Source organism: Mycobacterium interjectum (assembly GCF_900078675.2).
GTDB classification, from domain to species: Bacteria; Actinomycetota; Actinomycetes; order Mycobacteriales; family Mycobacteriaceae; genus Mycobacterium; species Mycobacterium interjectum.
In genome coordinates, this window is record NZ_LT546237.1 from 1,017,616 (window position 1) to 1,075,286 (window position 57,671).

General features: G+C 65.1%; 46 protein-coding genes and 9 pseudogenes. 25 read left to right on the top strand and 30 right to left on the bottom strand.

Annotated features, from left to right (window positions below; translation table 11 throughout):
• The coding region (gene mobF, locus BN4348_RS39085; protein WP_066911658.1) for a MobF family relaxase at positions 1-4,451 on the bottom strand (4,451 nt) is incomplete at its 3' end.
• A gap of 286 nt (positions 4,452-4,737) precedes the next feature.
• On the opposite strand from mobF, the gene BN4348_RS39090 reads away from it, so the two are divergent.
• Complete coding sequence (locus tag BN4348_RS39090; RefSeq protein ID WP_066911661.1) at positions 4,738-5,220, top strand: hypothetical protein; 483 nt, start codon at positions 4,738-4,740, stop codon at positions 5,218-5,220.
• A 976-nt stretch (positions 5,221-6,196) separates the two neighbouring features.
• Here the strand turns inward: BN4348_RS39090 and BN4348_RS61315 are convergent.
• The 4 genes and pseudogenes from BN4348_RS61315 to BN4348_RS60775 form a co-directional block, all read right to left on the bottom strand.
• Positions 6,197-6,826 (bottom strand): DUF932 domain-containing protein, encoded by a 630-nt coding sequence (locus tag BN4348_RS61315; RefSeq protein WP_235852688.1) that lies wholly within the window; start codon positions 6,824-6,826, stop codon positions 6,197-6,199.
• A gap of 37 nt (positions 6,827-6,863) precedes the next feature.
• Positions 6,864-7,247 (bottom strand): annotated as a pseudogene (locus BN4348_RS62430) (DUF932 domain-containing protein); the annotation flags it as partial.
• Positions 7,248-7,708: 461 nt separating this feature from the next.
• Positions 7,709-8,659 (bottom strand): DUF4192 domain-containing protein, encoded by a 951-nt coding sequence (locus BN4348_RS39105; protein WP_066911664.1) that lies wholly within the window; start codon positions 8,657-8,659, stop codon positions 7,709-7,711.
• 467 nt (positions 8,660-9,126) lie between these two features.
• Positions 9,127-9,348: a hypothetical protein gene (locus BN4348_RS60775; protein ID WP_211145703.1), complete on the bottom strand. Its 222-nt coding sequence runs from the start codon at positions 9,346-9,348 to the stop codon at positions 9,127-9,129.
• Positions 9,349-9,896: 548 nt separating this feature from the next.
• Here BN4348_RS60775 and BN4348_RS39110 point away from each other — a divergent pair.
• Positions 9,897-10,685, top strand: coding sequence for a hypothetical protein (locus tag BN4348_RS39110; protein WP_066912022.1), 789 nt, complete (start codon positions 9,897-9,899; stop codon positions 10,683-10,685).
• Here BN4348_RS39110 and BN4348_RS39115 read toward each other — a convergent pair.
• The gene (locus BN4348_RS39115; RefSeq protein WP_066911667.1) at positions 10,682-11,149 is read right to left on the bottom strand and encodes a DUF488 domain-containing protein; all 468 of its coding nucleotides are present in this window, start codon (positions 11,147-11,149) and stop codon (positions 10,682-10,684) included. The two genes, BN4348_RS39110 and BN4348_RS39115, sit on opposite strands and share 4 nt — an antisense overlap.
• A 183-nt stretch (positions 11,150-11,332) precedes the next feature.
• Between BN4348_RS39115 and BN4348_RS39120 the strand changes: the two genes are divergently transcribed.
• Positions 11,333-12,145 (top strand): TIGR02391 family protein, encoded by an 813-nt coding sequence (locus tag BN4348_RS39120; RefSeq protein WP_066911670.1) that lies wholly within the window; start codon positions 11,333-11,335, stop codon positions 12,143-12,145.
• A gap of 282 nt (positions 12,146-12,427) precedes the next feature.
• On the opposite strand, the gene BN4348_RS39125 is transcribed toward BN4348_RS39120, so the two are convergent.
• Positions 12,428-12,889, bottom strand: coding sequence for a hypothetical protein (locus tag BN4348_RS39125; protein ID WP_066911673.1), 462 nt, complete (start codon positions 12,887-12,889; stop codon positions 12,428-12,430).
• 418 nt (positions 12,890-13,307) lie between these two features.
• Positions 13,308-13,664: a hypothetical protein gene (locus tag BN4348_RS39130; RefSeq protein WP_066911676.1), complete on the bottom strand. Its 357-nt coding sequence runs from the start codon at positions 13,662-13,664 to the stop codon at positions 13,308-13,310.
• Between the two features lie 451 nt (positions 13,665-14,115).
• Between BN4348_RS39130 and BN4348_RS59965 the strand changes: the two genes are divergently transcribed.
• Positions 14,116-14,271 (top strand): hypothetical protein, encoded by a 156-nt coding sequence (locus BN4348_RS59965; protein WP_160040388.1) that lies wholly within the window; start codon positions 14,116-14,118, stop codon positions 14,269-14,271.
• Here the strand turns inward: BN4348_RS59965 and BN4348_RS39135 are convergent.
• From BN4348_RS39135 to BN4348_RS39155, 4 genes are all read right to left on the bottom strand, one after another.
• Positions 14,247-14,969 (bottom strand): chymotrypsin family serine protease, encoded by a 723-nt coding sequence (locus tag BN4348_RS39135; RefSeq protein ID WP_066911679.1) that lies wholly within the window; start codon positions 14,967-14,969, stop codon positions 14,247-14,249. The genes BN4348_RS59965 and BN4348_RS39135 overlap by 25 nt on opposite strands.
• Positions 14,970-16,232: 1,263 nt before the next feature.
• Positions 16,233-16,526 carry a hypothetical protein gene (locus tag BN4348_RS39145; protein ID WP_066911685.1) on the bottom strand — a complete coding sequence of 98 codons (294 nt, stop codon included), beginning with the start codon at positions 16,524-16,526 and terminating at the stop codon, positions 16,233-16,235.
• Positions 16,527-16,557: 31 nt separating this feature from the next.
• Positions 16,558-16,794 (bottom strand): glutaredoxin-like protein NrdH, encoded by a 237-nt coding sequence (nrdH, locus tag BN4348_RS39150; RefSeq protein ID WP_066911688.1) that lies wholly within the window; start codon positions 16,792-16,794, stop codon positions 16,558-16,560.
• 762 nt (positions 16,795-17,556) lie between these two features.
• A complete protein-coding gene (locus BN4348_RS39155; RefSeq protein WP_235852690.1) occupies positions 17,557-19,446 on the bottom strand; it encodes a ParB/RepB/Spo0J family partition protein in 1,890 nt (629 codons plus the stop codon).
• Between the two features lie 279 nt (positions 19,447-19,725).
• Between BN4348_RS39155 and BN4348_RS61325 the strand changes: the two are divergent.
• Positions 19,726-19,865, top strand: a pseudogene (locus tag BN4348_RS61325) (adenylate/guanylate cyclase domain-containing protein); the annotation flags it as partial.
• 17 nt (positions 19,866-19,882) lie between these two features.
• Here the strand turns inward: BN4348_RS61325 and BN4348_RS39165 are convergent.
• A pseudogene (locus BN4348_RS39165) lies at positions 19,883-20,435 on the bottom strand (hypothetical protein).
• Positions 20,436-20,744: 309 nt separating this feature from the next.
• Between BN4348_RS39165 and BN4348_RS62435 the strand changes: the two are divergent.
• Positions 20,745-20,990 (top strand): hypothetical protein, encoded by a 246-nt coding sequence (locus BN4348_RS62435; RefSeq protein ID WP_306460716.1) that lies wholly within the window; start codon positions 20,745-20,747, stop codon positions 20,988-20,990.
• A gap of 9 nt (positions 20,991-20,999) precedes the next feature.
• Here BN4348_RS62435 and BN4348_RS39175 read toward each other — a convergent pair whose 3' ends face one another.
• From BN4348_RS39175 to BN4348_RS62755, 4 genes and pseudogenes are all read right to left on the bottom strand, one after another.
• Positions 21,000-22,337, bottom strand: coding sequence for a lipase family protein (locus tag BN4348_RS39175; RefSeq protein WP_160040394.1), 1,338 nt, complete (start codon positions 22,335-22,337; stop codon positions 21,000-21,002).
• A gap of 563 nt (positions 22,338-22,900) precedes the next feature.
• A pseudogene (locus BN4348_RS39180) lies at positions 22,901-23,272 on the bottom strand (ABC transporter substrate-binding protein); the annotation flags it as partial.
• 109 nt (positions 23,273-23,381) lie between these two features.
• A complete protein-coding gene (locus BN4348_RS39185; protein WP_084454084.1) occupies positions 23,382-24,338 on the bottom strand; it encodes a CbbQ/NirQ/NorQ/GpvN family protein in 957 nt (318 codons plus the stop codon).
• On the bottom strand, positions 24,335-25,456 hold the full coding sequence (locus BN4348_RS62755; protein WP_407937900.1) for a nitric oxide reductase activation protein NorD: 1,122 nt from the start codon (positions 25,454-25,456) through the stop codon (positions 24,335-24,337). The genes BN4348_RS39185 and BN4348_RS62755 overlap by 4 nt, the downstream gene beginning before the upstream one ends.
• Before the next feature lie 33 nt (positions 25,457-25,489).
• On the opposite strand from BN4348_RS62755, the gene BN4348_RS62760 reads away from it, so the two are divergent.
• Complete coding sequence (locus tag BN4348_RS62760; RefSeq protein WP_407937901.1) at positions 25,490-25,630, top strand: hypothetical protein; 141 nt, start codon at positions 25,490-25,492, stop codon at positions 25,628-25,630.
• A 441-nt stretch (positions 25,631-26,071) separates the two neighbouring features.
• Here BN4348_RS62760 and BN4348_RS39195 read toward each other — a convergent pair whose 3' ends face one another.
• Positions 26,072-27,364, bottom strand: coding sequence for a TetR/AcrR family transcriptional regulator (locus BN4348_RS39195; protein ID WP_235852691.1), 1,293 nt, complete (start codon positions 27,362-27,364; stop codon positions 26,072-26,074).
• Between the two features lie 651 nt (positions 27,365-28,015).
• On the opposite strand from BN4348_RS39195, the pseudogene BN4348_RS39200 reads away from it, so the two are divergent.
• A pseudogene (locus BN4348_RS39200) lies at positions 28,016-28,430 on the top strand (SDR family NAD(P)-dependent oxidoreductase); the annotation flags it as partial.
• A 37-nt stretch (positions 28,431-28,467) separates the two neighbouring features.
• On the opposite strand, the gene BN4348_RS39205 reads toward BN4348_RS39200, so the two are convergent.
• Positions 28,468-29,349 carry an alpha/beta fold hydrolase gene (locus BN4348_RS39205; protein ID WP_084454085.1) on the bottom strand — a complete coding sequence of 294 codons (882 nt, stop codon included), beginning with the start codon at positions 29,347-29,349 and terminating at the stop codon, positions 28,468-28,470.
• Between the two features lie 143 nt (positions 29,350-29,492).
• On the opposite strand from BN4348_RS39205, the pseudogene BN4348_RS39210 reads away from it, so the two are divergent.
• The 5 genes and pseudogenes from BN4348_RS39210 to BN4348_RS59490 all read left to right on the top strand — a co-directional run.
• A pseudogene (locus BN4348_RS39210) lies at positions 29,493-29,983 on the top strand (SDR family oxidoreductase); the annotation flags it as partial.
• Positions 29,984-30,298: 315 nt separating this feature from the next.
• A complete protein-coding gene (locus BN4348_RS39215; protein WP_096866268.1) occupies positions 30,299-31,480 on the top strand; it encodes a spirocyclase AveC family protein in 1,182 nt (393 codons plus the stop codon).
• Positions 31,477-32,610 carry a spirocyclase AveC family protein gene (locus BN4348_RS39220; RefSeq protein WP_066911702.1) on the top strand — a complete coding sequence of 378 codons (1,134 nt, stop codon included), beginning with the start codon at positions 31,477-31,479 and terminating at the stop codon, positions 32,608-32,610. Before BN4348_RS39215 ends, BN4348_RS39220 begins: the two co-directional genes overlap by 4 nt.
• Before the next feature lie 162 nt (positions 32,611-32,772).
• A pseudogene (locus BN4348_RS39225) lies at positions 32,773-33,320 on the top strand (MMPL family transporter).
• A 279-nt stretch (positions 33,321-33,599) separates the two neighbouring features.
• Positions 33,600-33,845 (top strand): MMPL family transporter, encoded by a 246-nt coding sequence (locus BN4348_RS59490; protein ID WP_142308684.1) that lies wholly within the window; start codon positions 33,600-33,602, stop codon positions 33,843-33,845.
• On the opposite strand, the gene BN4348_RS39235 is transcribed toward BN4348_RS59490, so the two are convergent.
• The 7 genes and pseudogenes from BN4348_RS39235 to BN4348_RS39265 all read right to left on the bottom strand — a co-directional run bounded on the left by BN4348_RS39235 (position 33,835) and on the right by BN4348_RS39265 (position 40,945).
• A complete protein-coding gene (locus BN4348_RS39235) occupies positions 33,835-35,052 on the bottom strand; it encodes a cytochrome P450 (RefSeq protein ID WP_066911706.1) in 1,218 nt (405 codons plus the stop codon). The genes BN4348_RS59490 and BN4348_RS39235 overlap by 11 nt on opposite strands.
• A gap of 6 nt (positions 35,053-35,058) precedes the next feature.
• Complete coding sequence (locus BN4348_RS39240) at positions 35,059-36,327, bottom strand: cytochrome P450 (protein WP_066911708.1); 1,269 nt, start codon at positions 36,325-36,327, stop codon at positions 35,059-35,061.
• A gap of 28 nt (positions 36,328-36,355) precedes the next feature.
• Entirely contained in the window at positions 36,356-37,267 is a 912-nt protein-coding gene (locus BN4348_RS39245; RefSeq protein WP_066911709.1) for an SDR family NAD(P)-dependent oxidoreductase, read from the bottom strand.
• A gap of 158 nt (positions 37,268-37,425) precedes the next feature.
• The gene (locus BN4348_RS39250) at positions 37,426-38,634 is read right to left on the bottom strand and encodes a cytochrome P450 (protein WP_066911712.1); all 1,209 of its coding nucleotides are present in this window, start codon (positions 38,632-38,634) and stop codon (positions 37,426-37,428) included.
• Positions 38,635-38,647: 13 nt separating this feature from the next.
• Positions 38,648-38,863 (bottom strand): annotated as a pseudogene (locus BN4348_RS39255) (aldehyde dehydrogenase family protein); the annotation flags it as partial.
• A 54-nt stretch (positions 38,864-38,917) separates the two neighbouring features.
• Positions 38,918-39,826, bottom strand: coding sequence for an SDR family oxidoreductase (locus BN4348_RS39260; protein ID WP_066911718.1), 909 nt, complete (start codon positions 39,824-39,826; stop codon positions 38,918-38,920).
• 264 nt (positions 39,827-40,090) lie between these two features.
• Positions 40,091-40,945, bottom strand: a complete 855-nt coding sequence (locus BN4348_RS39265) for an oxygenase MpaB family protein (RefSeq protein ID WP_160040397.1) — start codon at positions 40,943-40,945, stop codon at positions 40,091-40,093.
• On the opposite strand from BN4348_RS39265, the gene BN4348_RS39270 reads away from it, so the two are divergent.
• The gene (locus BN4348_RS39270; RefSeq protein WP_160040400.1) at positions 40,944-41,843 is read left to right on the top strand and encodes a TetR/AcrR family transcriptional regulator; all 900 of its coding nucleotides are present in this window, start codon (positions 40,944-40,946) and stop codon (positions 41,841-41,843) included. The genes BN4348_RS39265 and BN4348_RS39270 overlap by 2 nt on opposite strands.
• A gap of 4 nt (positions 41,844-41,847) precedes the next feature.
• On the opposite strand, the gene BN4348_RS39275 is transcribed toward BN4348_RS39270, so the two are convergent.
• Positions 41,848-42,258, bottom strand: a complete 411-nt coding sequence (locus BN4348_RS39275; protein ID WP_066911727.1) for a limonene-1,2-epoxide hydrolase family protein — start codon at positions 42,256-42,258, stop codon at positions 41,848-41,850.
• A 92-nt stretch (positions 42,259-42,350) separates the two neighbouring features.
• On the opposite strand from BN4348_RS39275, the gene BN4348_RS39280 reads away from it, so the two are divergent.
• The 3 genes from BN4348_RS39280 (at position 42,351) to BN4348_RS39290 (ending at position 44,855) form a co-directional block, all read left to right on the top strand.
• Complete coding sequence (locus BN4348_RS39280) at positions 42,351-42,992, top strand: TetR/AcrR family transcriptional regulator (protein WP_066911730.1); 642 nt, start codon at positions 42,351-42,353, stop codon at positions 42,990-42,992.
• A gap of 82 nt (positions 42,993-43,074) precedes the next feature.
• A complete protein-coding gene (locus BN4348_RS39285) occupies positions 43,075-43,911 on the top strand; it encodes an alpha/beta fold hydrolase (RefSeq protein WP_066911734.1) in 837 nt (278 codons plus the stop codon).
• The gene (locus BN4348_RS39290; RefSeq protein WP_066911737.1) at positions 43,908-44,855 is read left to right on the top strand and encodes an SAM-dependent methyltransferase; all 948 of its coding nucleotides are present in this window, start codon (positions 43,908-43,910) and stop codon (positions 44,853-44,855) included. The genes BN4348_RS39285 and BN4348_RS39290 overlap by 4 nt, the downstream gene beginning before the upstream one ends.
• 74 nt (positions 44,856-44,929) lie before the next feature.
• On the opposite strand, the gene BN4348_RS39295 is transcribed toward BN4348_RS39290, so the two are convergent.
• Positions 44,930-45,595 (bottom strand): TetR/AcrR family transcriptional regulator, encoded by a 666-nt coding sequence (locus tag BN4348_RS39295; RefSeq protein WP_066911740.1) that lies wholly within the window; start codon positions 45,593-45,595, stop codon positions 44,930-44,932.
• 241 nt (positions 45,596-45,836) lie between these two features.
• Here BN4348_RS39295 and BN4348_RS39300 point away from each other — a divergent pair, with 241 nt between their 5' ends.
• From BN4348_RS39300 to BN4348_RS39315, 4 genes and pseudogenes are all read left to right on the top strand, one after another.
• Positions 45,837-46,622, top strand: a complete 786-nt coding sequence (locus BN4348_RS39300; RefSeq protein ID WP_066911743.1) for a spirocyclase AveC family protein — start codon at positions 45,837-45,839, stop codon at positions 46,620-46,622.
• 97 nt (positions 46,623-46,719) lie between these two features.
• A complete protein-coding gene (locus BN4348_RS39305) occupies positions 46,720-47,838 on the top strand; it encodes a cytochrome P450 (protein WP_235852862.1) in 1,119 nt (372 codons plus the stop codon).
• Positions 47,839-48,343: 505 nt separating this feature from the next.
• The gene (locus BN4348_RS39310; protein ID WP_084454088.1) at positions 48,344-49,477 is read left to right on the top strand and encodes an alpha/beta hydrolase; all 1,134 of its coding nucleotides are present in this window, start codon (positions 48,344-48,346) and stop codon (positions 49,475-49,477) included.
• Between the two features lie 211 nt (positions 49,478-49,688).
• Positions 49,689-50,607: pseudogene (locus BN4348_RS39315) on the top strand (SDR family oxidoreductase).
• Positions 50,608-50,912: 305 nt separating this feature from the next.
• Here the strand turns inward: BN4348_RS39315 and BN4348_RS39320 are convergent.
• A complete protein-coding gene (locus tag BN4348_RS39320; protein WP_066911752.1) occupies positions 50,913-51,851 on the bottom strand; it encodes an SDR family NAD(P)-dependent oxidoreductase in 939 nt (312 codons plus the stop codon).
• A gap of 297 nt (positions 51,852-52,148) precedes the next feature.
• On the opposite strand from BN4348_RS39320, the gene BN4348_RS39325 reads away from it, so the two are divergent.
• From BN4348_RS39325 to BN4348_RS39340, 4 genes are all read left to right on the top strand, one after another.
• Positions 52,149-52,556, top strand: coding sequence for a TetR/AcrR family transcriptional regulator (locus tag BN4348_RS39325; RefSeq protein ID WP_084454089.1), 408 nt, complete (start codon positions 52,149-52,151; stop codon positions 52,554-52,556).
• Positions 52,553-52,675, top strand: coding sequence for a type II toxin-antitoxin system RelE family toxin (locus BN4348_RS39330; protein ID WP_139027086.1), 123 nt, complete (start codon positions 52,553-52,555; stop codon positions 52,673-52,675). The genes BN4348_RS39325 and BN4348_RS39330 overlap by 4 nt, the downstream gene beginning before the upstream one ends.
• 450 nt (positions 52,676-53,125) lie before the next feature.
• Positions 53,126-54,112: a hypothetical protein gene (locus BN4348_RS39335; RefSeq protein WP_066911755.1), complete on the top strand. Its 987-nt coding sequence runs from the start codon at positions 53,126-53,128 to the stop codon at positions 54,110-54,112.
• Positions 54,113-54,773: 661 nt separating this feature from the next.
• Positions 54,774-55,448, top strand: a complete 675-nt coding sequence (locus BN4348_RS39340; RefSeq protein WP_066911758.1) for a trimeric intracellular cation channel family protein — start codon at positions 54,774-54,776, stop codon at positions 55,446-55,448.
• Between the two features lie 3 nt (positions 55,449-55,451).
• Here BN4348_RS39340 and BN4348_RS39345 read toward each other — a convergent pair whose 3' ends face one another.
• The gene (locus BN4348_RS39345; RefSeq protein ID WP_066911762.1) at positions 55,452-56,717 is read right to left on the bottom strand and encodes an amidohydrolase; all 1,266 of its coding nucleotides are present in this window, start codon (positions 56,715-56,717) and stop codon (positions 55,452-55,454) included.
• Positions 56,718-57,671: the final 954 nt, after the last annotated feature.

A 57,671-nucleotide genomic window follows, 5' to 3' on the forward strand; every position in this document is an offset into this window, starting at 1 on the left:
CGGGCGGGCACGGCGGGACGCACGGTGGGCAGGTCGTCGATGTCGAGGCCGCCGAGGTCGTCTTCGACGAAGCCGTAGGAGTAGTCGTAGGGGTCGGGCGGGGGCTCGTGTAGGTCGGCGTCGATGTGGTGGTCGTCGAGGTCGAATTGCTGTTGGCCGGTGGATGTTTCGGCCTGTTCGGCGGGATGGGGGATGTCGGGGTCGATGGTGGCGGCGTGGTGGGTGAGCAGTTCGACGCGGTAGGTGAGCAGGCGGGCGTATTCGTCGGGCCGGATGGTCTGGGTGGTTGCGATGTCGTGCAGGTGTTCAGCGGCCGCGGCGAGCAGATCGTGGGGGGGCCAGTCGGCGGCGGTGACCGCGGCGACGAGGCCGGGCCAGGCGGGGTCGGTGATGACGGCTTCGGCGATGCGGGTGCCCAGGAGGTGGTGCAGGTCGGCGGTCCAGGGGGGCCGCAGGTTGGTGTCGCTGCCCTCCAGGGAGGGGGGCGCCAGGGTGCCGGCCAGCCGCCACCACAGGGCAGCAGCGGGCATTTCAGCGGGGAGCGGCCCGTGTTCGGTCGCGGCCTCGTGGAGCAGGGCGGCGACGTCGGCGCCGGCGCGGGCGGCGCCGTCGAGATGGGTGGCCAGCCGCGGCCAGTATGGGTCGTCGGTGAGGTGGGGGTCGATGGTGCGCGCGAGTTGGCGCCAGCGGGCGGTGTCGGCGCCGGCGCGGGTCAGAGCGGCATCGAGGCGGGAGTGGATGGCTTGCTGGACCATGGCCGAGCGGTTGGCGTGCTGTTCGGGCCCGGTAATCCGGGTGTCGGCGGCCTCGACGCGGTGGGCAGCGCGGAAGACCGCGATTTCGGCCAGCAGGTTGCGGTTGCCGTCGAGCAGGGGCCGCGCCCAGGCGGGGGCGGTGGCGGCATCCCAGGCGCGGGCGGTGCCGCGGATGTGATCGGCGAGGTCGCTGACGAGTTCGGCGCGCTGCCGCAGGTAGGTCGCCCAGGTCGGGTCGGTAGTGATGACGTCGGGGATGGCGGGCAGCCAGTGCAGCGGTCCACGGTCTGCGGCACTTGAGCCAGTGGGGGTTGGGAGGCGCCAGTCCAGGACGGCGGCGGGGTCGTGGGCGTCACCGAGTCCGGTGGCCGCGGCCTGGTGCAGGGCGTCGATGGGGTCGTGTCCTTCGATGGCCAGCAGGGCGAGGTGGCGGCGCAGCACGGGCCAGGCTTGGGCGTCGGTGAGGTGATGGCCCAGCCGGGCGGCGGCGGTGTCGATGCGGGCCATGACGTCTGGCCCGGCGTGGTGTTCGGCGGCGGCGCTCAGCGCATCGGAATACATGTCGGCGGCCAGGTGAAGCCGGTTGAAGGGGTCGGTGTCGGCGGCGGCGATGCTGTGGGCGGAGTGTTGGGCGCCATCGCGGCCGAGGATGGTGGTCAGGATGTCCACGGCGGTGGGCGGGTGGGTGGCCTTAGGGGTCAGGATGCGGTGTGGGTCGGCTTCGGCGGTGGAGAAGTAGAGGTGGTTTTCGGTGCATCCGCGGGTGGCGGCGACGTAGAGCTGTTGGCGGGTGAGCCGGTCGGAGCCGACGATGTGGCAGGTGCCTTCGGTGTCGCGGTGCCCGGCGGTCATGCCTTGGGCGGCGTTGATGGTGCTGGCGTAACCCAGGGTGGTGTAGGTGGTGACGTAGCGGGCGGGCAGGCGCACCGGGGTGGCCGGCCCGCGCAGGGGGACGACGGTGATCGAGCCGTCGTCGTGTACGGCGCGGATGATCCAGCGGTGGCCGTTTTTGACCCAGGCGCCATGCGTGGTGGTGCGTAGCCAGCGGGCGTTTTTGCGGGTGGCGATCCAGTCGCCGGCCGAGGCGGTGAGGCCGTCGGCGAGGGTGACGGTGGCCGCTGATTGTGGATCGTTCGGAGGGCTGGCGGGGATGGTGGGGGTGTGGGTGAGCCGGTCGAGGCGGGCGCGTTCGTTGAGTTGGGCGACGAGGTCGTTGGTGGGGGCCAGCAGGATGGAGTCGCGGCCGGCGGCGCGGTCGGCGGCCCAGGCTTGGAATGCCATGTCGGCGGCGGTCTGGTCGGCGCCGACATGCACCCGGTGGTGGTCGATGTAGAAGCCGATTCCGGCAGGGTCACCGGCGCGGATGGCCAGGCTGGCCGCGGCTTCGGCTTTCCCGGTTTCGGGGTGGGTGAAGCGCACGACGGTGCTCAAGGTGACGGTGTCGTGGCGCTCGGCCAGGTCGCGCAGGACGCCGCCGGCCGAAACCGACGCCAGTTGTTGGTCATCGCCGATCAGGCGCACGCTGGCTCCGCGTGCCAGGGCGTGGGCGATGAGGGTGTCGAGGTCCGCGGTGGAGGCCATGCCAGCTTCGTCGACGATGAGCAGGGTGTCCGAACTGATGCGGTCGAACCATCGGCGGGCGGGGTCATCGGCGGGTGCGGGGGTGGCGGTGCTGGTGTCGGTGAGTTGGTTGAGTTTGGCGATGGTGTCGGTGGGGGAGGCGAGGTCTTGGGCGAGGACTTCGGCCGCGCCGGCGGTGGGGGCCAGGCCGATGACGGTGCCGCCACTGTTGCGCCAGGCGGCCGCCACGGCGGCCATGGCGGTGGTTTTGCCGGTGCCGGCCGGTGCGAGCGCGAGCTGGAGGCGGGCACCGGAAGTGGCCATGTCGCGCACCAGGGCGACTTGTCCTTGGTTGAGTGTTAGGCCGTGGTTGGCGTGGGTTTCGGCCAGGGCTAAACCGATGTTGATGTCATCGACGGTGCGCCCGTCGCGCGTGGTGGCGGCGGCCAGGATGCGCCGTTCGGCGGCCATGATGGCGGCACTGGTGTAGACGGTGGTGTCGTGGCGGGGGGAGACGCTGGCGCCGTCGCGGCGGCGCAGCGCGGCGGGCTCGTTTTTGTCCGTATCAGCGTCGGTCGTCAAGGTGATGCTGTGTGCGCCAAGGGCGCTCGCCACGATGCGGTTGACGACCTCGGGGCCGCCGGGGTGGTTGGCGTAGCGCAGCGCTCGTTGGGCTTGGGCGCGCACGTGGTTGACCGTCCAGGTGGCCCGGGTTTGGGCGACGGTGGCGACGACCGCCGCGGCCTGCTCACTGATCCATTTTTCGGTGATTTCGACTTGTTGTGCGACGACCTGATTGGTGGCGTCGGCGATCATGGCGGTTAGGGCGCGCTGGCTGCCGAGCACCTCGACGGCCTGCACGCGCCACACGTGGCGCTGCTCGGCCAGCGAGCGCGGTTCGTGTTTGGCTTGCCGAGTTTCCAAGGTGGCCTGCTGCGACAACGCCAGCATCTCCACCATGGTCGGTTCACGCCCGTGCGCGGTTTGGAATTGCTTGGCCAGCTGGCCGACGCGATGGTCAATGGCCGCGCTGCGTGAGGAGTATTTTTCGATCAATTCGGTGGGGATGCCGGCGATTTCGCGCACCGGCCGTTTACCCGGTTTGGCATCGGTTTCGGCGAACCGGACACCGAGTTGTGCGGTGAGCAGGGCTTCGATGCGGGTGTTGTACAACTCCGATGCGGCGACGGTGGCGTGGTGTAGCGGGGTGCCATCTAAGGCCAGCCAGCGCGGGATGCCATCGGCGCCAACGGCTTGCACTTTGTTGCTGATCACCAGGTGGGTGTGCAGGTTAGGGTCCCCGGCGCGGCTGTCGCGGTGATCGAAGGCCGCGGCGGTCAATCCGGTGGTGTTGACCTGGGCGACACCGTGGGCGCCGATGCGGGAAAACGCGGCGTTGTCTTCGAGGAATTTCAGGGTTTCGGCGACGGCGTGGTGGTGGCATTCCTCGATCGCCCGCGCGATCGGTGTTGGCGCGATCGCCCACAGCGCGGAGACGGATTTGACCGGGGTGAATGTCAGGTCATAGCCGGCCACCGCGGTGGTGGCCGCACGCGAATTGCGGGCGATGAACCCCGACAGTTCCCGGTCATCGGCGGGGGGTCGGGCGTAGCTTTCGGCGAACATTTGGTGCCCGAGTGCGGTGCGAATGCGGGCGCGGATGTCGGCGGCGAGGGTGGCGTGCTCGTCGTTGCCCACGGTGGTGTTGTAGTCGCGGTAGGCCTGGCGCAGCCGGGTGACGAACTGGTTTTCGCTGTTGTTGATGGCAAACGGCCGGCCCAGCCGCGCGGCCGCGATCGCGCCGCCCTGGGCGAGGCCAAATCCGCTGAGGTGGCGGGTGATTCGGTCGGCGTTGGGGTGTAAGCCTTCACCGAAGAGGGCTTTCATTTGGTCTTCGCTGACTTGTGATCCGTGCCGCACCGCCCACAATTCGGCGACCAGCGGGTCTGAGGCATCCCGGGCGATGGGGTGCCCGAGTGCGGCCAGGCCGCGGCCCATCCAGGTGCCCGGAGTTTCACCCTTGGCGCTGTAGTAATCCGAAAGGCTAGGGCGCCCACGGTCGGTGGCATCCGAGGCGGCGACTTGGCGGATCAGGTACATGTAGCCGTCGCCAGCGGTCAGTTTGTGTAGGCCCATCACCGCGGCATCACCACAAATTCGACTCTGACATCGGCCCGGGCGTTACGCGACGGCCGGCGACAGAAATATCGCGTCGGTTAGCCGCCCTAACGATCCGCCGTTATCGAACCGTGACCTGAGTGCAAGAGGTGTGATGTTCGGGAAGCGGTGGAAGTTAGGGTGGGCTAAGTGACGGTGGGCTGGTGTGGTGAGTGGTCGGGTCCGGGCATAGGGAGTAAGGATAGCGGTGAGATTTTTGTGTTCGGGTGCGGCGTAAGGGTTTTGCGGGCTTTAGCGTGAAGGCATGGGAAACAAGGCGGTCAGTAAGCAAGCCCGGCGGGCGGCGCGTGAAGCGGCGACGGCGGCCCAGGAAGAGGTCATTCGGCGCACGAAGGCCAACGTGGAGGATTTAGCGGCGTTCTTCGATGCGCGAGTGCGCGAGGACGGGGTCAATGTGTGGTTGGCCGAGCGCCAGCAGGCGTTGCGAGAGCAGGCCGCGCAGCGGCGCGCCGCTCACCGCCTGCAGTGCGGCACGGCGCTGCGCGCGATGCGCGATCGCGGGGAGACGCTGCGCGAGATCGGCCGCATGGCCGGCATCAGCGAGAAGGCGGTGCGGGAGTTGATTCGCGAAACCGAATCCACCGAGCAGCCCGCAGCATCGCCGCCGGGCGCGGCGCGGGCGGCGAGCCCGGCCACGATGTCAGAAACGCTGGGGCGGAACGAGATGGGGGCGTACAGGACGGAACCGGATGCCCGGTGCCAGGAGTCGATGTCGGCACGGGTGTAGCCGTGTGCGGGCGGCTGTCGGTGGGTGCGGGGATGATAATGGCGACAGGCGGCCCAGGGGGGCAAGGAGCCGAAAGCATCGGGAGTTATGGGGGTTTCGCAACCGCTACGGCTGGTGGTGGATCAGCGGGCGCACGCCGACGAGTTACGCCGGTTTGAAGACAACGTTGTACGCGGCCCGGGTGGGGAAGATTGCGCGATCTGGTGTTCGGCGATCGGGGCCGATGGCTATGGGCGCTTTTGGGTGCGCCGCGGCGGCACACGAATCATGGTGCGAGCCAACCGTTATGCTCTGGCCACGGCGATGAACGGAAAGGCTCTGGAGCCGTGGGTGCGGGCACTGCACGGCTGCGACAACCCGGCGTGCGTGCGGGCAAGTCTGCCCGGAGAGATCGGTCTCCTGCACATCATCGGCGGCTCACAACGCGACAACATGATGATGACGGCGCGCGCCGGCCGCGGCGGCGGCCGGGTGGCCGTGCGCCGCGGCGATCACGGAATCAAAGCTCGGCGCGCTCGGGCGGTGGCGCTACGCGAAGCGGTGCGCCACCGATGGGACGCCGAAGCCGTTCGAGGCAGCGCTGCTGGGTTCCACCGACCCGACACTGTGGTAAGCCGCACGGCAGCAACACAATCGCGCACGGCAGCCGGTCGGCAGCGCCCGTCGGACAAGGGCGCTTGGCGCCGAAAGAGCGGGCGCGCCGGGCGGGCCGATACGACAGTCCAGGACTGTCGACGGTGGGCCTGTGGCGGGTCAGTGTCGGCCCGGCGGCGGGTGTCCCCCAGCGGGAAGTGGAGCGAGGCTATCGACAAGCAGGTCCAGGAGGCCAGCGACGGAGCCCACCTCGGAGGTGGCGAACCGTTGGCAGGCGGCGGCGAGTAAGCCGCCGGGCAGGGTGCACGCGGGAAGAAAAAAGGGGCCCGGCCAACCCCGCGGATGCACGTGGTGGCCGGGCCCCAGTTAGCCGGTGGCGCGCTTACAGCGTCTGCAGCAGGCGGAACGCTTTGGGCTTGAGCGATCCGCTACCCGCGGCAGCGGCGGTGACGGTCCGCAACGCGCGGGCGGTGCTGGCGTCACTGGCGGTTCGGGCGCCGCGGATAGGAACGATGTGGTCAAGGTATTCGGTTACCGCGTTGTAGGCCGCCCACCGGGTCCCGGCGACGGGGGCGACCGTGGGCGAAGACGTCCACAGTTTGACGATGGCGCTGGCGCGTTCGCGTCGGTGGCGCAAGGTGGCGGCGGTGCCGGCCGAGTCGACCTCGAGCAGGGTGTTGGCGAAGCGCCGCATCTCCTCGGTGTCCATCGGGGCCGCGTAGAGCGCGGCCGCCTCGGCTTCGAACGCTTCGATGTAACGCCAGCAGAGCTTGAGGGCGTTGCGGGCTTCGGTGATCGAGGCCCGCGCGCCGCCGGTGTGGCGGATGGAGAAGCTGGCCTTGGCGGCCGCGAGCGCGGCGGACTGGGTATTGGCGCACACGATCCGGATGGGCGAGACCAAGAAACGGAAGGCTGAACTGCCGTCGTGAGAATTTAAGGCCGCGAGGTAGAAATCGGTTCTGTCCTTGCTGCCATCTTTGCCGTCGAAGACCATGCTGCTGGGCAGCTTCATGGTGACGATACGTTTCGCGTCCACCCCGCAGGGCACCGGCGGTCTCGAAATGCGCGCCGCCGCTTTGATCCACCAGAGCATCGAGCAGGTCGCAGGAGGCCTCGTTTTGGACGGGCTCGTACTTGCTGCCGACGACACCCAGAACGTCCAGGCTCCCGTTGATGGGGTTGGTGCGCACGGTCGCGTAGAAGTCCGGCACGGCCAAGGGCGCTGGAGTGGTGACGCCGGTGTCGTCGATGACGGGTTCCTGGGGCACCTGCAGCGACATTTTGCGGACGTTCCAGCCGGCCAGGTGAGCGGCCTGCAGCGCCTCGCGGGCGGTCATGGCGTGGCCAACCGATTGGCCGAGACGGTGCCAGGCGTCGGGGCGAGAGTTGGCGAAGGAGGCCTGACCATCGGTGATATCGAGCTCGTGTGCCATGAGAGTTGTTCCTTTCAGGAAGGGTGTTGGTTCGCGCCAGTCAGCGCTGGGTGTGGGGGGACCGGCGGGGTGGCGGTGTCAACCCCGAAGAGGCCGGCGGAGAAGCAGGAGGCGGATTTTCGGCACGGCGAGCCCGGCGCGCAGCGCCTTCGGGCGAGCTGTCATAGGGCCGTGAAATGCCGCCGGTGCCGCGCGGGCGCAGCGGGAGCCGGCCGCGGAGGCCGGCGGGAGCGGAGAACGGGCGAGCCCGCCGGGCGTGGGTTGAGAGCGACGGGGTCCCTGACGGATCATACTTGGCACCCGCTGACGGCTAGAAGAAGATGAGGGGCTACGGACGGTCGCCGCCGGAAGGCGGCGTCGCGCCCGTGGAGGGCGCGCAAGGATGAAGCGCCGGAAGAAATAGGGGGCCCGGCCAACCCTCCGTGTGGGGAGCTGGCCGGGCCTGGGGAACCGTTGGGGGGTTAGTCGCGGGTGGTGGCGTCGATGATGGCGCGGCTGATCTGTTGGGGCGGTATGCCGGAGCGCAGCGCGGTGAGAAGCATGAGAGCGAGCCGCGGCGGCGGGGTCTGGGTGGCTTGGGCCTCGTTGAGTGCAGCGTCTGCGGCGATGCCGGGGCGAATGCTGTCGTTGAGGAAGCAGTAGCAGGCGGCGGCGATGGTCAGCGCTTCGGCGCGGGGCTGGCCGCGCAGGCGCCGGGCGATGTGGGTCCACAGGTAGGCGCCAGTGTCGGTGTGTTGGGCGGCGGCGGCGATCATGGCGTCGCGCACGGCGACGTCGGCGGTGATGGCGATGCCGGCGCGGGTGGGCAGGGTGCGGCTGATCGGGTGCCCTGCGAGGGCGTCGGCGATCTCCCGGGCGGCGGCGATGACAAGTTCGCCGCGGTCTCCGAGGGCCATCGGGGGAGCGGGCGGCAGGTAGGCGAATTCGGCTTCGATGTCGCTGCGCCCCGCGCTGACGCGGTCACCGCCGAGGACCCGGTGGGCGGTGACCAGCGAGTCGGTGTAGGGGTAGGTCGGGCCGGTGGCGCCGCTGTCGGGGTCATACCAGTGCCCTTCTGTGGTGACGTCGCGGGTCATGATGCGGCGCAGCACGGGGATGCCGGCGGCGCGTAGCGCCACGCGCACGGCATCGAGGACGGTGAGGGCGTGCCATTCGTGGGATTGGTCGCACACCGCCAAAAGCACGGCGGCGTGGCTGGTCTCGGGTCGCAGGCTGCAGGTGGCCGGGAAGTTCGCGGCTTGGTCCACGGTGATCGAGACGTCGAACCGAATCGCGGTGCGCACCACCATGTCGCCGCTGTTGGGGTCGCGGTGCAGCATGTAGGCCACGATGCTGTTGGTGGGGGCGAAGCCCATCAGTGCCGCCGCGGCGGCGACGATGTCTGCTTCGGTGCGCAAGGTCGTGGTGGGCATGGTGTTTCTCCGTTCGGTGCGGTGAGTGGTGCGCCGGTCAGCGCTGGGCGAGCGGTCAATCGGCTGAGGGTGGGCGGTCAACCCCGAAGAGCCCGCGCCGAACGGAGCAGGGTTTTCGGCTCGCGCCCGCCGGCGCGACAGCGCCATGGGCGGGCTGGCATAGGGCCGAAAAGGTCACTCGGCCTGCGCAGTTCGGCGCGGGCGTGGGTTGAGCGGTCGGGCCCCCGGCCGATTAGGCTGCGTCCCCTGCTGACGGCTTAAAGGTGAGGGGCTACGGACCGGTGGCCACCGCAGGTGGCCAATCCGGCGGGAGCGCGGGGCGCGCGACGCCACCTCACACCGGAAGAAAAAAGGGGACTCCGGCCGACCCCTCGTGTGGTGTGCGAAGCGGCCGGGTCCCCGAAAGGGATGCCGCTCAGGTGATCTCACAGGCGGCGTCGCTCAGCGCCTCGAGCAGATCGACGTTCTCACCGAGCGTCATCGTGTCGTGTCCCCACTGGCGGGTTGTCGAAGATCCAGGTGAGGTTGCCCACCGGCCGGTGGAATCCTTCGTGTGCGGCCCACAGCAGGACATTGATATGTTCGGCCTCGACGACGTATGCGCTCATGATGTTTGCTCCGTTCTGTGCGGTGAGTGGTGCGCTGGTCAGTGCGGGGGTGCTGGGAAGCGGGTGAGGGTGGGTGGTCAACCCCGAAGAGTCCGCGCCGGGTGCACGCCGGGTTTTCGGCCGCGCTCGCCGGCGCGAGAGCGCCGTGGGGCGAGCTGGCATTAGGGCCGAAAACAGTCACTTGGTACGGCGCGCCGCGGTGCGGGCGTGGGTTGAGCGTCGGGCCCCGCTTACCATGAGCACCCTGCTGACGGCTAAAAGAAGTGAGTGGCTACGGATTTCGGCCACCGCAAGGGGCCGCTTCGGCCGGCGCGCGGGTCGCGCCGCCGCCACCGCGATTTGACCCGGATTCCCAATCGCTGACGGCAGATGGCCCTGAGCATTCCGAGCTGCGCCCAGAGGTCGGGCCTAGCGGTAATCCCTTGGACAGCTTGAAAAGAGCCAGCGCCAACCGGTCCGACCGGCTCTCAACTGTGCGGGTCGAGTGTTGCCGGCGTTGACAAGCCGCCGACGTCCCGGGAATTGACGCACTCGGTGGTTACCCTCCCGGGATGGGAGTGAGCGATCCACCGGCCGTCGCCGCGGGCGCGATGAATGCCCCGCGTCCGAGCGAGGAGACCGCAGAGGTCATGGTCACCGTGAAGACTTACCCGAACCCGAGCGAGACGTACGGTGAAACCGTCTGCGTTGCCGGCGTGCGCCTCGACCGGGAACGGCCCGAGTGGATTCGGCTGTACCCGGTGAAGTTCCGCAACGCCGACTTCGACAGCCAGTTCAAAAAGTACGAGATAATCCGTGTCAACGGGGCCTACCAGCACGTCAACGACAACCGCCCCGAGTCGTTCCGGCCGCGGCAGGACGAGCTGGACCACATGGAACAGCTCGACACGAGCAGCAACTGGCAGCGGCGGCGGATGAACCTGGACGGACTCATCGGCGCCACCACGATGTGCGAGCTGCTCGACCAGAACCCGGTCGGCGGCATGGCCGTCCCGTCACCGTCGCTCGGCCTGATCAAGCCCCTCGACATCGTGGCCACCGTGGTCGACGGCGACCCGTGGAACGCAGCCGAGCAGGCGAAGATCGACAAGGCCTCGGCACCGGACCTGTTTGGCACGTCGCTCAAGCCGCTAGAGCCCGCACCGTTCGCGGTCCGGTACAAGTACCGCTGCGAGTCGCAGAAGTGCAGGGGACACGACCAGAAGGTGCTCGACTGGGAGGCTGGCCAGGCCGGCCGGCGGTGGCTGCGGGAGTACGGCGATGCCGATGCCCGCGCGGCGATGCTCAAGAAGTGGAGGGATGAGATGCTCGCGCAGGACAACGACGTGCACTTCTACGTCGGGAACCAGAACGTGCACCGGCGGTCCTTCTCGGTCCTCGGCGTGTGGCGGCCGAAGTTCGAGAACGCGTTGTTCTAGATGTGCACCACGGCCGCGTTGGGGCGGGTCTTCAGCAGCCGGCGCACGACGATGTCGCGGTGGCACTCGGCGTGGTCGTGCTCGAAGCACAGCAGCGCCACGACACCTCCGTCCAGTAGCTCGCAGACGTGCGCGAGCGCGTCGGTGGCCGCCGCGGTGTCCAGCACGTCGCGGTAGCGGGCACGGGACTCCGGCTCACCGGCACGGAACCCGGCTCGGTTGTCCTTCGGGTTGCCGAGCGCGCGGTGGTGCACGTAGGCGATCCCGACCGCGGCGAGGGCCTTGGAGAGCTTCGTCTTCGACAGGCCAGGCTTGCGGCTCAGCGGGGTCAGGCGCACGTCGACGAGGACCTGCACCTGCTGTTCGAGGAGCTTGGCGACGAGATCGCCGACGGTCTTCCCTTCGTAGCCGATGCTGACAAGGGTTCCCTCGGCGGTGTACCGGGTGGTGTCAGAGGTTCCCATGGGTCCCTATGGTGCCGCAGCGGTCGGGGAGAAGTGAGGCAACCCCCGCGGGTGCGATGGAACCGTGACCACAGCCGGGAGGGTACGCAGATGGTCCGACAGGGCGCCGTCGGTGCTAATCCCACGACATGGTGGGTCGCCCGAAACGCCAGTGCTGTCGGTGTCGCTGGCTAGCCTGCTGCGATGACAGATGCGGGTGTTGAGGCGTTCACGCCGGGGACGATCGAGGCCGTGGCGAAGGCGATCGGTGAGCTGTACAGCGGCTCGGAGCTGACCCGGGTCCTGGCGACGGCGAAGCTGCCGGACGTGATCGGCGAGGGCACGACGAAGTGGAAGCGCCTCGCGGAGGCCATGCAGCAACAGCAGTTCAAGCAGAGGGACGGTCGCCCGATCCTCGCGCTCATCATCGCGGCGATGGCACCCGACCGCACCCTCGGCCGTCGCCCCGCCGCGAGCGCCACGCGAGACGAGCTGAACCAGATCCTGTCGCTGTCCGGCTACCGCGTCCGGGACGACGGGCGCATCGGCCGCGCGTCGAAGGCGACCACCGACGCGGACGCGGCAAGTCGGAGCACACGTCTGCGCACCCACCTGACCGACCGTGGTGCGCATCCGGAAGTCGTGCGCCACTGCCGGGCGGAGCTGCTGAAGACCGACTACTACGAGGCCGTGTTCGAGGCCGTCAAGGGACTCGGTGCGCGCCTGCGGGAGAAGTCGAAGTTGGACCTGGACGGGCGTCCCCTTGTGCAAGCCGTGTTGCAGGGGAAGTTACCGCGCATCCTCCTCACCCCGTGCACCACCGAGACCGAACGCAATGAGCAGATGGGCATCGCTCTGCTCGCCGAGGGCGTGTTCGCCGCCTTCCGCAACCCATCGGCACATGAGCCCCGGCTGGTCTGGCACGTCACCGAACAGGACGCCCTCGACGTGCTCGGGACACTGTCGATGATTCACCGCCGCCTCGACACGGCGCGTCTCAGTGGGGGAAGCGCCTAGCACGCTCCGCGCCAAGGAGTAATCACCCAAACGTGCCTTACATGCCATAGCCCACATCATCGCGGGCATCACGTTAGATGCACTGGTTCACCATTATCTTTTGCGCCGTCCCCTCGGGGGATAGGTAGATAACGGTCGAGGCCAGCGCGTAGTCGATCTCGGTCATGCGGGGTGAGTCCTTTCTGGCGGGGTGAGTCCTTTCTGATGTGGAAATAAGATGCGACCGGGCCGACGTTCGGATGTGAGACGCCGGCCCCGGCCGCGAAGCACGGGTCAGGGCGGTTAGGCCGCCAACAGTTTGGCGGCTGCGATGTGGTTGAGGGCGGTCTCGAGGTCCTCGTGCGCGGCGGGTGGGTTGGCGTCGAGAGCGACGGTCCACATCGGTTCCTCGCCGATTCCGGCGGTCAGGGTGTAGGTGTGGCCGGCGTGCGCGGCGCGGTAGGACCAGTCGCGGCCGGGCACGGCGTGGAAGGTGAGATCGCCGGCGCGGACCTTGAGGATGCGCGTGTGCGGCTCGGCGTTTAGGTCGGGTGCGGTCGCTTCGACGGCGGCCATCTGCCCGTGGGCGTCGGTGGCGAAGAGTACGAGGCGGTGCCCGCCCTCGCGGGTGTAGTCGTGCACGGTGGTGAGCCCGATGTCGCCGTGGTTGTGAAACAGGATTCGGGTGATGCCGTACTGCTGGTGCTGGATGCGTCCTGCGGCTTCGTCGACGAGGTTAAAGGCGAGCTCGAATTCGTGGTCCATGGTGTTTCTCCGTTCGGTGCGGTGAGTGGTGCGCCGGTCAGCGCTGGGGGAGCGGTCAATCGGCTGAGGGTGGGCGGTCAACCCCGAAGAGTCCGCGCCGAACGGAGCAGGGTTTTCGGCCCGCGCTCGCCGGCGCGAAGCGCCCTGGCGGGCTGGCATAGGGCCGAAAAGGTCACTAGGCCTGCGCAGTTCGGCGCGGGCGTGGGTTGAGCGGTCGGGCCCCCGGCCGATTAGGCTGCGACCCCTGCTGACGGCAAACAAGGTGAGGAGCTACGGACCGGTGGCCACCGCAGGGGGCCAATCCGGCGGGAGCGCGGGGCGCGCCGACGCCACCTGAAACCGGAAGAAAAAAGGGGACTTCGGCCAACCCCGGGGAAGGGCGGCCGGAGCCCCCCTGGTGGTGGTGTCTGCGGCGCAGTCAGGGCGCCGACGTTGTGACCAGTTCGCGGCGGGTGTTGTGGTGTTCGGTCAAGCCGAGTCGTGCCGCGATGCGGTGCACGGTGCGCGTGGTCGTGTAGAGGCGCCAGGCGATCAGGTCCAGCTCGACACCTCCGTGCATGCGGCGTACTGCTTCATCGCGGTCCGCCCCGCGCAACCGCAACCGTAGGCCGTCGTGGGCGACCTGGACGACGGCCAATTCGTCGATTTCGGACGGCTTGTCGTGTTCGGGTTCCCGATCGTGCGAGCGTTGGGGGTGGGCTACTTCGCCGTGAGATGGCAGCGCTTGGGCTTCGTCGTGGTCGGTGATCGCCCACGGGTCGATAACTGCGCTCATGATGGTTCTCCGTTCTGTGCGGTGAGTGGTGCGCTGGTCAGCGCTGGGTGCGGGCAAGCGGGTGAGGGTGGGTGGTCAACCCCGAAGAGTCCGCACCGGGTGCTCGCCGGGTTTTCGGCCGCGCTCGCCGGCGCGAGAGCGCCTTGGGGGCGAGCTGGCATTAGGGCCGAAAACAATCACTCGGCACGGCGATGCCCCGGTGCGGGCGTGGGTTGAGCGCTCGGGCCCCCGCCCGCTTACCATGAGCACCCTGCTGACGGCTAAAGGAAGTGAGTGGCTACGGATTTCGGCCACCGCAGGGGGCCGCTTCGGCGGTCGCGCGGGGCGCGACGCCGCCCCTCAACCGGAAGAAAAAGGGGGACCCGGCCAACCCCAGGTGCTACAAGCGCTGACGCCAATCGCGATGCAGTGAGGGTCGCTCTGGCCGCCGCATCGCAGGTAGCCTAAGAACGTGATGGAAACGGCGGTGCTACAGGAGCTCGTGGAATCGGATCGTATTCCGACACCGGTGATCGACTGGCTGGTGAACGGTCACTGGTCCACGCCGGTGCTGGCTTGTGATGTGTCGTATCCTCGCGCCGATTACTCGGGACTGCTGGAGTTTTGACCAAGACGGCCGGGTGCGTTTAGGGCGCGGAGTCCACTCGATAGTGAGGCAAAGCGGCCGTACTCTTGGCCGGCCGCAGTCGTTTTCTCCCCTAGCCAAATCCCGATGATTTGCGGGAATCCGTGCAGGGTCCGCGTCCACACCGGGCCTCCGGAGTCACCGGGGATGCTGGGCGGCATGCCAGTGGTCAGGTATTGGTCTTCACCTTGGCCGGCCGCGATTTGACCGCAATGCTGACCGCTGGAAACACCGATCCGGCAGACGGTTTCGCCGATTTGGGGCTCGGGGTGGTCATCGGTGAAGGGCATCTGGTTGTCGGCGATGAATGCTGACGCCAAGGAGTTGGTGCTGAAGTCGATCAGTGCATAGTCCGCGCCGCCGCTGCGCGGGGGCTCGAACACGGTGCGCACGAAGTCTCCGGTGAGCCTGCTTCGCTTGTCTCGCGCATAACCTGATGCCGGGTTGGCGCGGCAGTGCCCGGCGGTGATGGCGTAGGTGTGAAGGTCGACGCCGGTGTAGACGTAGCCGATCGTGCAGAACTGGTTGCCGCCGGCGGGGTTGATGTAGTCGACCTCTTCGCCGGGGCTGACGACGGTCAGTATGGCGTGTGACGGAGGTGAGCCAGCCAGTGCCAGCGCCGCTGCCGTGGTGAGCAGGCCTGAGACGATGGCGGCGAATCGGTGCGTTGTGGTGCGCATGACTCAGTCACCTTCCAGGTTCTAGGCGGCCCGGGCGTGGCGCAGGCGGCGTTCGGAGCGCAGTTGCGCGCGGGCGGTCATGCTGTCGAGGCAGGCGCGAGCGGTGCTGGCCGCCGGCCCGGNGCTGCAGCTCTTGTTGGGTGTGTTGCACTGCGCGCAGCTGGTCGGCGGCTTCAGCGAGCCATCGCGCGGCGTTGCGTGCGCTGCCGGGCACCAGGCCGCGCCGGTCGTGGTGGGCGCGGGCTTCCCGTAGAGCGGTGTCGAAGCGGTCGGCGGCCCAGCGGGCCTTCGCGGCGGCGGCGAGGGCGTGCAGGTCGGCAGGGGTGATGGTGGTGAAACCTCCGAAGGGGTCGCTGCGGTCCCAGAGACCGGCGTTGACATGGTCGGTGACGTCGGCTTTATCGACCTCAATGCCCGGCATGAGCAGCACCACCTGTGCGGCGCTGGCGTGCAGACGTTCATGCAGGTTGATCGCCCGCTGATAGCCGGCGAGGTCCCGGTCGGCCACGATGGCGACGTTGAGTCCGGTGAATGCGTCGACCAGTGCGGCAGGGAAGTTGGCGGCCCCTTGGGCGTTGGTGGTGGCCAGGCGACCGAGCGAGGTAAGGGTGTCGGCGTCTTTCTCGCCCTCGGTGACCCATACCCATGCGCCGGTCTTCGCCGCGCTCTGAATTGCGTTGGGCCGATACAGCATCGGGGTGAATCCGTCCGGCTTGCGGTACACCCATTGGTGTGCGTCGCGATAGCGCTGCCGGAACCGTTTGTGGGGCTGGCCAGTGCAGGTGCATTCTTCGCGAATGACCTGCTGCACTGGTTCGCCGGAGGGGGTGAGGTAGGTGTAGACCCGGACCCGACGCCACTGGTGCTCGACGTGATCGCGGGGCACGGTGATACGCGCTGGCAATGGGCCTAACCCGGGAACTCGTCGCGCCGCCTTCGGTTGTGCGGCGCGCGTCCAGCCTTGCCCGGTTGCGGGGGCAGGGTTGTCGAACAGATCGGCCAGGCGCAGACCGAGGGCGCCGGCGATGTCGGCGGCGGGGGCCCGGCAGCTAAAGCAGTGCAACAGGACCGCCCCGCCCCGGCCCGCGCGGGTATTTTCGCGCCACCCAACCGATAGTGAGGGGGAGTGGTCGGTGTGCAGGGGGCAGCTGGCCATGAAGGCTTCCCCGCCACGGGGGCGGATGCTGTGCCCTGCTGCTTGCAGAGCGTCCCGCACGTGGTCCAAAGCGGTTCCGGGTCGGCGGGTTTGGTGTGTGCTGGCCATTACGGAGTCTCCTGGTCGATGACCGTGTGCACCACGGCGTAGGCCGCGCGGGTGTTGCGGATGCTGTCGTCGAGGAAGGTGGCGACATCGCGTCCGTCACGGCCGTCTACAAACTCGACGTCGTAGATGGTGTTACTGCGCAACTGCTCAAGACTGCTCGCGGCCTTCTGCAGGGCTTTCACGGCGGCGGACAGGTGGGCAAGCAAATGGCTTCGCGTTTCACCGATTTGCTCGATGCGGTCCAGTTCGGCGAACTCGGCAACTGCTTGCTCCAGTGCGGCGTCGGTATACAAGGGGTAGGGTCCTTTCGGTCAGGAGTGGGGTCTAGGCGGCGGCCAGGAGAGCCACGCGATCCGGACGAAAACCCGACCAATGCACCGTGGGGGAGACATAGACGACAGGCGCGCCCAGGTAGCCCAAACTCATCACGTATTCGCGGGCCTCGGGATTTTCGGTGATGTCGATCTTCTGGTAGTCGACGATCCCCGTTTTGTCGAGCGCTCTGAACGTCGCGTTGCACTGCACGCAGGCCGGTTTCGTATAAACCGTGATTGGGGACATTACTTGCCTCCTTCGTAAATACAGGGTGCTGCGCTGGATAATTAAAGATTACTGACGTGATTGGCCCTATGCCATAGTCGCGCAAAGAATTTCGAGGAATTGTGGATAGTTCGCAACACCGATTGAAGTTGGGTATGCGCACCCTCCTTTCGGCGCGATCGCCCCAGGATGTTCTCGCGCCGTAACCGCCTGTGCCCTGCGGCTTTACAGCGTTGTGCGCAGGCAGCGCACAGGAGTCGGCGAACCCGGCCACTGCACCAGGGATTCACGCTTGTTCTCGCTTCCCGCGACCTGGCGGTAATCGTTTAGCAGCAGCGATCATGCCCCGTCCTTCTTTTTGTATTCCATCACGGATCTACCTTGCTTAACCGGTCGGTGTAAGCCGTTTGCGCTCACTACCTCCACGCTCCCTTCGCTGTAATTGCCGCCATTATTTTGCCTTTCTTGCATTCACGATATGAACCGGCCAACGGGGCCGTGGAGTGCAAGGCCCGGGCGCGCAGTTTTCCCGGTGAGCGTCAGCGAGCGGCGCGGGGAAAAGTTCGCGGGCCCACCGGCCGCAGCAGCGCGAAGGCCGGCGCCTTGCAGGTAGCGGTCCGGTCGGTCAGAATCGAACGGCCAGACGGCACAACATGTTTCGCCCTATACCCGAGGATCGAACCGCCACCGCCGTGATGAGCGAGCAGCACCGGCTGGCGGGTGGGACGGCAGTCGCCAAAGGTGGGGCCAGTACCGCAGCCCTGACCCCACCCGAGCGGCGCGCTACTCCTTTACCGCATCGGCCAAACACTGCTCGTACACGTCGTCGGCCTTCTTGGCCTTGGTCACGACTTCCTCGACGGGAGCCAGCGGATAGTCGTTGTCCGCGAGCCAACGCAGGTACTCGCCGCTGCCGACGTGGTGGCCCCACCCGTCCGCATTGTTGCGCCAGGCATCCTTGGGGGTCCGCGATTCGAGCGCACCGAGCACCAGGGCCAGCGTGATCACCTCAGCGCGCCCGTCGCCGTTGGCGGGCAGGTCGGCCACCAGCTTGGCCACGGCCTGGCCGCTGTCCACTCCGAGCAGTGCAGCAGTCGTGTCCAGCGCGTTGTGATTGGTGAGCAAGAAGCTGTCACGAGACAAGCAGTCAGCGATGAACATGGCCGCGCCCTTGGGAGGCGTCTTGCGCGCCAAGAGCTTCTTGACGAACTCGCGCCGCACATTGAGGGCCGCGTCACCGAGCTTGTTGAGGGCCAACACTTTCCGGCGCACACGCTTCTCGGTCTCGGCGCGCTCGATCGCGGCCTGCTGGCGTGCCGCCTCGCGTGCCTCGTCGTCCAAGTCGACCGCTTCGCCGGTGCCGGTGTCCGCCATGCCCGCCTGCCGCGCGAACCAGCTCTGCGGCGTTAGTCCTGCGGCATGGTAGTCGAGGCAGTAGTAATCGGGGACGAACACCGCTGTCTCGGTGACCGAGTTGGCGTGGCGCAACCCCTCGGCAGGCTCGGCGTCTGGCTCGTCTTCGGTCTCCCAGTCCACGATCCCTTCGTCAACAACGTCGCCGGTTTCCACGTCGCACAGTGCGGTGTCCTCAGAGAGCACCACAGCCCAGTGGGCGGGGTTGGTGACAGCGTTGTCGTCGGCTTCGTCCCCCTCGCCGGTCACCAGGTGATGCAGCGGTATGCAGGCCGCATCCCACGACTCGGGCCGCTGCTCAAGGACGGTGAACCCCTTGTCGGTGTAGACCCGGGCTGCCTGGGCTCGGACCTGGGCGGTGGCGCGTTCTTGACGCAGCTGGGCGACCGTGTGCTCGAACCAGCCCCTTCCAGCCGAGCTCATCAGCCGCTCAAGCGCGCCGGGCACGTCCTCGAACTCAGTGATCGCGGCTGCTTCGACCAGGCTGAGCTGGCCGCTGGCCAAGGCGTCCATGGCGGTAGCTGACTGCGCGGCGGTGTGCGCGGCCTTCACGGCGTCCTTGGCGACGGACAACCGCTTGGCCACCTTGGTCACCGACATCCCTGCGTCGATCATCTGCTGGATGCCGCGCGCCCGCTGGGCGTCGGTGAGGTCCCGCTTCTGATCGTTGGTGACGATCTGGTGCACGATGCGGTCGATGGTTTCCTGGCTGGCATCAACAGCGGAAGACGGCAGCACATACACCGGAACGCTGGACAGGCCGACTTCGCGAGCAGCAAGAGTGCGCCGCTGGCCGTTGCGGACGCGGATGACCTCGGGCCGCTCGGGGTCGCGAACACCCGTGATCGGCACCAGCACTCCGTTCTCGGCGATATTGGCGATGAACGCCTTGCTCAAGGCTGCGTCGTCGCGGACATTGTCACCGATGTCAAGCAGCGCCGGGTCAAGGTGTTCCATCGTGCCTGACGGTTGGTCAGCGCTGCTGGCCGCGCTTTCGGTGTTGGCCGTGTCGGTCATGGTTGAACCCTTTCTGTGTGAGTCAGGCGTCCCGCGTGGCCGCCTGTTCTGTTTGCCTTCTGGCAATTGAGATTTGGGCCGGCATAGGGACGCGGAGTGCAAGGTCCGGGCGCGCAGTTGCCCGCGCGCGAGCGAAGCGAGCGTAGGCGGGGGACTGTGCGAGCCTTGTGCCCGGAGCGAAGCGGAGGCCGTGGCCTTCGCGCGAAGCGGACCGCCGGCAATAATCGAAAGCCAGAAAGGCAAACAAACACGGGCTTTGGGTCAGGGCCCAAGCTATTCAGCAGCGCCGGAGGCGCTTCAACTTCAACTCCCCGCTACGATCGCAAAGATGGGGCTTCGGCAGAGCCGGCGCCGGTGGGAGGAGCCCGTCGTTCGCACTGCCCCGAATGTGCTGCGGAGCTCGGCGCTCACAAGGTGCTTGTCGGAGTAGCGCATTGCCGGTGCGGACGGATACACCGTTCTCGCTGTTGCTAGCAGAACGAGCGGAATTGCCTGTGCTGCACCAACATTACGCAGTCCTACATCGTGGATTCGACGTGCCGGGCGGCGGAGATCGGCGATCGCAATTGGCATGCGCTGCTCGACGCGCACGACGCCGCGGTGAGGGCGCAGCTACGTCGCTTTCGAGGCCCGAGGTGAACACGGCGGGTGACGGCTTCCTCGGATGGTCGACGGCTGGCTACTGCATCTGGTCGAGCATGGTCGAGAACGCTGCCTTGAGCCGCAACCCTTTCTTGACCTCATCGGCTGTCACGTAGGGGTACTCGCTGATTTCCAGAAAGCTCGGTACGTGATGCTCACGAACGAACTGGACGAAAGCCTCGGGACGTTCTCGCCAGTCTTCGGGGAATCCTTCAGGGTTTTCGAAGGTGGTCGTGATGCCCGACTCGCTGAACAAATTCACCGCATCCTCGGTGTACTTGTCGAAGTCGGTGTCGAAGATCCCCTGGTACTGGAAGTAGGTCGTCGCCGATATTGAACAGCTGCCACTTCAGATAATGCAGCTTCAGGACATCCAAAACCTCGGGATCCTTATCGACTGCTGACGCCAGGGTTCTGCCGTGCTCGCGGATGGCCTGTTCTCGGCCAGGTTTGACCTTCGCGATGATCGTGAAGCCGTAGCAGGCGGGCGTGCGCGGAAAAACCGGTCCGTACCGCCCCCGCTCCAGCTCGAAGTAACCCTCTTTGGGGATTGCTAGCGCCGCTGGCTTGGTCCAGTCGTGATTGGTGATAGCGGCCCGTCCGGCAACATCTAGGCCCCTCAAAATGGATCTACTGCCGGTCAGAGTTGCGCCGCTGGCGGGAGAAGCTATTTACTCGTGGTTGGAAGCCGCTGCTCGCGCCATGAGACTCTCAACGAAGCAGACGTTGAGGCTGCTCGGATGCACTAAGAGGAGTTCGGTGTGCGCGTGTCCCGTCGAGTCGCGGCCTTTAACAAGCGAATCACCAACCCAGCCGCCCTTCGGGTGGTCGACCGAATGCCTGGTATGGGAATTCTTTACCACGTCGGGCGCCGATCCGGAGCACGCTACCGTACACCGTTGCTGGTGTTCGACACGACCGACGGCTTTGCATTGCTCGTCGGCTACGGACCCCAAACAAACTGGGTGCGAAACGTTCTCGCGGGCGGCGACACCGCCATCTGCAAGCACCGCAAGACTGTCGCGGTCGGCCATCCCGTCCTCCTAGCCAAAAGCGAGGTGGCCCCCCAGGTGAGTCCCTCCTCGCGGTGGCTGTACCGCCTCTTTCCGTACAATGAATCGGTGATGGTGCTCAAGCGCCTCTAAGTCGGCGCGCTAGCGCATCGGTGGGTTGGCTTTCACGCCACGCTGGCGCCGCCAGAAGTGTCGATTCGTCGCTGGAACCTGATGGCTGAGACTCGTGACACAGGCGGATTCAATTCTGGCGCAATAGGTTCGACGCCTCAAAACATCGCGACGATATGCGAGGTCGCATGGCGCGTTACACCCACGGTATGGATGGTACGGCCTCGATCTACTTCTTCCGACGTCGGTGGCGAAGCGATCGCCCTGGGGAGAAACCGGACTTGACGGCTTGCGATGCGGCGGCGGCGAGTGCCGGCAGACTGCGTAGGTACGCGCATCGAGCAGCGCGGGCCAGGTGTGCCAGCTATTGGGCCGGTCGTTTTTGGCGAGCCGTTCGGCGAGCCACCATAGGCTCATCGGAACCGCGAAGGGATACAACAACAGGTGCTCGGCAAGGGGGTCGCGGTGGTAGCTCACCGCGGCGCCGCCTTGGGTGTATGCCAGGACCAGCCTGTCCACATCGGCGACGTCGACGATCTTGTCGTGCACGCCCTGGATGAGTAGCAGGGGCATGCTCGGTGTCTTTTGCCCGAGCCGCGTCACCTCGAACACATGCTGCAGCTCGGGCAACGCGAACAATTCCTGAAAGCTCAGGTCGACGTAGTCGGCGATGTCGACATTGCGGAAGCGTCGGATCGCCCCTCCGGTCGACATTCCCTCGATCTCTGCAAGCAGGGCCTTGCCATCCTCGGTCGCGTGTTCATCGACGACCTTTTTCGCCTCGGGGAACACATGCACCAACGACGCGATCATCAACGCAGCAAGACCCGCCCACGGCGACGCATTCAACCGGCGCGCAACGCTTTCGGGATCCACCACCGGTGAACCCAGCACTGCCCCGACGATGTCGAGCTCGGGTGCGTACGTGGCGGCGACTTCGGCGGCCCATCCGCTGGCCAGGCCACCGCCGGAATACCCCCACACCGCCATCGAGGCCTTCGATGAAAGGCCTAACTTCGGGTAGTTGACAGCGGCACGCAGACCGTCGAGAACACGAAAGCCCTCCTCATACGGCGCGCCCCACATGCCGTTGAGGCCCTCGTGATCCGGGATACTGACCGCCCACCCGCGAGATAGGGCCGCGGTGATGAAAAAGAATTCCGCCTGAACCGAGGCCCCGACCAGCTCGGCGCCGTGCCGCAGCGCATAGGACGGGAAACACCGCGCCGCCACGGCGTCGATGGCGCACTGGTAAGACAGCACCGGGCACCGGGCCGGGTTCTCGCCACGCGGAACTATTACCGTGGTCACCGCCGCCTCGGGGAGATCGTGGGCGTCGGTGCTGCGGTACATCAGCTGCACCGCCATGCCCTGCCGGAGGCGACCGAAGAACGACACCGGCACCACCCGCGACCGCAAGACCGTCCCGGGTGCGACCCCGCCCAGACCGGCGGGGCTGGCATAGAAAGGATCGCGATCAGGTGTGGGGAAGCCACGGCGTGTCCAGGAGGACGAGTTCTTCATGATGTGTTGCTTTCCAGGCTGTTGATGGTGCGCGCCCAACAAAACGTTAGGCACGACCTGCTTGTCTAGCTGGCGCGCGCCGCGGTATGTAATCAGGCTGTGTTGGTGATGCCTTGAGCGATATCGCGCACCGGGGTGTTCGTGTGCTGGGATTGCTGTCTCAGTAGTCCCTGCAGAAGAAGTTCAAACGGTCGGTCATCCAGCGCTATCGGGGCGTTTGGGAATCCACCGTCATCGGCAGACTCCGCCGCCCGCGCTGCACCGTGCTTCTGCGTCATCCTGGCGAGAAGTAGCGACCCTCGAACGAGTTCCGACACCGCGGAGTAAGTGTCGTGCGCTGTCTGCTCATCGAGACCGGAGTCGATCATGTTGGCGATCGCTTTCTGTGTCTCGTGTCCGCCGAGCCGTCGAGCCATCTGGGCGATTGCCGCTTCGGCGACGATGCGAATGCCTTTGCGCCGACACGCGCTTCGCAAATTCTTCAGGTAGCTTTCGCCGATCAGGTTCTGCTCGACGAGAACTCCGATTTCGGGGAGTCCGCGTTTGGCAACGAGGTCCGCGATGAAAATCGGCTCGTCGGTCATCGAGCCCTGCGGGAAGGCGAAGGTCCACTCGCCTAACCAGTCGTCGGTGCCGGTGATGGCGATCGCCGGGACCTTGAACCGCTCTTCGATCGCTTCGCGGGTGGGCACGCAGTTGTCGGTGATGTGGGGTCCGAACACCACCAGACAGGCTTCGTCGACAAGCTCACCGAAAGCGTCGATGACCGCCTTGACCGACCATCAGGTAGCCGATCTTGATGGGCTCTGCAGTGCTTTCGTAGGACATCGCACTTCCTTCGGGTTTATGCGGGTCAACCTAAGATTTGTTATCTGCCGCGCGGATTCGCTAGACGTTTTCGTTGAGGTAGACCTCGATCATCTGGATGAGTCCGTTGGTGATGGCGGGATCGTCGCTGAGGGGTCCGGCGATCGCGGCGCGTGCCGCTTTGGGTGCGGGCAGGCCTTGGGCGATCAGGCGGCCCGCTGCGATGAGCACCCGCGTGGACGCCACTTCGCGCAACCCCCCGGTTTCCAGGCGCCGGATCGCTTGACCGAACCGGACAAGCTGTGCGGCGTGGTCGCTGCTGATTCCTGCTTCGGTCGCGACGATCTTTTCTTCGATGTCGGCGTTGGGGAAGTCGAACTCTAAGGCGACCATGCGTTGCCGCGTGGAGTCTTTGAGATCTTTGAGGACGCTTTGGTAGCCCGGATTGTAGGAGACCACCAGGCCGAACCCGGGTGCCGCCGCCAGGGTGACGCCGAGCCGTTCGACGGGGAGCTGGCGGCGGTGATCGGCTAATGGGTGCAGCACGACGGTGGTGTCTTGGCGGGCCTCGACGACTTCGTCGAGGTAGCAGATGGCTCCTTCGCGCACCGCGCGGGTTAGCGGCCCGTCGACCCATTGAGTGTCTCCGCCGACGAGGAGGAATCGTCCGACGAGGTCGGCGGTGGTGAGGTCGTCGTGGCAGGCGACGGTGATCAGTGGCCGACCCAGGTCGTGGGCCATGGCCTCGACGAAGCGGGTCTTGCCGCATCCGGTCGGACCTTTGAGCAGAATCGAAAGGCCTTGCAGGTAGGCGGCTTTGAACACATCTTCTTCATCACCGACGGCGACATAGTAGGGACGGGCTGCACTGTCGCCGACGTCGGCGCGGGTCGATTCACCGTTGCCGGCGGTGCCGGCGGCCGACGATGGGGCCACTGCGCCCTCGGTGCTGGCAACGTGCAGCCGCCCGCCGTCGTCGTCGTGGTCGGGTCGGGCGGAGACGTCGGTCAGGTGGCGGGGGTCGGTGGATCGCGTCATGCGCTTCGTGTCCGTTCTGTTGAGGTGACGTGCTGAACCGGGCGGGTGGCATTAATCAGGCGGCGGCGCGCTTCTGCCGAGCGAAGCGCGGACCGAAACAGGGGTCCGACAACACCTTTGAGATCCTCGGGGCGTGCAACGGTGGCGTGGGCGGTGCTGCCGAAGACGTGGCGCAGCGCCGCGACGTCGGTGCTGGCGCCGATGGTCAGACACAGACAGCCAGTGCCGCGGCGGCGAGCCTCGGCCAGCGCGCGGCGAGCGTCGGCGGCACCGTAGTCGCGTTCGTATCCGTGGTCGTAGGCCAGGCCGTCAGAGATCACCACGAGCAGTCGGCGCGGCGTGCCGGCGTGTTTTTCTACCACCGCTGCGCCGTGACGGATCGCGGCGCCCAGCCGCGAGAAGGCGCCGGGAGTGATGGCCTGCAGCCGTTGCATGGTGCGGGTGTCGAGGTGATCGTCGAAGCGTTTCACCGGTGTCACCTCAACCATGGATCGACCTTGAGAGGCGAACGCATACAACGCGACTCGGTCACCGAGGTCGTGCAGCGCCACGGTGATCGCTGCTGCGGTAGTGCGCTGCTGTTGATGTACGGTCTGACCGTGCGTTCCCGGTTCGGCGGTGGATCCAGAGACGTCGAGCAAAACCAACACCCCCAGATCGCGTCGGCGCCGCAGGGTATCGAGGTAGACCTCCTCGCCCGAGGGCGCTTCGGCCCGTGTTTCCACTTGGGCTTCCACCGCCGCGTCGATGTCGATGTCGTCGCCTTGGGCCTGGCGGCGCCACCGTTGCAGCCCGACCCCGAGGCGTGCCAGCGGCTTACGCAGCCCGATATCGCGTGCGATGTGCGCGGCCGCACCGGTATTCGGGGGCTCGATCTCGTGCACCGTGCACCACTGCGGGCGGTAGCGGCGCTCGCGCATGTTCCATTCGGGATATGTCGCGCCGCGCGGGGCGAAGGGATCGTCAGTCTCGGTTGCCGATCGTGCGTTGGAAACCACTGCAGTACTGGCCGTCGCGCCGGCCCGAGTGCGATGCGTCGGTGTGTCAGCGCCTGGTTGGCCGCCTCCGGACAGCTGGCGCACCACGCTGAGCATGCGTGCCAGCAGTTTGCCCAGCACGCCGCCACCGCCGACCGGGCTGGTGAACGGGTCTTGCATGTCTTGGTCGTCGGCGATGTCGTCGTCGGCCAGTTCCTGGAGTTCTTTGTCCTGTTGTCGTCGTGGGGTGTGCTCGCCGGCCGGGCCGGGCCCGTGGTCGGCGCGTTTGTCGACGACGACCTTGCGGGGACGTAGGACGCCGAAATCGGCGGGCGGGTCGGGTATGGGTTGGCGACTTAACGCGATGTCGAGTGAGGCGGCCGGCGAGTGAGTGCGCGAGGCGAGGTCGCCGTCGATGAGCGTGCGCACTGCCGGCGGCAGCCACATCTGGTTGGCGGCCAGCGCGCGGTGACCTTCAATGGCCAGGTAGCGGCGCACCGCCGCGCGATGTGTGCTCAATGTGCGGGTGATCGCGGGTTGGAGGCTGTCGGCCGCGATCAGACAGGCTTGAACGGTGATCGCGGTGAGTCGAGCTGTGGGCGGGCTGTTTGGGTCGACGAAAATCGTGCGCATGTCGGTCCAGCACGGCTGACCGGGCTCTGTCGCGGCGACGGCAACCGGTTGCCCTGACAGCGCTGAGGCCAGCATCTCTAGCTGTGGCAAGGGTGTGGCGGGGCGATCGGGTGTCATCTGGTCCTATGTCCGTGCCGGGCCGCGCGTCGGAGTCAGGCTGCGGTCGGCGATGCCACGGATCACGGTGTCGCGGGCCAGGCGCAGCGCCGCCCGCCTACCCAGGCGGTGGACGAGGTTTTCGGGTATCCACAAGACGCCCATGACGCAGCGCGCCAGCATCTCTAGCGATGATGTGTGCGCCTGCAGGTCGTGTGACCGGATGCCCTCGCGCAGCAGGCTTTCCAGTTCGGCCAGTCGCTGGGCGAAGGCCAGGGCTGGTTCTGGTGTGTTCGGCGGGTGCTGGCGCAGCCACGCGAGCTGAATCTTCCACTCGTGGGGGAAGCGGTCGATCGCGTTGATGTTGACCCAACTGAGCGCATCGAGCTTCTCGACCGCGGTGGCGTCGCTGGCCAGGACTTCGGCGAAACCTCCGCCGGCCTTGCGTCCGAACGCCTCGATGATCGCTCTGAACAACCTGTCTTTGGAGCCGACCACCGAGTACACGCGGGCAGGACCCAATGCGGTGGCCTCGATGATGTCGCGCATCGTGGTGGCCTCATATCCGCGGCGACCGAATTGTTCTCGCGCCACGGCGTGGATGTAGGCGGACTTGCGTGTGACCTCGACATGGCTGTCCTCACCCCACGAGCCGATGGCCTTTTCGGCGGCGGCGAAGGCGGCCGAGGAGTCCAGTTCGTCATCTGTAGGCGGCCGGCTGCTCAGCCCTGTCGTCATGATTCGGCACAACAGGGCGGCGACATCCTCGGCGGCGGCGGTGTGGCGGATGACGTCGAGCCCGACGTGCATCAGGCTTTGGCAGATACGATCGGCCAGCGCCGATATGGCGACACCTGATCGAAGCAGACCGTTGGCCGCGCCGGCCGCCAGTATCTGGGTCATCGTGTATTGCAGCGTCGTGGGTCTCGCGGACAGAAGCAGGCTCAGTGACGGGTTGGCGCTGGCAGCCTCGAAGAATGACATCTGCAATGCGGCCGGGTGGCGCGCCGCACAGCGCGCGATGGCTGAGCCGAAGTCATAGAACCCGGCGGGGAATGGGCTGGCCTGGCGGTGGTCGGTGTCATCGAGCGCCGCCTTTGCGACGCCGTCGATGTCGGCGCGAAAACCCTGGACCAGTTCGAAAAGCAACTCTTCTTTGCTGCTGAAGTGGTGATACAGGCTGCCCGCCAATATGCCGGCGGCTGCGGCGATGTCAGCCAACGAGGCGCGCGGGCCTGCCGAGGCGATCACCGATTCGGCCGCCTGCAGGATCCTGGCACGTGCCGTGCACTGGCGGGCCCAACAAGTGTCCGCCGGCAAGCGGGGACCACTATGCGGTGGTGACATCGGTTCGGCCCGGCGGGGCTGAGCCGATCGCATGACGCGGGCGCGGGTCACCATGACTGACACTCGATAATGTCTGCAGGTCTGTTGGCGGCGCCGGGTGCGGCTGACCTCCGTCCGACGTTGTTGTGGCCGGCGCCGAATCGACCGTGCTCTCGCGGCGTGCGACCACGCGTGGTGCCGATGAATTGCCAAGGCAAGCATCGGGTGGCGAATCGGAGCAGGCCTGTCATGACGGCGAATCCCCAAGAGCGTCGGCGGGTGCGGCAGGGCGGCAATGTTCCCTGGGCGCAACGCGAACCCGACAGCTGCTCGACCCGGTCGGACCCAAGCTCATCGAGGAGCTACCGACGAGACATGAGATGGCCACCAGCTCACCGGACACCTCTAACCGGCCGGTCGAGACACGCGGGCAGCTTAGCGACATCGCTCGTCCTCTCCGTCCCGACCTATTGTGGTGCAGTCTGACTCCAGAATAAGATCTGGTGCTAGATTGCACCAGATCAGTTGGGTTGGTCAAGGGACCGCAGCCAGACGCCCAGTCACCGCTTCCTGCTCTTGGTTGATGGACCGGCCTGCAGGTTAGCCGTATCACGTTGATAAGCAACCGAAGTGGAGGAAGATCCTTTGTCCGGACGTCTCGACGGCAGGTCGCCGTCATCAGGGGAGCTGCCTGCGGCCAAGGGCGCGCGCACGCCGTCGCCATAGCCAAAGCGGGCGCCGACATCGTTGCCCTCGATATCTGCCGGGACGTCCCGAGCAACCCCTACCCGTTGGCGACACCCGACGACCTCTCTGACACCGAACGATCGGTGAAAGAACTTGGGCGGCGCGTGGTCGCGCGGATCGCCGACGTGCGTGAACGCCACGAACTGCGCGACACCGTCGAGGCCGCTCTGGCCGATCTCGGCAGGATCGACGTCGTCGTCGCCAATGCCGGCATCCTGCCGATGGCGATGGGCAACCCCGACCCATGCATTTCGTCGACGCCTCCGACGTCGACCTGGTCGGCGCGATGAACACCGTCGCGGTCACCATGCCCGCTACCTGTGGGTAGTGGGTCAGTTTGAAGTTATTGGCTAGTTGCGCGGCCTTGGCCCGAGATCGTCGAGAATCTCTTTGGCCATGACAACGGGGAGCAGGTGACCGGTCGCGGGGACCGCCCTCAGCGTGCTGTTGGGCAACAGGCTAGCCAAACGACGTGCATGTTTCATCGGCACCAAGGTGTCCTCTTCCCCTTGCCAGATGGTGACCGGCTGCTGGATCTCGGGGAGGTCGAAACCCCATGAGCCGAAGTAGTGACGGTACTCTTCGACCATTCCCTGTACGCCGCCGCTCATCACTTCGCGATGCGTCGCCAGCAGGGATAGGGGCGGCGGGTTGAGTGCTGCGCCATCCCGGCTGCCTGCTAGGTGCGGGAGGACCCACCCGAGCACGCGTGGCGGTACACGGCGTATCAGTTGCAGCAGCGCCGCAGCGGCCCACGGCGCCCATCGGGCGGCCGGGATGAGCAACTCATCGGGCAAGAACCCGATCTCGAAGACGTTCCTGAGTCGCTCCAGGGGAGCCATCCCGTCGATGGTGGCGACCACGCGTACTCGCCCGGGCATCGCCGCAGCGCACGCCAACGCGAAGGGGCCTCCGCCCGACCAGCCGGCGACGGCGAAGTCATCTAGAAGCAGCAGGTCAGCAACCTGAGCCACGGTGTGCCCCCACTGGCCAACCGAGGCCATGCTCCATAGGTCGCTGCGCCCAATGCCCGGTCGGTCAATTGCGATGATTTCGGCACCACAAGAACGCGCCGCCTCGTCCATCACCGTGGCGTCCATACCGCAACTGAGTCCGCCGTGGTTCCACACCAGGGGCCACCCACCAGGTGACCCAAACCGCCACACACCCACGCGACGCGAATCGACCAGCACGGTCGAACCCGAATCGGTACCCCCGTTGTTGCTCTGCATTGATCGCCCCTCCGAAAGGTCACCCCGCCGCACCGTTCTCGGCTATTGCACCAAATATCTGTTCCGCGCTAGTGGTATTTCCCTGCACATGTTGGCGACTAATGATCGCGGCTTGGTGCAAAGGTCTAGTCGAGTAGCGCGCGCACTTGTGCGACGGCGCCTCCATCATCGTCACCGGTTCCACCGCCGGCATGATCCGGGGCGCCACCGACAACCCGACCATGGGCCCCGGTGGGGCGGGCTACGCCTGGAGCAAGCGCGTCGTCATGGAGGACGTCGAGGAGATGTGCTTGCACCTGGCGCTGCGGATGATCCAGATCAACGCCATCCACCCGACCAACTGCAACACCCACCTGCTGCAGAACGATGGCATGTACAGCATGTTCCAGCATGTTCCGCCCGGATCTGACCCAAGCGGGCAAGAAGGCCACCCGCGAGGACGCCGAACCGTTATTCACCCTTTTCCCGGCCATGCCCACTCCCTACGTCGAACCCGAAGACATCGCCAACCTGGGCGTGTTCCTGGCCAGCGACGAAAGCTGCTACATCACCGGCCAACACATCCGCGTGGACGCCGGGCCTGCTGAAGTGGCCAACGGGCCCGGCAGGTGGGACGTGCCCCCTGAATGCTTGACCAATGGACCCGTTGTGGTGCAGTCTGACTCCAGAATCATGGTCTGGTGCCTAACGACACCAGAAAGAATGGGTAGGGAGCAAAGTCGGTTGACTCGACAGACGTGCAGGTCGACCCCATGATGTCGCGGCCGCCGGGGGCGCCGGCGACGCGTGCGCTGGTGAGCCGCTACATGACATCCGAGTACGACAGGCGTTCACCCCATCCGCCTCCACGCCAGCCCCGCCGCAGCGGGGCTCCGGCGTTATCGATGCGATCCCGAGACGTAGTCGGCGATCGCCCTGGCCTGGAACAAATGTTTGTGGAGGGCGGTTGGTGATCACCGAGCAAACCCCAGCACCTTCGCGGACACCAGAGCGCGTCGCTGCACGGTCGCCAAGGGGCAGGATCGCAGCCTGGTTGCTCGCGGTGCTCGCCGTCGCGTTGGTCATCGCCGTCGCGTGGAACGCGCGCGACTATCCCGATGCGCGGGTTGGTAATCCGGAGGTCTCCGGCGCGCCGCGCCCCGTCGAGCCGCTGGTGGGCTATGACCACTGGCTGGGGCTGTTCCAGATCTTCGCGGTCGTGTTGGTCGCCGGCCTTTTTGCGCTATTCCTGTGGGGATGGCGAGGCTATGGGCCGCACCCCTACGTCTTGATGGGTGTGGTGACCACCTTCATCGCCTGGCAAGACCCGATCATGAACTGGGCGCCCTACGCGGTGTACAACCCCAGGTTGTGGCATTTCCCCGAGTCATGGCCGCTGGTTTCGATATCTCCGACCATCGAGCCCTTCGTCGTCCTGGGTTATGCGTTGTTTCAGTTTGGCCCGTATTTTCCTGCCGTCTGGATTCTGCGCAAACTTCAGGCCCGGCGCCCGGCTGACGCCTTCGTGTGGCGTCGCCCGCTGATCAGCCTCGCCGCGTTGATCTTCGTCTGCGGCTTCCTCATCGACATGCTGTTAGAGGTGTTCCTCGTGCGCACCGGGTTTTACATCTACTCCCAGGTGATCCCGTTCGGCTCCATCTTTGTGGGCACTGCCTACCAGTTCCCATTGCTGTGGGAGTCGTCGTTGGTGACGCTGGTCATGATCCCCGCCGGCATCCTGGTGTATCGCGACGACACCGGCCGCACGGTGTCAGAAAAACTGGCCCAGCGCGCCGGCATCCTCGCAGGGCGGCCGGTGCTCGCCTCGTTTCTGGTGATGCTGGTCATCATCAACGTTTCCTACCTGGTCTATGGAGTGACGTTCACCGCGCTGAAGTGGTCTCGGCTGGCCTCCTCGGTCGCTTGTCCGTGGCCGTACCCCGACACCAAGGTCTTTGACCCCCAGGGGTTTTACGAGCAGAACGGCCAGAAAGGTCCCTATTCAGTGGGGATTATGTCGACCTGGGGCAACGGCCAGCCCCACGGGCGCCCGAACGCGCAGCTCGGCTCCGAAAGTGACCGTTGTGCCAGGGCGCCAACAGGTGACCGCGCAAATTTCAGACGATCAGTGATCGGTGAGGAGAGACAATGACCACAGAACGAACCTCCAAGCCGGCGAGCCCACCCGACATCGAGCCGACCCGCTGGTCGGCCAGCGGGATCTGGAAGTGGGTGTGGCTCGCGCTCGGTGTCGCCACGGTGGTGGCTGTCGGGTGGAACGCGCGCGATCGTCCCGATGCGCGGATCGCAAACCCCGCGGTCACGGGTACGCCACGGCCTTGGGAGCCGCTCCTCGGCTACCAGCACTGGATCCCCGTCCTGCAGATCTTCACCGTCATCGCCGTCGTGGGCCTCATCGTGGCAGGCGTATGGGGCTGGCGACGCTACGGGCCGCACCCCTACATCCTGATGAGCCTGGTGACCACGATCATCGTCTGGCAGGACCCGCTGATGAACTGGGCGCCCTACGCCGTGTACGACCCGCGGCTATGGCACTGGCCCGAATCCTGGCCATGGGTCTCGCTGGCGCCGACCGTCGAACCGTTCGTCGTCTTCGGCTACGTCATGTTCCAGTTCGGACCGTACTTCCCGGGAGTCTGGGCGCTGCGCAAAATTCAGGCCCGGCGGGGCACTGACACCTTCGTGTGGCGCCACCCCCTGCTGAGCCTGGGGGTACTGATCTTCATCTTCGGGTTCATCATCGACATGATTCTTGAGGTCACGATGATCCACACCGGGCTCTACATGTACTCCCAGGTGATTCCCTTCGGGTCGATCTTTGTGGGCACTCCCGTTCAATTCCCCTTGTTGTGGGAATCCTCATTGGTGACGCTGGTGATGATTCCTGCCGGGATACTGGTCTATCGGGACGACACCGGCCGCACGGTGTCGGAGAAACTGGCCCAACGTGCCCGCATCTTTACGGGCCGACCGGCGCTGGGCTCGTTCATCGTGATGCTCATCATCGTCAATGTGTTCTATTTGGTGTACGGGCTGGCGTTCGCCTCGTTCAAATGGACACGGATCGCGACATCTGTCGCGTGCCCCTGGCCCTACCCGGAAGCCAAAGTCTATGACCCGCAGGGCTTTTACGAGCAAAACGGTCAGCAAGGCCCGTACTCGGTGGGTATTGCCTCGACGTGGATGATGGCCCAACCGCACGGACGTCCCCACGTGACGCTCGGATCCATCAGTGACCGGTGCGCTTCGAACAAGCAGTGAGTGCTGGGCGCATCGGTGGCGTCTGCAAGCAACGAGTGCGCAGTCTGCACGTCGGGAACGACCGTGTGACCCTGTGATTGCCGTTGGGGGCGATCTGTGCCGAAGGCGCCGATACGTTCGCGTGGGAAACCGGCGTGGTGAGGCGACAATTGGTCATCGTGGATGTCCTGCCCCGCGGGCGCTTCCGGGGGAGGCGCGCTTTCTGCCGATGGCAGCGTCATTACGGCAACCGTCTTGCTCAAGGGCGATGTTGGTGAACGCCAGAAGGCGTCGGCGTCGCTCAACGAGCACTTGGCGAAAGACATGCCCGCTGGAATCAACGCCGCGATGGCCGGCAACAGTCCGCTGATGGGCGACCTCACCGAAGTCGACGGACAGGACATGATGACCGCCGAGATGGTCAGTCTGCCATTGGCGTTCATCGTGCTGCCGCTCGCGCAGCGGTCCGTGCTGGCCGCGATGATGCCGATGGTGCTCGGAATGTGCGCTGTGGGGGTCACTCTCGGCTTGTTGTCGCTTCGGTGTCCCTCATGGACTGGAACGTATTCGTCGAGTCGTTGGTGGCGATGATGGGCCTTGCGATCGGGATCGACTACTCGTTGCTGATCGTGCGGCGCTACCGTGAGGAACTGTCCGCCGGCATGGTCCCGCGGCAGGCCATCGTGCGAACACTCGAGACAGCGGGTCGCACGGCGCTCTTTCGGGCATGATCGTCTTCATCTCACTGGTCGCAATGGCAGTCACCGGTCTGCCCGTTTTACGCTGACTCCGCAATCGGAGTCATCCTCGTTATCCTCGTTCCTGGTCACCGGCGTACTGACCCTCTTGCCGGCATTGTTGCTGGTCGTCCTGGGCGACCGGCTGGACAGAGGGAGGAGGCTTCACCCAGCTCCAAACGATTGGCAGACAACGGTAGTCGATGGGAACGTTGGGCGCGTGCGGTGATGAGACGCCCGGTGCCGGTTCTTGTGGCCTGAACACTGATCCTGTTGGTGGCCGCGATCATGGTGGCAATTTTCAGATCTTTCTGCCTGGACAGAATCCCGGAGATGAAACAGATGGGATTCGGACTCGCTGTTGCGGTGCTGTTTGACGCCACACTCATCCGCGTCACCCTTGTGCCTGCCTTCATTGAAAATCACCGGGAACTGGAACTGGTGGATCCCACGCCGCCTGGACCGGCTGCTACCCGAACTCCAGCACGGATGAGCTCCCGAACGCGTTTTACCACGTGACGGGCAGCTCATTCATACCGTAGATGCCGGACTCGGCTTTGAACGTGAGATCGGCTGACGGTACGGCTAATTGCAAGCTGGGCAGGCGCCTTGCCAGTGACGCAAACGCTACCTGCATTTCGACTCGCGCAAGGTTCTGCCCGATGCATTGATGAACTCCGTAGCCAAAACCGAGGTGTCCTCTCGTCTTTCGCTCGACATCGAACTGATCGGGATGGCTGGCGAAAGTATCATCCCAGTTGCCGGCCGGCAGGTTCATCAACAGCCTTTCTCCCGCACGCACGAGTTGGCCACCGATTACGAGGTCTTGGGTAGCCACCCGGTCGACTTGACTCTGCACGATGGTGAGATACCGCATCAGCTCTTCAACGATGTTGGCAACCAAAGAGTGATCGTCGGTTTGGCCCAGTCGATGAAACACCTCTGGCCGATCCAGCAGCGCAAGGGTACCCAACGCGATCATATTCGCCGTGGTTTCGTGACCCGCCTGCATCATGATCACGCCCGTCATGGCTGTGGTGTCTCGATCGAGTTGGCCGGTCATTACGTAATCGGTGACCAGGCGGCTGATCAGGTCGTCGCCGGGCTCGCGTTGCTTTCGGTGTGTCAACTCGTGAATGTAAAGGTACATTGCCGCAAATGCCTGCGAACGCTGCTCGTCGCTCACACTTGAGTCCAAGGTGATCGCGGTGTTGCGCTGAAAAAAATCGAGATCTTCCTCCGGGACGCCCAGCAGCAAAGCGATCACCAAAGACGGTACGGGCAAGCCGAATTCGCGCACCAGATCCGATGGTGGCCCGGTGGCAATCATCGTATCCAGGCATTCATCGACCAGCTGTTGGATTTGTTGCCGACGCGATTCGCTGCGCCTGAAGGTGAATTGACTGGTCATCATCCGTCGGAGCCGATGATGTTCGGGGTCGTCGGTTCGCGCAAACATGACGGGTGTATTTTCGCGGCCCGCAGGCATGCGGGACCAATCGATCGTATCGGCCGAAAGTCGTTGATCGACTAACGCTTCCCGGATGTCGTGGTAGCGACTCACCACCCAGTGTGGTTGGCCTTGCCATGTCGCACGTCGCAGACCCGGCTCCTGGCGCCAGGTCGTGAATGCCGCAGGCGGCTCAAGCGGACACTGAACTGCGCGGGGGACCGGCATCACTGGCATATCGCCGCCGGAGGAGAGATCTGAGGTTTCCGAAGACATCGACGGTCAGTCCAGCGGGGTGAACTCTAAGTGAAGGTTGGTCAGACCGCGCAGGATGAAGGTGGGTTCATACCCGTAGTGGCGGGTGTCGGCGGGGCCGTGGCAGGCCTCGCTGATGCGGATGTCGGCCATCCGGTCAAAGATGCGGTTCAGTGAGATGCGGCCTTCGGCACGCGCGAGCGGCGCCCCTGGGCAGGAGTGATTGCCGCGGCCAAAGGCGATGTGTTCACGCACATTCGGGCGGTCCAGCCGAAATTCGTTGGGTGCGTCGAACTTTGCGGGGTCACGGTTGCAGGCCCCGGGCAGCAGCATCATGGTGGTGCCGGCCGCGATCGGCACGCCGCCCACCGTGGTCGATTGCCGTGCCAGGCGGAAGTGGCTTTTCACCGGGCTTTCCATGCGCAGCGTTTCTTCCAGGAACACCGGGATGCGGCTGCGGTCCTCGCGCAGCACCGTCTGAATGTCGGGGCGCTCCCCGAGGATGCGCAGCGCGAAGCTGAGAAGTTTCGTGGTGGTCTCCATGCCCGCCGAGAACAGGAACGTCGCCAGGTGCACGACATCCATCACCTCAGGTGTTGACCCGTCCGGGTACTTGGCTTGCGTCAGTTCGGTCAGCACGTCCTGGCGTGGCTGCGCGCGGCGCTCGACGATGTAGCCGGCGAATTTCTCATCCAGCCACAGCAGCGGGTTGTGCGCTGGCGCGTCGTCGCCGAGAGCGCCGGGGACCTCGTCGTTGGCTGCCAGCGTCGCACGGAACATCTTGTGGTCGTCTTCGGGAACACCGAGCAGATCGGCGATCACCAGCAGCGAGAACGGTCGCGCGTAGTCCTCCAGGAACTCGCAGCTGCCGCGGGACACGAACTCGTCGAGTTGCTCGTCGGCCAAGCGCCACATGAAGTCTTCGTTCTCCGACAGGCGCTTGGGGGTCAGCAGACGGCTCAACAGCCCTCGGGTGTAGGCGTGCTCGGGGGGGTCTTGGGTGACGATGTGCTCGCTCATCGGGATCTGGTCGCGCTTTTCGGCGATCAGGGCGCTGATGTCATCGGTGTCGGTGTCGAAGGACACCCCGGCGTAGGGGCCGGCCACCGACACACACGCCGAAAAGGTGTTGTCCTTATAGACGGTGAGGGCTTCTTGGTGGCCGGTGATGGCCATCACCTGATGGTGCGGCTCGGCGGTCACCGGGCATTTGGCGCGTAGATGGTCGAAATACCCGTAGGGGTCGGGCACCAGCTCAGGGTCGGTGAAATAGTCGACCGAATCGAAGTCGTTCACAGCCAAATCTCCTCTTGCAGTGGGGCTGTCACAATACGGGCGCGGCGGATTCGGTGACCGAGGCGTCGTGGAGGTTCATGACGTCGGCAAGGTTGTCGGCGATGTCTTCGGCGGTCAGCGCGTCCCTGGCGAATCCGGGTCCACGCACCACGGCGAGGCGCGCGACGCTGCCCATCCCAATCTGAAGAACCTCACCGGTCAGCGGGCACGAGTCGTGAGCCAGGAACACCGCTGCCGGCGCGCATAATTCGGGCGGCATGGCGGCGTTGATTTGGTCCATGACGTCGGTGGGTATGGACAGGTGCTCGGCCAGGGCGTGGGAGTGTGAGGCCGACATGCGGGTGAACGCGCGCGGCGCGATGGCGTTAACCGCGATGCCGTGCGCGGCTCCCTCGGTGGCCAGATTCCGGGTCAGTCCAAACACTGCACCCTTTGCTGCCCCGTAACTGCTCAATTCGGGGATACCGCCGAGCATGGCTTCAGAAACGGTGTTGACCACCCGGCCGTATCCGGCGCGGATGAAGTGCGGCCAGGCGGCGCGGGTGACAAGCACGGTGCCGACATAGTGAACGTCGATCATCGTGCGAAACTGGCTGACGGTCAGATCTTGGAACGGGGCGGGATCGTGGATGCCGGCGTTGTTGACGATCGCGTCCAGCCGCCCAAACTGTCTGAGCGCGGTGTCGATGATGTCGGCGGCGGCGCGTTCATCGGCGACCGAGGCAAAACAGGCGACGGCTTGGCCGCCGGAGGCGTTGATCTCCTCGGCGACCGCTTCGGCGGGTGCCCGAGAGTGACCGCCGCCGTCGATGTCGGCGCCGCTATCGACGACGACGACGCGTGCTCCCTTGGCGGCCAACAGCAGTGCGTGGCTTCGTCCGACCCCCCGGCCCGCGCCGGTGACCACGACCACCCGGTCATCGAAGCGCAGTCCGGTCACGACCCCCTCCTGTCTGCGATTGTGCGGTTCGAGGCGACTGCGCCCACGTGGCAGACCGGTCCACCGCGGGCGATTCGGGGCAGCGCCGCAGTAAGCGGTGCTGCGGCCGCCCGCCGTGCATCATCGCGTCGACCCGTCGTGGAACCCACCGCCACCTCTTAGGTGTCGGCGCCGAACCGGACCGGCAGCGACGTCGGCGATCGGAACACCTGCCCGCGGATGTGGGGATCGTTGCCGTCGGGGTCCAGCCGCAGGTTGGGCAGGCGGTCCAATAACAGATTGACCGCAACGCGCATCTCCATGCGGGCCAGGTGCATTCCCAGGCAGACGTGCGGACCGTGACCCCACGAGATCGGGGTCCTGGGTTGACGGAACAGGTTGAACCGGTCGGGGTCGGGGTAGCGGTTCTCGTCGCGGTTGGCGGCACCGAGCATCGGCATCACCGAGGACCCGGCGGGGATGGGCACCCCGGCCAGTTCGGTGTCGCGGGTGGCCACACGCGTGATCGACAGCAGCGGTGCCTCCCACCGCACCGCCTCTTCAATGGCTGCTGACAGCAGTGTGCGGTCGTCGCGCACGGCGTCGAGCTGATCGGGGTTGGACAGCAGTCCGAACAGCAGGTTGCCCAGTGAGCGGTAGGTGGTTTCCACCCCGGCGGGCAACAACAGATGCAGGAAGCAAAAGATTTCCTCATCGGAGAGTTTCTCTCCGTCGATCTCGGCGGCGGCCAGGCCGCTGGTGAGATCGACGCGGGGCTGCTCGCGGCGGGCCGCAAGGATCGGCACCAGGTAGTCACCCAGCGCCTTGGTGGCTTCGGCGGCGCGCTCGGGATTGACCCCTACTGACAGGAGCGAAATGGACCACCGCTGAAACTGTGGATAGTCCTTTTGGGGTAGGCCCAGCAGGCCGGCGATGACTCGGCTGGGGTAGGGAAAGGTGAATTCCTTCACCAGATCTGCGCTGCCGCGATCGGCGAACGTGTCGATCAGCTCGTTGCCGACTCGGCCGGCAAGATCGGTTTCCCAGCGCGCCAGCGCTTTGGGGGAGAAGGCCTTGGAGACCAGTGCGCGGTGGCGGCCGTGCTCGGGCTCGTCCATGCCGACCATGACGTGTTTGCCGATCCCGAAGAAGTCCTTGATGATGGCCGAGGAGAAGGTTTCGTTGTCGCGCAACAGTTCCTGAATGTCCTCGTGGCGGTACACCATGAAGACCGGTTTGCCCTCCTCGCCGGGCATGACCGAAAAGTCGAGGCGCTGAATGGGTTCGGTGCGCCGCATCCGCGACAGTTCGGTATAGGGGTCGCGGACGTCGCCGGCCACGGCGTCATCGAAAGACCCGAAGTCCTCCAGATCATCGAATAATTGCATGCGCTAAAACCTTTCAGCTGGCTGGGTAGGCGACGGACTTCACCTCGGTGGACTGGTCGAACCCGGCGACACCGTTTTGGCGGTCGACACCGCTGGCCTTGAAACCCCCGAACGGGGTGTCGGCGCCGTATCCGACCGTGCCGTTGAGTCCGATGAACCCGGTGCGCAGCCGCCGCGCCACGGCCAGTGACCGTTCCAGTGATCCCGACATCACGTTGCCGGCTTGGCCGTCGACCAGCTGCCGTCAATGAGCATCCGCGACTCAAACCGACGGGTAACTGCCTCAGACACGGTTCTCGCTTTGCGGGCATGGCGCTGCGCTCGTGGCCTTGGCGGCGCCGTGCCGTGGAAGGCCCATGGCGATGCGGATGATCTGGTGCATCGCCCTGGCGGGCAAAAGCCGGTTGAGGATGAGCAGCATTTTGGCGTCGACGCCGACGGCGTGCCGGGCGTAGGGCGCAGTATCGTCGAGGGCTTTGGCCAGTGCGTGCGCGAAACGTCTGGGCGGGCTGGCCATCCGGATGGCCAGTCGGCCCCGCCGCTCGATGGTGGTGGTCAAGGCGCCGTAGGGTCCGCTGAAGTCGCGGTGGTCCTGCACCCCGGCGTCGGTGATGATGTCGGTGTCAAACACCCCGGTCACCAGGACGCTGACACCCAGCCCGAACGGCGCGATCTCGGCGGCCAGGGCTTCAGCCCACCGCTCAGATCCGGCCTTGGACGCCGAGTACGACGCCGTGCAGGGCATCCCGCGGACACCGTTTTCGCTGGCGATCACCACGATGCGGCCGCGTCCGGCGGCGCGCATCGAGGGCAGCAGCGCGTTGGTCAGTGCCACCGGGCCGAACAGGTTGGTGGCGAACAGCTGCTGCCACACGTCGAGGTCGAGTTCTTCGACGCAGCCCACCGCGGTGATCCCGGCATTGTGCACCACGACATCCGGGGCTCCAACCGCCTCGAGGATCGCCTTGGCTGCGTTCGTGATCGATGCCGGATCGGTGAGATCGAGTTGCACGCCGATCAACCGCGAACTGTCGGCGGGGGCCCCGGTGGCATCCAGTATGTTTTGCAGGCCGATCTCCGGTGTGCGCATCGCCGCGACGACTCGCCATCCGGCCTTGTACAGGTGGGCCGCCGAGGCCAGCCCCAGCCCGCGCGAGGCCCCGGTGATGACGACGCTGCGGGACTCACCCATGGCTGACCTGCAGCGCGCAGCGTGGACTGTCAGAAACCGTATCGACGGCGCGATGGCTCTGCGATCGGCCCCGTATCCGCGTCGACCCCATCACTGCCCGGCACGGTCTCCGTTGGCCGGCCGTGTCATAGAAGCTCTGCACGCTGGTCACTTTCGTGTAATCCCTTACTCCCGTAGCGCGGGTCGAATCGGAAAAGCTCGCCGTGAGCGTCTCCATCGCCACGACGACTCCTTCGCGGCATGTCGGCTCTGCGTGAGACAACCTCAGCGACCGCAGGTTTGGGTGGCGCCGGGCACGAAGGACACCAGTCCGACACCCTGATACCGGGCGACGATGCGCTCGTACTGGCGGCGGTTGCGGGCCAAGGGTGTTTCGGTGATGCGGCGCGGCAGCCGACGGTAGGCCCCGCGCAGTACCCGGCTGAACACGAGAAATTCGATGTCGTGTCGGCGCGTCCAGGGCATCGGGACCAGGGCGCGGACTCTGGGGTGCATGATGCCGAATCCGAGGATGGCCGCAATATGCCCGAAGATCGGGCCAAGAAGCGAATACAGCGGCGCGGTGATCGCCGGCATGTGCGCGGGCCGCCTTGGGTGCAGTGTGGCGGCCATGACGATGTCCAAAGCTTCGGTGTGGGTGAGCTTTTCGGCGGCAACATGATCGTAGTAGGCGCACAGCTGTGGATAGCTGGTCGGAAGTTCACGCGCCCGGCCGGGCATCTGCAAGTCGGCGGTGAGTGCTCGGTAGCGGTCCCAGACGGCCTGATCGCCCGTGTCGTCGAGCTGTTCACCGGTCAGCGCGATGAAGGCGCCGCGGTGCATGAAGAAGATGCTGATCAGATTCCAGTTCCAGGCCTCGGGGTTGAGCCCGCTGTACCGGATCCCCTCGGGTGTCACGCCTTTGATGTCGCGGTGCAGCCGCACCAGGCGTTGCATCTCTTCGCGGCGATGGGCGCCGTTCGCCAGCACCGCCACTTGGTCTGACGCCGCCGTGCGCCGTGCCCGCCCATACGGGTTGTCGCGGATGCGGGCGGTGTCAACCAGAGAAGCTGACACCATCGGCAGCATCATCTCGTCGAACAGGGCCGGGGAGAACAGTGCCAGCAACCGGGTTCCCATGATGCGTTCGAAACGGTCGGCCACCGAGGCGGTTGGCGCGTCAGCAAGACACGACGCCGCGGGGTGGTCGTGGATCGGTGCTGATGACGCGATCAACACGTCAGGCGATTCAACCGACATGAGGCCTCTCCCTCAGATCTGGGCAGATCTGGCGCAGCGCGACACCAGAATATATTCTGGTGTCAGATTGCACCAAACAGTCCGAAGGGTCAAGGGCTCTGGGATACTTTTTGCGATGACTTCTGTTGCGCGCTCTTACGGTGGCGTCACTGCCGAGCGGCGTCGCGCCACCCGGCGTGCGGCGCTGCTGGAGGCGGCCCTGGACCTCTTCGCCGAATACGGTGCGCGCGCGGTGTCCAAGCGTGCGGTGTGTTCACGCGCGCGACTCAACGACCGATATTTCTACGAGCACTTCACCGATTCCGACGCACTGCTAGAAGCCATGGTCAGGGATCAGACCACTGCCGGGCTGGAGGCAGTCGGCGCCGCCGCCCATGGTGTCGGTTCCGATGTCGGCGCGCAGATCCGCGCCACCGCTGCTGCGTCGCTGGTATTTCTCACTGCCGATCCGCGCCGTGGCCAATTGCTGTTGCGCTCGCACACCTCCGACGTGATGCAGCGTGCGCGCGTGGACAGCACTCGGGCGATCGCCAACGCGATGACCGCGATGCTCACCGATACGGCCACCACTGGACCTGCTAGCCGGCTGGACATCGAGATGGCGTCGTTTGCGTTGGTCAGCGGTGCGATGGAAGTGATCGCCGGCTGGCTGCGCGGTGATTTCGCCACCGACCAAGATCACGTCGCTGACACCGTTGCCGGGCTGTTACTGGCCATCCCCGACATCGCGGCCGCGTTGCCAGCCGTCTCGGCGAACAGCATTCCACTGCGCCGGTGAGCTGTTAGGCGGTGGGCACCAGCGCCGAGATGTCCTCGCCTTGCAGGATTTTGATGGTCAGGTTGACGTCGAAGTAGTCGGTCCAGCGGGTGATTGTGCCGTCCTCGTCGACCACGAATGTTCCCATCACCGGCACGCCCGGTTTGGATCCGTCGGGGGCCTGAATGTAATCGAGTCGTTCAGTGAGAACGATCGGACCGTCGTGGGCGATGTTGACGATCTCAAACGCATAGGCGTCGGGAAACATGGAGAACTGGGCGGCCATGTTTTCCACGATGGCGTCGGCGCCCACGGTGGCGGGCATGCCGACGTTCTGATATACCGCACCGTCGGCCAACAGCGGGCGCAGCGCCTCGGCGTCGCGTTTTTCCATCAGCGCGCAGAACTGGCGGACGACATCGACGGGATCAGGCATCAGCGACCTCCGGTGAGCTACAGGGCAGGCGAAGCTACGGTTCAGATACAGAATGTAGGTCACCTACAGATGGTATGCAATAGGCTTACGTGATGGCTGCCGCCGGTTCTGAGCGCCTCGACACCAAAGCCCGCCGCGCTGCGCAGGCTGAGGCCACCCGTGCAGCGTTGATCGACGCTGCACGTGACCTTTTCGTCGAGAAGGGCTACCACGACACCGGGACCGAAGAGATCGTGCTGGCCGCCGGTGTGGGCACGCGCGGAGCGCTGTATCACCACTTCACCGACAAGCAGGCTCTTTTCGAGGCCGTCTTCCTGACGGTCGAAGAAGAACTCGTGATGGCGGCAGCGCAGAAGCTCACCGGCGATGCGGATCTGTCGGCGCTGGACGTGCTGCGGCGCGGCCTGCTCGGCTTCCTCGACGCCTCCCTGACCAAGCCCGTGCAACGGATCCTGCTCATCGACGGACCGGTGGTGCTGGGCTGGCAGCGCTGGCGCGAGCTGGAAAGCCGCTACGGCCTGGGCGCTATCCACGCCATGCTGCACCGCGCCGCCGACGAGGGTGACCTAGCCACGGCACTGTCGATCGACGTGCTCGCGCATCTGCTGCTCGCGGCCGCCGACGAGGCCGCACTGTTCATCGCCAACGCCGCCGATCAGGTCGCAGCGCGCGATCGAGCGGTGCACACCCTGGATGCACTCGTCGAAGGGTTGCGCAACACCGACCGCGAATGATTGACCCACATACAGCCTGTATGTAGGCTCGCACGTCACGCGGGCAGATCTCATGGACAAAGCTGCCGGCAAAGGAGGCGTGATGGGCAACAGCTGCACCGTGGATGGCGCAGTCATCGACTTCACCGACACCGGATCGGGGCCAGTCGTGGTGTTCGTGCACGGCGTTTACGTCGGCGGGGCGATTTGGCAGCGGGTGGTGGCGGCGCTGGGGGGGCGGGTGCGCTGCATCGTGCCGACCTGGCCGCTGGGTGCCCATCTGCCGGTCGGTCGCGATGTCGATCTGGGTGCCGGCGCCGCGGCGAGGCGCATCGTGGCCTTTCTCGACCAGCTCGACCTACACGATGTCACGGTGGTGGCCAACGACACCGGCGGCGGGCTGGTGCTGGCCGCGCTGGGCGACCCCTCGCTGGACGTGTCGCGCATCGCCAGCCTGGTCTTCACTAACTGTGACAGCTACGAGCACTTCCCGCCTGGCCAGTTCAAGCTCGTCGTGCAGTTGTGCCGACGAAGTCCCGCGGTGGGCCGAGCGATGCTCGCCATGCTGGCCAGCCCGGTGGGTCAGAAGGTGTTCCTGCGGGCGGTGTGTCGCACGCGACTGTCCGCGGGAGAACGCGCCGAGCTGTTCGGTGCCTTCCTGACCAACAAGTCCACGCGTGCGCAAGCCGCCACCGTCACCGCGTCGTTGGATCCGGCGCTGACCCTGCGGGCGGTCGACGCGATCCAGCGCTTCGACAAGCCGGTGGCCGTGGTGTGGGGAACCGAGGACAAATTGTTTCCCTTCTCCGATGCCGAGCGGCTCGCCCGTGACTTCCCCCGGGCCACGCTCATCACGATTCCGCACAGTCTCGCTTACGTGATGATCGATGCACCCCAGGAGCTGGCCAGCGCCATCGTCGACATCGCGGCGGCGTCATGACCGGCAACAACAGCTGGGATGTCACCACCAATCTCGGAACCACCGCGCTGGGGGTGGCGGCTCAGCGGGCCGCCGAGACGGCCCAGAATGATCCGCTGTTTCGTGACGAGTTCGCCGCTGTGCTGGTCGCGGCCGTCGAGGAGCCCGGTTGGCAGATGATGGCCTCCGGTGACCTGTCCTGGATGGGTCCCGAAGATGACAACGGCCGCCGGGCAGCCACGAGCGGGCGCGATTACGTCGCCAGCAGAACCGTGCACTTCGACGACTTCCTCGCCGCCGCCGTCACCGCGGGAATCCGTCAGGTGGTCATCCTCGCTGCCGGTCTGGATGCCCGGTCCTATCGCCTGAACAGCCTGTCCGGGGTGGTGGTCTACGAAGTGGATCAACCCAATGTCCTGGGTTTCAAGCACACCGTGTTGCGGGCGCATGGCGCGGTGCCGGTGGCGGATATGCGTGCGGTGCCGGTCGATCTTCGCGACGACGAGTGGCCCTCAACGCTGAGCTCGGCGGGCTTTGATGCCTCGGCGTCCACGGCGTGGCTGGTCGAAGGGCTGCTTCCGTACCTGTCGTCTGCCGATCAGGAGCACCTCTTCGACCGGGTACTCGGGCTCAGCGCCGAGGGTAGCTGTATCGGAGCGGACGCCTATCCCAGTGCGTCGACTCATCTCGGTGAGGATCGGATGAGCAGCTGGCGGCAGGGGGCCGCTGAGATCCGCGACAAGATCGGCGTCACCATGGACGTGGCGGCCTACATCAAGCACGAGGACCTCACCGACATTGCCGATTGGCTTGCGCGCCGCGGATGGATCGTCGACGCCCTCGACAGCCGCGAGCTGATGGCGCGCCTCGGGCGCGCTCTGCCTGCCGACCTGATCGGTGTCCTTCCGATCAGCTCCCTGATCACCGCCACAATGCCTCCGGGATCTGCCCTGACCAGCCCATGACGTCTACAGCCGCATTTCGTGACTGGTCACCGCGGTGATTCATTCGGCATGTTCGGTCGCGCCGTTCTTGGCTTTCAGTCGCAGCGATGCAGGAAACCGTGCAGGATCGCTTGGACGAGTTCGTCGACGATCGCCTCACGGGAAGGCTGGTTGGCCCCGAAGAAGGTCGAGCGCAAAGCGACCATGCCGGCGATCGTTGCGACCGTGGTGTGCGCGGGCAGGTCGGGCCGGCCGGCCCGCAACCCGCGCAGACGCATGCCCTCAGCGCTGATCTGACCGAGCACGCCGAGCGCCCGTGTGATGTCGGCGATACCCGCGTCGGTGATCTCGTCCTCGCTGAGCGTCTCCGATGCGACGAGCGTCAGCAGAAGCCCTCGATGTTCGACGACCACGTCGTAGAGCTGTCCGACGAAATGTCTTGCCAATTCCTCTTCGTCGGTTTCGTCGGGGACCACTGATTGCCACGTTCGGCCGAATTCGTCGACGAAATCGGTGAACGGTAGGACGAGGGCTTCCCGGAACAGTCCGGCTTTTGAGCCGAAGTTGCGGAACAGCAGGTACTCGTTAACGTCAGCGGCTTCGGCGATCTCGCGTGTCGTGGTGCTGCGGTAGTCCTTGCGAGCGAACAGCTCACGCGCGGCATCCAGGAGAAGTCGGCGCGGCTCACCGCGGGGCCGGCGCAGGGCCTGTACCGGCGCATCTGCCGTTGCCCGATCCTTGGCGGACGGTCGCTGGGGCACGGTTGTTCTCTCCTTGGACCGCGCTGAGCGGTTGATGGCATTCACGATAGTCGGCCTTGACCAACCGCCTTAGAATAGTGTCCACTATTAACGCGGTCGTGGTGCTGGTTTGGCGAAAGGGTGTGGGTGTGGGCGCAGTCATCATGCTCGGCACGCTGCTCGGGTTGATCATCGTGATCTTCGGGCTGGTCTGTTATTTCGACCCCGAAGCGCGCCGCCGTTCGGGTCAAGAAACTACGTCATGACGACCGAGCTGACGCCGTTGCTGACGGCGGCCAATGCCTTCGGCTGGCTGAGCGGCATCGGGTTCACCGTCACCGGGATCTACCTGAGCGTTCGCCGCCGCCGGTTGCACCCGCTGCTTCTGCTGTGCATCTCGGCGATCTCGTTCTCATGGATCGAAGCCCCGTATGACTGGGCGATGTATGCGCAATTTCCGCCGGCACTTCCACGCATGCCGTCGTGGTGGCCGTTGAACATGACCTGGGGTGGGCTGCCCTCGTCGGTGCCCCTAGGGTACATCGGCTACTTCTGCATTCCGGCCGTCGTCGGCGCCGCACTGGGGCGCGGGCTGAGCGCACGGTTCAACTGGCGCAGGCCGATCACGCTGCTGGCCGTGGGCCTGGCCGTCGGGTTCTGCTGGGCCTTGCTGTTCAACGGGGGCCTGGGCGCCCGGATCGGCGTCTTCTACTACGCCTTCGTGATCCCCGGACTGGGACTGTTTGAGGGGACCCTGCACCAGTACCCGATCTATGACGCTGTCGCGATGGGTATTCAGATGATGGTCTTCACCTATCTGGTGGGCCGCACGGATGCGCAAGGCCGCAATGTCATCGAGATGTGGGCCGACCGGCTCTCGAAAACCAAGGTGCAGTCGGCAGTGCTGGCTGTCGTCGCGGTCATCGTCATCGGAAACGTGCTCTACGGCAGCCTTTTCGCACCCCACCTCGTGACCAAACACATGGGTTACGTGACCTCGGGTCCCGATGCGCAATTGTTCCCTGGCGTGCCGAACCAACCCAGGTAGTGAAAGAGGATCTGTGATCAGCAATCAAACCGCGGGGCTGTACTACGACCCGTTCGACTTCGATATCGACGATGATCCGTATCCGGTGTGGAAACGGATGCGGGCCGAAGCCCCGTTGTATTTCAACGACAAGTACAACTTCTATGCGCTCAGTCGCTACGACGACGTGGCGCGTGCTCTGCCCGATTGGCACACGTATCGCTCGGGACGGGGTACGACCGCCGACATATTGTTCAGTGGCATCGACGTACCGCCGGGCATCTTGTTGTTCGAGGATCCGCCGCTGCATGATCTGCACCGGCGCTTGTTGTCTCGAGTCTTCACCCCTCGGCGGATGCTGGCCGTAGAAAGCCTGGTGCGCGGTTTCTGTTCGCGCGCACTGGATCCGCTTCGCGACGCGGACGGGTTCGACTTCGTCGTTGATCTCGGCGCGATCATGCCGATGCGCACGATCGGCTACCTGTTGGGTATCCCCGAAGAAGGCCAGCAGCAGATCCGTGATCGCAATGACAAGAGCATCACGGTCGGCGCATCGGAGGCAGCCGGCGGTGTCAGCCCGACGATCTTCGAGGATGCGATCGCCATGTTCGCCGAATACATCGAGTGGAGGGCGACACATCCATCCGATGACCTGATGACAGATCTGCTCAACGCAGAGGTAGAAGACCAAGACGGATCACGGCGCCGGCTCGAACGCGCTGAAGTGCTCGCCTATACCGCGATGATCGCCGGCGCCGGAAACGAAACCACCGCTCGGCTCATTGGATTCATGGGCCAGCTGCTCGGCGAGCATCCAGATCAGCGACGCGAACTCGCCGCGGATTCCTCTCTGATCCCCTCGGCGGTGGAGGAGACGCTGCGCTACGAGCCGCCATCACCGGTACAGGCACGCTACGTCGCTCGCGACGTCGAGCTCTACGGTGACACCGTAGCAGAGGGGTCATACATGTTGCTGCTCAACGGATCTGCCAATCGTGACGAGACGCGATTCACTGACCCCGACCGTTACGACATCCACCGCAAAGGCGGTCATCTCAGTTTTGGACAAGGACTGCACTTTTGTCTTGGCTCAGCCCTAGCGCGACTCGAGGCACGCGTCGCCTTCGAGGAGGTCCTCAAGCGATGGACTGACTGGACCGTCGACTACGACAACGCAAGCAGAGCCCACACCTCCAGCGTCCGAGGATGGGCACGCCTTCCGGTCACAACCGTTTAGCCCGCTCGCGCCGAGCTGCACAGCTTGAAACGGCGCTGCAGTCTTTACGGGAAGGCGATCCGCGGTGTGTCTCTACGAAACCGTGTGCCGAGCGCCGGGCGGCCAACGGGGCGCGGATTGGCTCGTGCCCGAGCGCCTGGGGCCGACCATCGCACAGTGGATGAGTCTCTACACCTAGAGGCTGCGGCTGCGGCCCACCGACAAATTGGGCGGTTAGTAGGCACTGGCCCATATGTTTTCGCCAGGCAGAGCGCCACAACAGCTGCCCGGTTCAATATGCTGCGTGGGCGATAGTGGCTGTGGATGCCACGTTGCGGCCCGCGCAGTCACCGAAGGATCAGTAAATACATCCGCGAGCACGGTCGACCAAATATTTGTCCGCACTTATCCCGTCCGGGTCAGATATGACCATTGCAAACCGGTATGAAGGGCTGAGGCCACCTGTTCTTGAACCAAATATATGTTCTGGTTACAGTGCCTGAGGAAGCCGAGAAAAGGGCGGGTAATGATAGTGAAGCTTCGTTTACAGCCAGGGCTCCCCCGTAGTACGCCAGGGGACGCTGCGGCACACAGGCAGCCCAACGGCCGCTCCGCCGCGATGACCAACACGGCGCTTCGTATCGGTGTCATGGTCATGCCATGGATTCCGCCGTGGCTCAAATGCCTCCTCGCTGGCCGTAGAAGGGTCACCATCGACGGCAACACCCTTGACAGCACGCTGCAGTTAATACTGGCCGCCCAACTGCGCACACGCACTGGCGGCCTGTCGGCTGCTGGCGATCCTGGAATCGCCCGCGCCCTGATGCGGAACTCGCACTCGGTGATGGGCACCCGCGTCGCCGTCCCCACCACCGACCTCACGATTCCGGGACCCGACCGCCCCCTGCGGACGCGACACTACCGACCGATCGTCGCGGGGCCGGCCCCACTGCTTGTCTTCTTCCATGGCGGTGGTTTTGTCGTCGGCGACATTGAATCCCACGACGGACTGTGCCGGATGATCTGCAAAGACGCCGCGATACATGTTTTGTCGGTGGACTACCGGCGCGCGCCTGAACACAAGGCCCCAGCCGCGGTCGACGACTGCGTCGCGGCCTATCGCTGGGCACTTGGACACGCCGCCGAACTAGGCGCCGACCCGTCCCGAATCGGCGTCGGCGGCGACAGCGCGGGCGGAAATCTAGCGGCACTGGTCGCGCTGCGCAGCCGCGACGAGGGCATTGGGCAACCGGCGCTGCAGGTGTTGCTCTATCCGAGCCTCGACCTGTCCGCGGAAACCCGGTCGCGCATCCTGTTCTCAGACGGATTCTTCCTCTCCAAGCAGGACATGGACTGGTTCAAAGAGTTGTATCTGGACGGCGCCGGCCTTGCAGCCGACGATGCGCGGGTATCGCCACTGAAGGCCGCCGACCTATCCGGTCTGGCACCGGCCCTGGTGCTCACCGCGGGATTCGATCCACTGCGCGACGAGGGAAACGAATACGCCACGGCGCTGCGCTCGGCCGGTGTCAGCGTAGACCACCGCCAGTTCGATGCGCTTACCCACGGCTTTGCCAGTCTCGCCCCGTTCGGCGGCGGGAGCGCGGATGCTATCGCGGCCACCATCTCGGCCATCCGCGCCCACCTCAGCCGCGGCTGACCCGAAAACCGGCAGCTACATCGTGCCAAAGGATCCCCGCCGCTCAGCACTGCAAAACACGACTACAACCACCGTCGCCCACATTGGTGCCCTGGCGCGCCACCCACCCACCAACCCACTACGCAGCCCCTGCGCGCACCGATGAGCGAGGGCCCCGCTCGTCGTGGATGCGCTACCTGCTGGTGAACTGCAATCGGAGGACCCATCTGTGATGTCGAAGCTGGCAGTAGTGACCGGCGGGGCTGGTGGTATGGGGCTGGCCGTGGCCCATGTCATAGGTCGCCAAGTCGGAGTGCTGATCTGCGATGTCAGCCAGGATCGCCTTGACGCCGCCCAACGGGAGCTCCGCGGCGCCGGGATTGACTGTGCGCGACCCTCTGCGATGTCAGCCAGGATCGCCTTGACGCCGCCCAACGGGAGCTCCGCGGCGCCGGGATTGACTGTGCGCGACCCTCTGCGATATCACCGATTGCCAATCGGTGAGCAAGCTCGTCGCGCGCGCTCAAGAGCTCGGAACCGTCACCTCGGTCGTTCACACCGCCGGCGTCAGCCCGAGCATGGGATCAGCAGAGATGATCTTGCGCATCAATGCCGTCGGCACCGTTCTGATCAACAACGCTTTCCACGACATCGCCAGCCAGGGCATGGCCCTGGTCAACGTCGCCTCCGTCGCCGGACACCAGCTCCCGGCCGTTGTTACCCCCAAGCGCCGCTACAGGCGGTCCTTAACCGACATCGACCGGTTCCACGCAGAGCTGCTGGCGCTGTGCAAGCTGATGCCATCCGCGAGACGGCCCCAACTGGCCTACATGCTCAGTAAGAACTTCGTCATTTGGTACAGCAAGACGATCGCCGCGCAGTACGGACGCAAGGGCGCGCGCGTGGTCTCAGTCTCACCCGGCTCATTCGACACTCCCATGGGAAAGCTCGAGGAAGGAGCCGGCGCTGGCGCCCTGGCTCAGCTGGGCGCACTCAAACGCTTCGGCCGCCCATCAGAGATCGCCGAACTGCTTGCGTTTTGCGCCAGCGACAAGCCCGGATACCTCACCGGCACCGACATCATCTGCGACGGCGGTGTCATGGCCGCGATGAGGCCCAAGGACATGCTGAAACTCGCTCGCTCACAGTGACGTCCGCACAAACTGGATGGTCATAAAGCGCTCGCCGTTGTAGAAGAACTGTTCAACAGCCCGAACATCGCGGGCCGGCTTCACGTTGGTAGGTCCGGTCATTGCTGAATCGTAGCCCCGTCAACACCCAGATCGTCTGTAGCGCAGGCTCGCCGGGGCTGCGGGCGCGCGCCGCTGGGACCGCTTGCCACGCATCCTGCACAGACGCTAATTCCGCCGGCTTTGCTGTGCTATGCCGCGGCAGCAAGTTAGCATGATTCGTCCAAAGCGCTGCGCAATCCGGCTAGGCAGCTCACGGGCATCGGCTATTTTCCGTCCGCAAGGTCAACGCCGAGGCGACCTACTACGCCGAATAGCTCCTCGTAGATGTTCGCGGGGATGGTGAACGATTCCGTTCCTGAAATCTCGGAGAAGTGTTCGGCGATATCGTCGGCGGTGGCGGTGACTTCTGTATTGGCCAGCCAACCGTCCCCAAGACCGATAAACGCCCTTGCGTATCTGCCTGCCAAGGCGGAGTAGTTCTGATGAGTACATTCGCAGGCACGACTGGCTAGATAAGTGACCATCGGCACAACCTTCTCTGGTGCAATTATATCCTTCAGTCCGGTTTCTTCCAGCGTCTTGGAGTCCACCGTTTCGGTGACCATCCGCGAAAAGCCAAACGGCAGGACGGTGTTTGAGACGATCCCGTGGTCGGCTCCCTCAAGCGCGATGACGTTGCTCAGCCCGACCAGCCCCGCCTTTGCGGCACCATAGTGCGCTTCTAGATGCTGCCCGAACATGCCGCCCGACGACGAGATAAACACGAAACGTCCGTATCCCTGTCTCTTCATTACCTTGAACGCGGGTTGACTCAGGTGAAAACCGCCGTCCAAGTGGACCGACAACATCCGCCTCCAATCGGTCGCCGTCATCTCGTCGAAGGCGATGCTGTTGAAGATGCCCGCATTGCTGACCACAGCGTCAAGGCGTCCGAAGTGTTCGAGAGCGGTTTGGACAATGGCGTTTCCGCCTTCGGGGCTGTCAACTGAATCGTAGGACGGGACGGCGTTCCCACCCGCTTCGACGATTTCTGTGACGACTTCATCCGCGACCTTTGTGTCGGAACCCTCGCCACGCATCGTGCCGCCTAGATCGTTGACCACCACCGAAGCTCCGCGACTTGCTAAGTCCATGACGTAGAGCCGGCCCAAACCCCTACCAGCTCCGGTGACTATCGCAACTTGACCTTCGAAATCAATCATCTCCAACTCCCGAAAAGCTATCCGATCAGCGACGGCGCTGACCCGGCCAACGCAACCCCAAGCCAACGGGGCTGCCCGAACCGCTACGCGAGCACGTCCAGGGCGGCACCGTCTCTAGAGTCATTGCCAGCAGCCGACACAGTCAATGACTTGCGGACAGCCTGCAAGGCCGATGACCGCGCTGGGCATGACAGTTGGCGCATCAGAACGGCCTAGACCAGGCACTAGTGTGAGACACGGCCGCAAATGTGTCTCACAAATGAGAGAAGCTATCACGGGTGATGAGAGGACTTTGGCATGACACGTAGGGACTGGGCGTTGGGGCCAGACCGCAACGCCGCTGCGCGTGAGCGCATCCTTTCCGCTGCCTCGGAGTTGGTCTCACGCAGGGGATTCGAGGCATTTACAGTTGAGGCGCTTGCCGGCAAATTGCATTGCTCGCCTGCGACCGTTTACCGCCACGCGGGCGGCAAGACTATGATCATCGAAGCTCTCATCTCGCGATTCTCCGAACGTATAGCGCGCTCGGTCAATGAGGCAATTGCAGAACTGAGCGGTACTGAGCGGGTTGTAGGCGCAATCCTCGTCGGGTTGGAACACATGCGCGCCGAACCACTTGGCCAATTAATAATGGGTGACATTCGGCCAGGACACGATGGCGGGGCCGTGAGTACTTCACCCCTGGTGGCCTCCGGCCACCGCTGAAGGATCGCTACAGCGCACGCCGCGGCACCTATCGCGTTCTCTACAGAATTGACCACGAGCGGCAGCAGGTCACCGTCGTGGGCGTATTCAGTCGTACGGATGCCTACCGTCGTCGATGACAGCAGCATCCGCTCTACGACCCGCATGCGGGCCAGCGGTCCGCACCCCTTCGCCAGTCCGCACACAGTCCGCAGGAGTCTCACCGACCCCCATTCAATCCTCGGCACTTTTCGGCTGTGTATTCCGTTGTGCCGAGCGGATTACCGTCGTTTGACGCCACACATCATTAAACGTCGTCAAATCCCATTTCCGCAGGTGGGACGCTCTCATAATCCGTTGGTCGCGGGTTCGAGCCCCGCCCGCCCCACGTCAGAGCTGGTAGAGGGAGTATTGGCCGAGCAGTTGCCGGGCCGGGATGCCCGCTTTACCGGCGAGCGGGCGCCGCGACGGCTGCCCGTGTGACTGTTGCGGCAAGTGGGGCATATACACCAAAGGTTCGCCTGTCAACCTTGTAGCCCACCGGCGTGTCGTCCCGAGATTTGTCAGACGTTCTTGGAACAATCGCACACATGAGTTTTTTGCCGCACATCCTCACGACCCACGAGTTCTGGGCCGGGGGCTTCATCGTAGGCGCGCTGAGCAGCGCCACCACCTACATCTCTACCCGCGCCAGCGATAGGCGGAAGGCGAAGCAGGAAGACAAGGTGCTCGACCGCAAGGAGGAGCGCGAGGACAGGTTGCGGGAACACGAGGCACTCCGCGAGGCGGCGATGGAGTTCGCGCAGGTGTCGACCGACATCCTCACCACGACCATCGACATCAACGGCGTCTTCAACATGGTGCGCGACGCGTTCTACAATCAGGCCGGGGCCGACGACCCGAACGCGGAGGCGAAGTTCGAACACTCTCAAAAGGTGATTGACGCGCAGATGAGAATCGCTGTGCCAGTGAACAAGTTGAAGATGTTTGCGCCGACAAACGTACTCGCGGCGGCTACCCGCGCGACGGCCGCGATCATCACGACCGTTCAGCAGACGACGGAGCCCTTTGCGGGGCTGGTCGCCCGCAAAGCCGCATCCGACGAGGTCAACAACTTCATCAGCGTCTTCCGTGAAGAGCTCGGGCGCGACCCGTACACCAACGACCAGCAGCAAGAGCAGGTGGCTTCCTTCTTGGAGACGCTGAGGAAGCAAGTGGCCGACTTCGTAGAAGAGTCGAAGGCCGACATGAAGGCGGCGGGCTTCAAAACCACGCCCTGGGACGCTCCCCGGCCAAAACCCGAACCCGAACCGGAACAGACCGACGAGCAGCCCACGTTCCTGGGACCGACCCCGTCAGTTCCGGTGAAGTCCCTCAATGTCGGCGAGGACATTGCGTTACCGATTGCTCGAAGGGGTGCCACGGGCACTATTGGGCTTCGTTCGACCATCCGGAGCTTCAATGGCGACCGGACTCGGATGACTGTCTTTGTCCACAACGGCGCAAAAACGTTGACGCTCAACGTGAATCCAGAACTCCAATTTGCCAGAGTCGGCGCACCACCGGCGGCGTCCTAGCTCTACTGCCGCTTTTTGGTGGGCCGCCGCAAAGTTCTTCGCGCGCGGGCGCGGGCCTGGCCGTTCCCGTTGCCCTTCGCGCCATCTGCCTTTGCGAGCTTGGCGCGGGCTGCGGTGTTGCTTTCTTGGTGCTGTCCGATGTTTCGTTGCGGAGTTGAAATCACGGATCGTGCCGCCGCTGTGGGCTAGGGTGATTGCGAGCGCAATTCGGAGAGGTTGCCTTGAAGACTGAGGTGGTTTGGGGCGTTGGAATCCTGCGACCCTTGAAGCATGGGCGACCGCCGTGCAAAACTCATCGAAACTGAAAACTTTTCCGCGAGAACGCCCAAAACCTCCGCAAACGTGTTGCACAGCAACGGATTTGAGAATGAATAATGTCTGGTAGAGGCCCGCGAGCCAAGGTAGTTCTTAGTTCTCAAGCGCTCCGGCCGGGAGAGGTAGCGGTCCAAGACGGGAAATCGGTCCAAGAGGGGACATACTGAGACCAACTTGTTCGCTCATCGATGCAGCGTAGCTAGGTGTTCAGACACGCAATGGGATGTCGACCCGCGCCACCGCCTCTTCGGGTCGGCGCTTTCGGAGTTCAGTCGCTAAGAGGTGACGTGCAAACAACGGCATGCGGACATACGTTTGGCGGTTGTGGCCGTGGTAGGGAGGTCGTGTGGGGACCGAACCGCCGTTGCTGCTTGTACTGGATCTGACTGGCACCTTCATTTTCGGACTCAACGGGGCACTCACAGCAGTGCGCGTTGCGCGGCTCGACATCGTGGGCGTGGTGACCCTCGGCATGATTACGGCGTTGGGTGGGGGAGTCCTCCGCGATGTTCTCATTGGTTCCATACCGCCTGCCACGTTTCGTGATTGGCGTTATTTCCCACTCGCCGCCGCTGGCGGGCTAATCGCGTTCGCCCTTAGCAGGCGCTTGGATCGGTTGGAGACGCCGATTACGTTACTCGACGCGATCGGGCTGAGCGTGTTCGCGGTTATCGGCGCGAACAAGGCCGTGACTGCCGGACTGGGGATTGGGCCGGCGATCTTGCTTGGCGTCGTGACCGGGGTGGGCGGCGGCACGATCCGCGACACGCTAATACGGCAGATCCCCACGGTGCTGCGCAGTGAGCTGTACGCCATCCCGGCCTTCGTAGCCGCCGCGATCACGGTCGCCACTATGCGGCTGGGCATTTACGGTCTGCCGGCCGCGCTGGGAGCCGCGGCGGTCTGCTTTGGCATCCGGATGGCCGGCGTCCGGTACGGCCTTAACGCACCGACCCCACCAGGGAACGACGAACCAGGTTCTCCGGTATCGGGTTCTCCACAGCCGCCTTCCGGGGTGTAGTAGTCAGCTAGCGAGCCAGTCGAGCGCGGCAACAACAAGTGCTTGGGTGCCGGTATCCAGGGTGGGTTGGATTACCGGGGCGAAAGTCGGCGAGTGGTTGACGGGGATGTCTTGGGCGACCCGCCCAGCGTCGGCAGCTTTGCGGTATTGCTGCTCGTCGATTCCACCGATCCCCCAATAGGTGTAGGGGACGCCGAGAGCATCAGGGATGTCGCTGAAGTCCTCACTGGCTGACTGTGCAGGCATCGTTGCGAATCGCTCGGCAAAGTATCCGGCGAACGCCTCGCTGACCCGGTCGGTGACATCGTCATCGTTGACCGTGAGCGGGAAGCGGTCGTAAAGCTCGAATTCGGCCGCTTTCGGCGAACCTGACGCCTGGCACTCGGCGACGACGATGCGCCGGATCGCATCGAGCACTGCACTACGTACGGCTTGATCGTAGGTGCGCAGGTTCAACTCCAGAACGGCTCGGTCACCGATCACATTGCTTTTGCTGCCGGCGTGGATGCTTCCGATCGTCAGGACAACGGTGTCAGTGGGGGCGACCTCTCGGGAGACGACGGTTTGCAGTCGCAAGACGATCATCGCCGCGAGCACCACCGGGTCGACGCCGGCCTGCGGCATGGAACCGTGGGCGCCGCGGCCGTAGACCGTGATCCGCATGCTGTCGGCGGCCGAGAGCACCGGCCCTCGATGGGTGCCGACGTGGCCGGCTGGCGCGGGGAGGACATGCTGGGCAAGGGCCACGTCCACAGGGGGTATGGCGCGGCTTAGCCCATCATCGACCATGCCGCGGGCACCGTCACCGGTTTCTTCGGCGGGCTGAAACAGCGCGACCACAGTGCCATGCCAGTGCTGGTCTCCTTCGGAGAGCAACGCAGCAGCGCCGAGCAAACAGGTGACGTGCACGTCGTGACCGCATGCGTGCATCACCGGGACCCGGTTACCGGAGCTGTCGGTGGCATGCGCAGTGCTGGCGTAGGGAAGGCCGGTGGCTTCCTGGACGGGCAGCGCGTCCATGTCAGCGCGCATCAAAACCGTTGGCCCGCTGCCGTTCCGCAGGACTCCCACTACGCCAGTGCCGCCAATTCCGGAAAGCACCTCGTAACCCGAACCGCGTAACCTCTCGGCGACGATGTTCGCGGTTCTACTTTCCTGATGGGACAGTTCAGGGTGCTGGTGGATGTCACGGTAGAGATCCTCCTGCCACGATCGAACTGCGGGTAGGCGCTCGAGAACGGCGTGGGCGGGGGTCGACGCGGTACGCATTTTTTCTCACCTCTGACGAATCATGGGCTCGGGCCGCGCTAAATCCAGTGGCGGGATCAGTGGCCGGCGCCACCGCCGTCCACCCCCATCGTGCCTCGACTCAAACTTCTCTCATCGAGCGACTCGTCGAACGGACGGCTCCCAGCCCTGTTCCCCCTCCGACGTCGCACCGCGGCAATCAGCCGCGGCTCGGCAAAAGTGTTCGCGCCGCCGCGCATCGACCCGAGCCAAGTGCGAGGCATGACAAGGAATTGCAAGCGATTCCCCGCGGCGGCCCGCGGCGTGGGGGACGACGGAAGCTCAGGGTTGGTCGGCGTGGCGACCGGCTAGGACCTGTGCCGAAATCCGACCGCACCTTGTCACGGCGTGGTCACAACTCGGCGGCAACACGCAGGCATCCGGTGAAATGCGCTGACACCATTAGGGCAGGTCACTGGACTTCACCGCATCTGTCGAAACCTCATGAACATGCGTCTTGCGGACTGTAAATCCGTCGGCCGACGCGCAAGAGTTTCGGCCCCATCGCGACGCTGAGACTTGGGCAACCCGCATAAAATTGCGAGTACTGGCCCTGTCCGTCCAAGCGCCAGCACTGTTACGTCGCGTAACACAAGGAGACATATCGCCAGTACGGGGGCACTCGACGTAACGCAGCGTGTGAGCGGTAAGTCCAGCTCAGCTCATATTTCCGCTGGATTCGACAGGGGTTCGAATCCCCTTAGCTCCACGCGGGAACCGCTAGTTAGAAGGCATAATCAGCGTTAGCTGAGACCGGCCAGGATAGGCCTCCGGTACAGCCCCGGTACACCAGACAAGCGCCCGAGCTGGCTGCGACGGCTGGCCGCGACGGCGTGGCCTGTGCTGATAGCAAACACCACTCCGCACGCCAATTGATGCTCCCAGAGTGCTGCCGTCGCCATGCTCCGGCGTCCGGCTGCGTGGCACAGGAGCCAT

What these genes read in the sequence shown, in the direction of transcription:
- BN4348_RS39090 (WP_066911661.1), top strand. Translation starts at nt 4,738, where the DNA reads ATGGGAAACAAGGCGGTCAGTAAGCAAGCCCGGCGGGCGGCGCGTGAA.
- BN4348_RS61315 (WP_235852688.1), bottom strand. Translation starts at nt 6,826, where the DNA reads ATGAAGCTGCCCAGCAGCATGGTCTTCGACGGCAAAGATGGCAGCAAG.
- BN4348_RS39105 (WP_066911664.1), bottom strand. Translation starts at nt 8,659, where the DNA reads ATGCCCACCACGACCTTGCGCACCGAAGCAGACATCGTCGCCGCCGCG.
- BN4348_RS39110 (WP_066912022.1), top strand. Translation starts at nt 9,897, where the DNA reads ATGGTCACCGTGAAGACTTACCCGAACCCGAGCGAGACGTACGGTGAA.
- BN4348_RS39115 (WP_066911667.1), bottom strand. Translation starts at nt 11,149, where the DNA reads ATGGGAACCTCTGACACCACCCGGTACACCGCCGAGGGAACCCTTGTC.
- BN4348_RS39120 (WP_066911670.1), top strand. Translation starts at nt 11,333, where the DNA reads ATGACAGATGCGGGTGTTGAGGCGTTCACGCCGGGGACGATCGAGGCC.
- BN4348_RS39125 (WP_066911673.1), bottom strand. Translation starts at nt 12,889, where the DNA reads ATGGACCACGAATTCGAGCTCGCCTTTAACCTCGTCGACGAAGCCGCA.
- BN4348_RS39130 (WP_066911676.1), bottom strand. Translation starts at nt 13,664, where the DNA reads ATGAGCGCAGTTATCGACCCGTGGGCGATCACCGACCACGACGAAGCC.
- BN4348_RS39135 (WP_066911679.1), bottom strand. Translation starts at nt 14,969, where the DNA reads ATGCGCACCACAACGCACCGATTCGCCGCCATCGTCTCAGGCCTGCTC.
- nrdH (WP_066911688.1), bottom strand. Translation starts at nt 16,794, where the DNA reads ATGTCCCCAATCACGGTTTATACGAAACCGGCCTGCGTGCAGTGCAAC.
- BN4348_RS39175 (WP_160040394.1), bottom strand. Translation starts at nt 22,337, where the DNA reads ATGGCGGTGCAGCTGATGTACCGCAGCACCGACGCCCACGATCTCCCC.
- BN4348_RS39185 (WP_084454084.1), bottom strand. Translation starts at nt 24,338, where the DNA reads ATGACGCGATCCACCGACCCCCGCCACCTGACCGACGTCTCCGCCCGA.
- BN4348_RS39205 (WP_084454085.1), bottom strand. Translation starts at nt 29,349, where the DNA reads ATGCAGAGCAACAACGGGGGTACCGATTCGGGTTCGACCGTGCTGGTC.
- BN4348_RS39220 (WP_066911702.1), top strand. Translation starts at nt 31,477, where the DNA reads ATGACCACAGAACGAACCTCCAAGCCGGCGAGCCCACCCGACATCGAG.
- BN4348_RS39235 (WP_066911706.1), bottom strand. Translation starts at nt 35,052, where the DNA reads ATGTCTTCGGAAACCTCAGATCTCTCCTCCGGCGGCGATATGCCAGTG.
- BN4348_RS39250 (WP_066911712.1), bottom strand. Translation starts at nt 38,634, where the DNA reads ATGCAATTATTCGATGATCTGGAGGACTTCGGGTCTTTCGATGACGCC.
- BN4348_RS39260 (WP_066911718.1), bottom strand. Translation starts at nt 39,826, where the DNA reads ATGGGTGAGTCCCGCAGCGTCGTCATCACCGGGGCCTCGCGCGGGCTG.
- BN4348_RS39270 (WP_160040400.1), top strand. Translation starts at nt 40,944, where the DNA reads ATGATGCGTTCGAAACGGTCGGCCACCGAGGCGGTTGGCGCGTCAGCA.
- BN4348_RS39265 (WP_160040397.1), bottom strand. Translation starts at nt 40,945, where the DNA reads ATGGGAACCCGGTTGCTGGCACTGTTCTCCCCGGCCCTGTTCGACGAG.
- BN4348_RS39275 (WP_066911727.1), bottom strand. Translation starts at nt 42,258, where the DNA reads ATGCCTGATCCCGTCGATGTCGTCCGCCAGTTCTGCGCGCTGATGGAA.
- BN4348_RS39280 (WP_066911730.1), top strand. Translation starts at nt 42,351, where the DNA reads ATGGCTGCCGCCGGTTCTGAGCGCCTCGACACCAAAGCCCGCCGCGCT.
- BN4348_RS39285 (WP_066911734.1), top strand. Translation starts at nt 43,075, where the DNA reads ATGGGCAACAGCTGCACCGTGGATGGCGCAGTCATCGACTTCACCGAC.
- BN4348_RS39290 (WP_066911737.1), top strand. Translation starts at nt 43,908, where the DNA reads ATGACCGGCAACAACAGCTGGGATGTCACCACCAATCTCGGAACCACC.
- BN4348_RS39300 (WP_066911743.1), top strand. Translation starts at nt 45,837, where the DNA reads ATGACGACCGAGCTGACGCCGTTGCTGACGGCGGCCAATGCCTTCGGC.
- BN4348_RS39305 (WP_235852862.1), top strand. Translation starts at nt 46,720, where the DNA reads ATGCGGGCCGAAGCCCCGTTGTATTTCAACGACAAGTACAACTTCTAT.
- BN4348_RS39310 (WP_084454088.1), top strand. Translation starts at nt 48,344, where the DNA reads ATGATAGTGAAGCTTCGTTTACAGCCAGGGCTCCCCCGTAGTACGCCA.
- BN4348_RS39320 (WP_066911752.1), bottom strand. Translation starts at nt 51,851, where the DNA reads ATGATTGATTTCGAAGGTCAAGTTGCGATAGTCACCGGAGCTGGTAGG.
- BN4348_RS39325 (WP_084454089.1), top strand. Translation starts at nt 52,149, where the DNA reads ATGACACGTAGGGACTGGGCGTTGGGGCCAGACCGCAACGCCGCTGCG.
- BN4348_RS39335 (WP_066911755.1), top strand. Translation starts at nt 53,126, where the DNA reads ATGAGTTTTTTGCCGCACATCCTCACGACCCACGAGTTCTGGGCCGGG.
- BN4348_RS39345 (WP_066911762.1), bottom strand. Translation starts at nt 56,717, where the DNA reads ATGCGTACCGCGTCGACCCCCGCCCACGCCGTTCTCGAGCGCCTACCC.